This window comes from Pseudomonas sp. TH21 (genome assembly GCF_016651025.1).
Classification (GTDB): Bacteria; Pseudomonadota; Gammaproteobacteria; order Pseudomonadales; family Pseudomonadaceae; genus Aquipseudomonas; species Aquipseudomonas aylmerensis.
The window spans coordinates 118633-176303 of the sequence record NZ_JAEKEQ010000001.1; the positions used below are offsets into that span (position 1 = coordinate 118633).

Sequence of the window (57671 nt, forward strand, 5' to 3'; positions counted from 1 at the left end):
GTGCAGGCGACTGTGCCGATCTTCAGCCTGGCCCGCGATGGCGAGCGCGATGCGGTGTTCAACGTGTATGAATCGCTGCTGGTCGAGCCGCCGCCCGATGCACCGATCACCGTGAGCCTGCTCGACAATCCGAGCATCAAGGCGGTGGGCAAGGTCCGCGAAGTCACCCCGGCCGTGGCGGCCAACACCGGCACCGTGCAAGTGAAGATCGCCCTGCAGGCGTTGCCCAAAGGCATGCAGTTGGGCTCGGTGGTGAGCGCCACCGCCAATGGCCCGGCCAAGGCCAGCATCGAACTGCCGTGGGCGGCGCTGACCAAAGACCTCAGCGAACCCGCCGTGTGGCTGATCGACGACGACGGCAAGGCGCAACTGCACAAGGTCACCGTGGCACGTTATCTCACCGGCAAAGTCATCATCAGCGAAGGCCTCAAGGGCGGCGAAAAAGTCGTGGTGGCCGGCGGGCAGTTGCTGCATCCGGGCATGGTAGTGGAAATCGCCCAGCCGCCGGATCAGGCCCAGGCGCAAGGAGTGCAACCATGAAGCAGTTGACGGTGGTACTCGCTGCCAGCTTGTTGCTGATGGCTTGCTCCAAGGAAGAACCGCCGCCCGAGCCACTGCGCCCGGTGCTGTCGATGGAAGTGAAGTCCGAAGACCAGGAAAACCTCGGTCGCTTCGCCGGCACCATCCAGGCCCGCTACGAGAGCAACCTGGGTTTCCGTGTGCCCGGTCGCATCGCCCGCCGCGCCGTGGACGTCGGCGCCGAAGTGGAGAAGGGCGCCTTGCTCGCCGTGCTTGACCCCACCGACCAGCAAAACCAGTTGCGCGCCGCCCAGGGCGACCTTGCCCGCGTGCAGGCGCAGTTCATCAACGCCCAGGCCAATGCGCGGCGCCAGCAGGAGCTGTTCAACCGTGGCGTCGGTGCCCAGGCCCAGCTGGACGTGGCCCAGACCGACCTGAAGACTACCCAGGCGTCCCTCGACCAGGCCCAGGCCTCGGTCAACCAGGCCAAGGACCAACTCAACTACGCCGAACTGCGCACCGACCACGCCGGCATCGTCACCGCCTGGAACGCCGAGGCCGGCCAGGTGGTCAGCGCCGGCCAGCAAGTGGTCACCCTGGCCCGCCCAGACATCAAGGAGGCGGTGATCGACCTGCCCGCCGGCCTGGCCGAGCGCCTGCCGCCGGATGTGGTGTTCCTGGTGGCCGGGCAACTCGACCCCAGCGTGCACACCACCGCCGTCGTGCGTGAGATCGAACCCCAGGCCCAGAGCGCCACGCGCACCCGTCGCGCGCGCCTGACCCTGGCCGAGACACCGCCCGCGTTTCGTCTTGGCACCGCGATCAGCGTGACCTTGAGTTCAACCATCGCACCGCGTATCGAATTGCCCATCAGCGCCTTGCAGGAAGTCGACGGCAAGACCCGCATCTGGCTGCTCGACACCCAGAGCCAGACCGTGCAACCGCGTGACGTCACGGTCATCAGCCGTGACGCCAGCAGCGCCTTGCTCAGCGGCGGCGTCAAACCCGGTGAACGTGTGGTCACTGCCGGCGTGAACAGCCTGAAATCCGGGCAGAAAGTCAAAATCGACGAGGACAGCCCGCGATGAAAGGGAGCTTCAACTTATCCGACTGGGCCCTCAAGCATCAGTCCTTCGTCTGGTACCTGATGTTCGTCGCGCTGCTGATGGGCGTGTTCTCCTACATGAACCTGGGCCGCGAGGAAGACCCGTCGTTCACCATCAAGACCATGGTGATCCAGACCCGCTGGCCGGGCGCGACCCAGGAAGAAACCCTCAAGCAGGTCACCGACCGCATCGAGAAGAAACTCGAGGAACTCGACTCCCTCGACTACGTAAAGAGTTACACCCGGCCGGGCGAGTCCACGGTATTCGTGTTCCTCAAGGACACCACCAGCGCCAAGGCCATCCCGGAGATCTGGTACCAGGTCCGCAAGAAAATCGACGACATTCGCGGCACCTTCCCCCAGGGCCTGCAGGGACCTTCGTTCAACGATGAGTTCGGTGACGTGTTCGGCTCGGTGTACGCCTTTACCGGCGATGGCCTGTCGATGCGCCAACTGCGCGACTATGTGGAACAGGTGCGTGCCGAGATCCGTTCGGTGCCGGGCTTGGGCAAGGTCGAGATGATCGGCCAGCAGGACGAGGTGATTTACCTGAACTTCTCCACGCGCAAACTTGCGGCGCTGGGCATTGATCAGCGCCAGGTGGTGCAGAGCCTGCAGTCGCAGAACGCGGTGACGCCGGCCGGGGTGATCGAGGCCGGGCCGGAGCGGATCTCGGTGCGCACTTCGGGGCAATTCGCCTCGGAAAAGGACTTGGCCAACGTCAACCTGCGGCTCAATGACCGTTTCTATCGTCTGGCGGACATTGCCGACATCAGCCGTGGCTACGTCGACCCAGCACGGCCGATGTTCCGCTTCAACGGCAAGCCGGCGATTGGCCTGGCCATCGCCATGCAGAAGGGCGGCAATATCCAGTCGTTCGGCAAGGCCTTGCACACACGCATGGATGAGCTGACCGCCGACCTGCCGGTGGGCGTCGGCGTGCACAAGGTGTCGGACCAGGCGGAAGTGGTGGAAGAGGCCGTGGGCGGCTTCACCAGCGCGCTGTTCGAAGCGGTGATCATCGTGCTGGTGGTGAGCTTTATCAGCCTCGGCATGCGCGCCGGGCTGGTGGTGGCGTGCTCGATTCCGCTGGTGCTGGCGCTGGTGTTCGTGTTCATGGAATACAGCGGCATCACCATGCAGCGCGTGTCGCTGGGCGCATTGATCATCGCCCTCGGCCTGCTGGTGGACGACGCGATGATCACCGTCGAGATGATGATCACGCGCCTGGAAAAAGGCGAGACCAAGGAGCAGGCGGCGACTTACGCCTACACCTCCACGGCGTTCCCGATGTTGACCGGTACGCTGGTCACCGTCGCCGGTTTTGTACCGATCGGCCTCAACGCCAGTTCGGCGGGCGAGTACACCTTCACGCTGTTCGCGGTGATTGCCGTGGCGATGCTGGTGTCCTGGGTGGTGGCGGTGCTGTTTGCGCCGGTGATCGGCGTGCATATCCTCAGCGCCAACGTGAAACCCCACAGCAACGAGCCAGGACGAATCGGGCGTGGCTTCAATTACGGCATGCTGTGGGCCATGCGCAACCGCTGGTGGGCCATTGGCATTACCGTGGGCCTGTTTGTGGCGTCGGTGTTCTCCATGCAGTTTGTGCAGAACCAGTTCTTCCCGTCGTCGGACCGCCCGGAAATCCTCGTCGACCTCAACCTGCCGCAAAACGCCTCGATCAACGAGACCCGCAAGGCCGTCGACCGCCTCGAAGCGATCATCAAGGACGACCCGGACATCGCGCGTTGGAGCACCTATATCGGCCAGGGCGCGATCCGTTTCTACTTGCCGCTGGACCAGCAATTGGAAAACCCCTACTACGCGCAGTTGGTCATCGTCAGCAAGGGCCTGGAAGAGCGCGGGGCGTTGATTGCGCGCCTGCAAAAACGCCTGCGTGATGACTTTGTCGGCGTCGGCAGCTTTGTGCAGCCGCTGGAAATGGGCCCGCCGGTGGGACGCCCGATCCAGTATCGGGTGTCGGGCAAAGACACCGACCAGGTACGCAAGCACGCCATCGAGCTGGCGACCCTGCTGGATAAAAACACCCACCTGGGCGAGATCATCTACGACTGGAACGAGCCGGGCAAAGTCCTGCGGGTGGACATCGCCCAGGACAAGGCGCGGCAATTGGGGCTGTCGTCGGAAGACGTCGCGCAGTTGATGAACAGCGTGGTCAGTGGTGCCTCGGTGACCCAGGTGCATGATGATATCTACCTGATCAACGTGGTCGGCCGCGCCGAAGATGCCGAGCGCGGCACCCCGGAAACCCTGCAGAACCTGCAGATCGTCACGCCCAACGGCACCTCGATTCCGCTGCTGGCGTTTGCCACCGTGCGTTACGAACTTGAACAGCCGCTGGTGTGGCGCCGCGACCGCAAGCCGACCATCACGATCAAAGCGTCGGTGCGCGATGAGATGCAGCCGACCGACCTGGTCAAGCAACTCAAGCCCGAGATCGACAAGTTCAGCGCCGGCCTGCCGGTGGGCTACAAGGTCGCCACCGGCGGTACCGTGGAAGAAAGCGGCAAGGCCCAGGGCCCGATTGCCAGCGTGGTGCCGCTGATGCTGTTCTTGATGGCCACCTTCCTGATGATCCAGCTGCACAGCGTGCAGAAGATGTTCCTGGTGGCGAGTGTCGCGCCACTGGGGCTGATCGGCGTGGTGCTGGCGCTGATTCCCACGGGCACGCCGATGGGCTTTGTGGCGATCCTCGGGATTCTGGCGCTGATTGGCATCATCATCCGCAACTCGGTGATCCTGGTGACCCAGATCGATGCCTACGAGCGCGATGGCTACACGCCGTGGGACGCCGTGGTGGAAGCCACCGAACACCGGCGCCGGCCGATCCTGCTGACGGCGGCGGCGGCCAGCCTGGGCATGATCCCCATCGCCCGCGAAGTGTTCTGGGGCCCGATGGCCTACGCGATGATCGGCGGGATCATCATCGCCACGTTGCTGACACTGTTGTTCCTGCCGGCGTTGTATGTGGCTTGGTACAAGATTCGCGAGCCGAAGCCAGAGCAACAGGAAAAACGCGGTTGAAAATGTGCAGGCTTGCTGTGGTGGGCAAGCTTGCTTGCGTTGGGGTGTGGAGCGCCGCCTGAAAAGCCGGGGGCGCGCTGCGCAGTCAGCGGGAGCAAGCTCCCGTGCCACGCGTGGATCTCACCGGCCTTGAGGCATGTATGAAACTTCCCGAATTAGCGTGTACAACTCTTGCACGCCATCGAGTGGTTTACCCTGCCGACTTTCACTTCGTCCGGGCCGAATCCCATGCGCTACTTGCGTTCAATAACGTTGCTCTGCGGTCTCCTGCTCTCGCCGCTGACATTCGCGACCGTTCTGGAAAACGCCCTGTGGCGGGTCGAAATCGAGCCGGCCACTCTAGCCATCCGCGTTACACCGAACGGTCAACCGGGCGTAGAAGCCTCCAGCGGCGTAGCGGCCCGTGCTGTCAGCCAGCTTGAACAGCGCGATCAGCAAGCGAGCTGGCATTGGGACGACGGCGCCTTTCGGGTGAGCGCCAGCCTTGAGCAGCGTGATCTGAAGTTGACCCTTCGCGCGCGGGAGCCGGGCAAGTTGACCATTCTTCAGCAAACCCCCAGTGCCCTGGGCAAAGGGCTGATGTGGCCGTTGGCCGAAGGGCATTACGTGCCGGCCGATGATGCTGTGTGGAAAGCGTTTTTGCTGGAGCAAGGTGATTTCAACACGACCCAGGACCTCAGCCTGCCTCTGTGGGGGTTGGACCACGGGCGGTTCACCTTGAACTGGTTGCTGACCAATCCCTACAACAATCGCCTGCGCTGGCAGGCAGGAATGGCGCTGTCAGTGGCCCATGAATTTACCGCGCTCGACCCGGACGCACCGATGACCCTGCTGCTGCACCTGGGGGAAGCCGATCCCTTGGCCGGCGCCAAGCGCTACCGTCAATGGTTGGTGGAGCAGGGCCGTTTTGAACCCTTGGCGGACAAACTGCGAAACACGCCCGAAGCCGAAAAGCTGCTGGGCGCCAGTCATGTCTACCTGTGGGGCAATGACCTGCTGGGGTCGGAGGATGTGCGTGACTGGCCGCTGCTGGTGAAGGTGCTGCGTGGTCATGAGCTCAAGGGCAGATTGGACAAAGAGGCCGCGCAGGTGCTGGCTCAAACCGGCACGTTGGATCGCTATCAAAAGTCCGTGCTGCTGCGCGGCTTCAACGCGGCGATCAACCAAAAGGCCCGGCAAACCTGGTTGGCCACCGACGAGCCGGACATGCTCAAACTGGCCGAAGGTTATGGCGTCTTGCGCCGTGAATTGGCGATGGCGTTTGCGGGCGCCTTGAGTGACAGCCCCGAGACCTGGGGCAGCACGCTGTCGGCCAAGACCGTCCAGGCGCTGCAAGATGCTGGGCTAAAGCGCCTGCTGCTGACCCTAGGCGAAGGCTGGGAGGGCGGCCTCTGGCACCCGGAAGCGATTCAGGCGGGCGTCAACGCCGGTTACCTGATGGCCCCGTACGACTCCTATGAAACCGCGTTATCCACCACCGAAAATCCGGACTGGACCACCGCCCACCTGGGCAGCAAGGCCTATCGCGACTGTGCCATTGTGCTGAAAGACGGCACGTTCAAGACCGGCTTCCAGCAATCCGGCCATTACACCGACCCGCGCTGCGTACGGCCGCTGCTGGAAGCGCGGGTGAAGGCGGTGCAAGCCAAGGCGGGTTTCAACGCCTGGTTCCTCGATGCCTACGCCACCAGCATGCTGTTTGACAGCTATCGTGATGGCGCGCCAATGACCCAGGCGCAAAATGCCGAAGGCAATGTTGACGCGTCCCGCTGGCTGAATACTGCGCTGAAGCTGCCTGCCGGTTCCGAAGATGGCAACGCTGTCACCGCCCAGGGCATTCTGTTCGCCCACGGTATGCAGACGCCGGTGATCGGTTGGGGCGATCGCCAGATGACCCAGGACAAGCAGTCGCCCTATTACGTCGGCAACTGGTACCCGCCTGAGCAGCCGACGGTGTTCTTCAAGGCGGTCCCGCTGAATGAGCCGTTTCGTACCGTGTATTTCGCGCCGACCATGCGCCTGCCGCTGTACCAGGCGGTGTTCCACGGCTCGGTCATCACCACTCACCATTGGCTGTTCGACAGCCTGAAGCTGACCAATGTGCAGGCTGAGAATGAGTTGACCCAACTGCTGTACAACGTGCCGCCGTTGTATCACCTGAGTGCTTCGACGATTGAGCAGCGGCTGCCGCTGATACAGCGCCAGGATCGGTTTTTCCGGCCGTTGCACCAGCGGCTGGCAACCCAGGCGATGACGGGGTTTCGTTGGCTGACGGCGGACAGGCAAGTGCAGGAAACCACTTTTGCCGATGGCACGCGGTTGGTCGCGGATTTTGCCGCGCGGAGTGTGACAGCGTTAGTCGAGGGGCAGCCGCCCCAGGTCTATCAGGTGGGCTCCTACTGAGGTTTGCGCCACACACTCGCCAGCCACGGTTGCTGCTCCCGAGGCAACCCGGCCGGCCGATAGTAATGCTCCAACTCCACGAACCCTGCCGCCGTCAGCAAGGCCTGCCACGCCTGCAGGTCGTGATAAGACCCATAGCGCGGCCCATTCCAGCCCTCGCGATTTTCACCGCGGGGATTGGAGCTGAACAACACTCCGCCAGGCTTCAGCGCGCCATGCAGCTGTTTGAGCACGCGCGGCAATTCCTGCTTGGGAATATGAAACAGCACCGCATTGGCGAATATCCCGTCGAAGCGCTCGACCGGCAGGTCCAGCTTGAGGAAGTCTTGCTGCAACACCTCACAACCACTGTCCTCGCGCGCCATCTGCGCAAAGCGCTCGGAGCCGTCGAGGCCGACAGCGATGTGACCCAGGCGGGTAAACGTCTGCAAATCCCGGCCCGGCCCGCAGCCGAAATCCAGCACGGTGAACGGCGCCGTACCCTGGATATGCCGCAGCAGCGCGTCGATGTTCTGGCTCACATCGTGGTCGCGGGTGCCTTCGCGGAAAGACTCGGCCACGCTGTTGTAGTGGCCGAGGGTGGTGGACGTGATCTGGTCGAGGTCGTCGGGCTTGAGAGGCATGGTGAGCAATACCGGGCACTGAGAGGGCCCGACTATACCCGAATCGACCGCCCCACCCTGTGGCGAGCGGGCTTGCCCCGCGTGGGGCTGCACACCAGCCCCCAACCCTCAGCGCTTGTTCAGCACCCGCGCCAACCGGTCGCCACCCAACTGAATCACCGCCACCAGAATCACCAGCAGCACGATGACCGTGAGCATGATCTGCGTGTCAAAGCGCTGGTAACCATAGCGGTACGCAATGTCACCCAGGCCACCCGCACCAATCGCGCCCGCCATGGCCGACGAGTTGATCATGGTCACCAGGGTAATGGTGAAACCGCCGACAATCCCCGGCAGCGCCTCCGGCAACAGCACATGCCAGATGATGTGCCAGCGCCGGCAGCCCATGGCCTGCGCCGCTTCGATCAGGCCGTGGTCGACCTCACGCAGGCTCACCTCGGCGATGCGCGCAAAGAACGGCGTAGCGGCGATGGTCAGCGGCACGACCGCTGCCCACACGCCATAGGTGGTGCCGACGATCAGCCGGGTGAACGGGATCAGCGCCACCATCAGGATCAGGAACGGTATCGAGCGGAACAGATTGACGAACGCTCCCAGCACGCGGTTCAGCGCCGGGGCCTGATAGATCCCGCCCTTGTCGCTGGTGACCAGGAACACCGCCAGCGGAATCCCCACCAGCAACGCGATCAACGAAGACACGCCGACCATCAACAGGGTGTCGATGGCGCCTTGTACTAAACGGTCAAACCACATAACCCAGCACCTCCACCTGTTGTGCCCAGTTACCGGCGCGGCTGCGCAGCACGTCGGCGTCGTGCGGTGAACCATTCACCGCCAGCAGCAATTGCCCCAGCGCGTGGCCCTGGATGCGTTCCACCCCGCCCTGCAGCAAGCGCACGCGCCCGCCGAGGGCCGCGAACAAGGCGGCCAGGTCCGGTTCGTCGGTGTCGTTGCCGGTGAACTGCAAGCGCAGCACGACTGCTGCGTCCGCCTGGCCGGGCGTGGGCTGCAGACGGTTTTGCAGCTCTTGCGGCAGCCCGTGTTGCAGCGGCGCCAGCAGGGTCTTGCTGACCTCATGTTGCGGGTTGCCAAACACTTCCCACACCGGGCCTTGCTCGACGATGTGTCCGTACTCGAGCACCACCACGCGGTCGCAGATTTCGCGGATCACCGCCATCTCATGGGTGATCAATACGATGGTCAGGCCCAGGCGCTGGTTGATCTCGCGCAGCAGGCCGAGGATCGACTGAGTGGTCTCCGGATCAAGGGCCGAAGTGGCCTCGTCGCACAGCAGGATCTCGGGGTCGTGCACCAGCGAACGGGCGATGCCCACGCGCTGTTTCTGCCCGCCGGAAAGCTGCGCCGGGTAGGCCTTGTGTTTGTCCTGCAGGCCGACCAGCTCGAGCAGCTCGCGCACCTTCTGCTCACGCTGGGGCTTGGGCACGCCGGCGACCTTGAGGGGCAGTTCGACGTTCTGCCACACGGTCTTGGCCGACATCAGGTTGAAGTGCTGGAAGATCATGCCGATGCGCCGCCGCAGCGCCACCAGGCGGTCTTCATCGAAGTCGCCGATGTCCACCTGATCGATCAGCACCCGCCCGCTGCTCGGTTGCTCCAGGCGATTGATGGTGCGGATCAGTGAGGATTTACCGGCGCCGCTGCGGCCGATGATGCCGAACACTTCACCGCGCTGGATCGCCAGGTCGATGCCTTGCAGGGCATGCACGTTGCCGTCATAGGTCTTGCCCAGGTTGATAAAGCGCACGTGCGCGCGGTTCAGGTCAGGATGCAGTTCTGTCTGCTCGGCGTCCCTGGGCGGCAAGCCCAGGTCGCGCAGTTGAGAGTGGGCGGCGGTCATTTTTTATCTTCCCAGCCCACTTGGTAGAGCTTGCCGAGGGATTTATCCAACGCGGCGCGCACCACCGGCGAGTGCTGGTAGATGTCGACGAACTTGATCACACGCGGGTCGGTTTTGCTCTTCGGCTGGATCACGAACTGGATCACGTATTCCGGGTGGTCGAGGCCGTCGAACAGCAGCGCCGACTCGGCATCGAAGGTCTTGGACAGGCGGATATATGCCGGGTAGCCCTGCACCAGGTCGGCGTCATCATAGGCGCGCACCAGTTGCACGGCCTCGACTTGCAGGATCTTGATCTTCTTCGGGTTGGCGACGATGTCTTCTTCAGTGGCCTTGTAGCCCACGCCCGGCTTGAGCGTGATCAAGCCGGCCTTGGCCAGCAGTTGCAGGCCGCGACCGCTGTTGATCGGGTCGTTGGCAATCGCCACGCTGGCGCCCTGGGGCAGGTCGTTGATGCTTTTGTACTTCTTCGAATACAACCCGACGTTGTTGATGATGCCCGGCGCGTACGGCACCAGGTCAAAGCCGGCGGCGGCCTTGGCGTTTTCCAGGAACGGGATGTGCTGGAAGTAGTTCACGTCGATGTCGCCGGCGGCCAGGCTGACGTTGGGCGCGATCCAGTCGGTGAACTCCACCAGTTCGACTTTGAGGCCTTGCTTGCCGGCTTCGGCCACGGCGGCTTCGAGCGGAATCGCGAAGGCGGCGGTAGTGCCGATTTTCAACGGCGCATCGGCCGCGAACACCGCCGAGCTGAACAAGCCGAAGGCCAGGACCAGTGCTTTGACTGGGTGAGTGAGGAGCGTCTTTTTCATAGTGGTTTTCCAGTCATAAGGTGTCGATGTTAATAACGCGATCAACTGTAGGAGCCGGCTCCTCCAGGGTTCAGTGGCGGTAGGTGGAGCCGGTGTGCTGTTCGGGCAGGCGGGCAGTGCCGTGGAAGACTTTTTCCCGCAGCGTCCCTTGTGCATATTCGGTTTTGTACGACCCGCGCTTCTGCAACTCCGGCACCACCAGGTCGATGAAGTCGACGTAGCTTTCCGGGGTGACGATGCGCGTGAGGTTGAACCCATCCAGGCCGGTTTCGCTGATCCACGACTCCAGCTCGTCGGCCACTTGTTCGGGCGAGCCGACCAGGGTGATATAGCGACCGCCCAAGGCGTGTTGCTCAAGCAATTTGCGTCGGGTCCAGTCGTTGTTTTGCAGATTCTTGGTGGCGGATTGGATCGCGTTGCTCTTCACGTACTGGATCGGTTCGTCGAGTTCGTACTGGGCAAAATCAATCGCGGTGGACGCCGAGAAATGCGCCACGCCCGCCTCCGGGCTGGCGTAGCTCAGGTACTCGGCGTGCTTCTTCCAGGCGAGTTCCTCGGTCGCGCCCACGATCACATTGAGGCCCATGAACACCTTGATGGCGTCCGGGTCGCGCCCGGCCTCGACCGCGCTGGCGCGCACCTTGTCCACCTGGACCTTGGTCGCGGCCTTGTTCTGCCCGCTGATGAACACGCACTCGGCGTGGCGCCCGGCGAACAGCAAGCCACGCTCCGAACTGCCGGCCTGGAACAGCACCGGCGTGCGTTGTGGCGAAGGCTCGCAGAGGTGATAACCCTCCACCTGGTAGAACTCGCCATGGTGCTCGACCTTGTGCACCTTGCCCGGCTGCGCATACACCCGCGCCTGTGGTTCGTTGAGCACCGCGTCGTCTTCCCAACTGCCTTCCCAGAGTTTGTAGAGCACCTCCAGGTACTCATCGGCCTGGTCGTAGCGCCGGTCATGCTCGACCTGCTCGGTAAGGCCCATGGCCTTGGCGGCGCTGTCGAGGTAGCCGGTGACGATGTTCCAGCCGACCCGGCCACGGCTCAGGTGGTCGAGGGTGGACATGCGCCGGGCGAACAGATACGGCGGCTCGTAGGTGAGGTTGGCAGTCAGGCCGAAACCGAGGTTCCGGGTGACCGCCGCCATCGCCGAGACCAGCAGCAGCGGGTCATTCACCGGCAGTTGGATCGACTCCTTGAGCGGCACATCGATGGAGTTCTGGTACACGTCGTACACGCCGACGATGTCGGCGATGAACAAACCGTCGAACAGCCCGCGCTCCAGGGTTTGCGCGAGGTCGGTCCAGTACTCGAGGGTTTTGTATTGGGTCGAGGTGTCCCGTGGATGGGTCCACAGGCCGTGGTTGATATGCCCGATGCAGTTCATGTTGAAGGCATTGAGCAGGATCTTTTTCTTCGCCATCAGATGGTCCCCCGCAGTGGCGGGTTTTCATCGTTGAGGTAGTAGTTGCCGACCGCGTGGTACTTCCAGCGCACCGGATCGTGCAGGGTGTGCACGCGGGCGTTGCGCCAGTGCCGGTCGAGACCATGCTCGGCGAGGGTGGCCTGGCTGCCGGCGAGTTCAAACAGCGTGCTGCCAGCGGCCAGGGAAATCTCGGTGCTCAGGGCGCGCACTTCAGCGACGGCGATGGACGCTGCCGCCACGGTCTCGGCGTTGCTGTCGGCCTGGGCGCGGTCGAGGAATTCGCCGGAGCGCTCCAGCAATGCCTCGGTGGCGTGCAGGCGAATGCTCAGGTGGCCGAAGCTCTTGAGGGTCAGCGGGTCTTCGGTGGCCTTGTCGTTACCGGAGTCGATCCACGGGCGGGTCTTGGTGCGCACAAAGTGCAGCGCGTCCTCGAAGGCAGCGCGGGCGATGCCGGTGTCGATGGCGGCGTGGAGGATCTGCGCCAGCGGGCCGACGGTGGTCGGGCGCTCGAAGGCGCTCTGGAACGGGATCACGTCTTGCGCGGCGACCCAGACGTTATCGAACACCACCGAACCGCTGCCGGTGGTGCGCTGGCCGAAGCCGCTCCAGTCGTCGATCACGCTCAGGCCTTCGCTGTCACGGGGGACAAACGCCAGTTGCTGCACGCCGTGTTCATCCACCACTGAGGTAGGGATGCGCTGGGCGTAGATCGCGCCGGTGGAGTAGAACTTGCGGCCGGTGATGCGAAAGCCGTCGCCGTCGCGGGTGATTTTGGTGACGCGGTCATGGGCGGTCTTGGTGCCCAGTTCCGCCAGGGCATTGCCGAAACGCTGGCCCGCGAGCACTTCGGCGTACAGGCGGCGTTGCTGCGCCGGCGTGCCGTTTACGCGCAGCACTTCCAGGGCATAGAAATGGTTTTGCGGAATCTGGCCCAGCGAGGCGTCGGCCTGGGCGATCAGTGCGATGACCTTGGCCAGCGTGACGTTGGACACACCGGCGCCGCCGTATTCCTTGGGCACGCTGATGCCCCACAGGCCGGAGCGCGAAAACACGTCCAGTTCAGGCAGCGGCAGGCGGCGCTCGCGGTCGCGCTGGGCGCTGTCGCGGCGGAAGTCTTCGGCCAGGTCGCTGGCGACAATAAGGGCTTGTTCGTCGCTGGTGATAACCGCGACGTGATGAGAAAGGGTCATGCGTATTCTCCAGAGGTCTGGTCGGTTAAATCCAGGAGTGACGAGCCGGCAAGGTGCCGTTCAGGCGATAAGCGCCCACCGCGTGATACTTCCAGCGCACCGGGTCGTGCAGCGTATGCACGCGGGCATTGCGCCAGTGACGGTCGAGGTTGAATTCGGCGAGGGTGGCGCGGCTGCCGGCCAGTTCGAAGAGCTTTTCGCTGACCAGCAGCGACACTTCAGTGGTCAGCACCTTGGCTTCGGCGACGGCAATCGACGCACGGGCAGCGGACTGCGCGGTGATCGGCGCGGCACTGACCTGGTCCAGCACCTGGCCGGCCTTGCGCAGCAGCGCTTCGGCGGCGTGCAGTTCGATTTTCAGCTTGCCGATATCGGCGATCACGTACAGGTCATCGCTGGCCCGTTCGACCTTGGCGTCGATCCACGGGCGCGAGCGCTCACGCACGAAGGCAATGGTGTCATCCAGCGCGCCACGGGCGATGCCAGCATCGATGGCGGCCTGGATCAGTTGCGACACGGCGCCCTGGATGGTCGGGGTTTCGCCGAGGCGCCAGTTCTCGACCACCAGCTCGGCGTCCACCGGCACCCGGTCCAGCAGCACGGTGCCGCTGGCGGTGGTGCGTTGGCCAAAGCCGGACCAGTCGTCGACGATGCGCAGCCCCTCGGTTCCACGGCGCACGAACGCCATGACCTGCTTGCCGTCATCGTTGAGCGCCTTCACTGCAACCCAATGCGCAAACAGTGCGCCGGTGGAGTAGAACTTCTGGCCGCTGATCACGTAGCCGTCACCCTCGGCGGTGATGCGGGCCTTGAGTTCCAGGGTGTTCCTGGTGCCGCGCTCCGGGCCGGCGTTGCCGATGCGCCAGCCGTCGAGCACGCTCTGGAACAGCTGTTTTTTCTGGCGTTCGGTGGCGGCGCCCTGCAACACGTGGAGGATGCCGAAATGGTTCTGCGGGATCTGTCCGAGGGCCGGGTCGGCCGCGCTGATGATCGCGAACACGTCGGCCAGGGTGGTGAATGACACCTGTGGGCCGCCGTATTCGCGGGGAATGGAAATACTGCCCAGCCCACTGCGGGTGAACTGCTCGATCTGTGCCCACGGCAACTTGCGTTGCTGGTCGCGCTTGGCGGCTTGCAGGCGCGCAGCCTGGGCCAGCTCATGGGCGGCGTTCAGCGCCTCTGCATCGTTGCGCAGCACGACGGCCGGCAACAACAGAGGGGCTACGTCCAGATCACTCTGGGGGGGTGTTAGAGCCAAGTTAGACATCAGCGCCGCTCCTTGGCTGCACGTAATGCCCTGGCGTTATGCACCGGGGTAATTCTGACCATACCGACCTCGCATTCAATGAAATGACAACAGGAAAATCAGGAATGTCCGGTGGTCCGGTGCATATACCCTAAGCGTGTTAAATATTTAAATAAACTAACTTTTGGGAATATGCATAGAAGGTCTGTCACCCAGGTTCGCAGGGTGAACCGAGGGGGCGTGGCTGATAGCTCTGCGCGGCCCCGCCGGGGCGGGCGGGTACCCAGGCGGCGATCCTCAACGTGCGGGCGGGCGCCCAGCGGGAATTGTTGCCGACGCGGTCCAGAATGCAGTACGTCACCTCCAGCCGGCAGTCGTCGCCGGCTTCGACAATCACCGTCGACGGTACCCAGACCTGCACGGCCAGGCCGACGGCCTTGGCCTGGATGCTTGGCAGGTCCATGCGCACATCGCCCCAGCGCAGGGTGATGGCATCGCCGGTGGTCATGTGCTGGTAGGGTTCGATGGTCAGGGGAATGCCGCGCCGCACCTGGCTGCTGTTGACGCCGTAGCGGCGGATCGTCTCGGGCAGGCCGACGGGGGCGAGGTTGTGGTTTTCGTCGCTGTACAGCTGTGCAGGCTGCCCGCCCGGGCATTGGGTCTTGACGCGCACCTGCGTGGTCGCCGAGCGTGCAGGGCCATGGCCGATCTGCATGACCTGATAGTGCACCTGCGCCGGGCCGTCCTGCACAAAACTTTCCGGTACGCGCAGGCGCGTCGACGTGCCGACCTTGCCGGCCGTGACTCGCCGTGAAGCCGCAAAGCAGTTGTTCCAGAACAGCTCGATCAGGTCGCCTTCATCCATGCCGGGGTACGGCGCGATATCGACCTGCAACTGAGTGGCGGCGAGGGCATTGATGCCATTGCGAAGTGCCTGGGGCAACGTCGGGGCGTTGAGCATGGCCGGGGTGGCGGTGCGCGTCATAAGTAATCTCCTTGATGCAGCCAGCAGCAATCGTTCCGGCCCCTTGGCGCGGGTGCGCACGGGGTCGAAATGAACGATTCAGAAAATAGCCGGGATAGGATCCAATCCTCTGAGTGCTAGATAAGAGGGTTGGCCAAGGGGCGTCAATGGCGGCAAAGGGCTAAACGGCGGGTTGCTGCAGATTCAGAAGGGTCTGACTGTGAGGGGGATTTCAGCGGGTGTGTGGCGGGGCGTTTTACTCGTTGAAACGAGGACTTCGCGTAGGAACGCGCTCAGGTGGGAGCAGGGCTTGCCCGCGATGCAGGCACCTCGGTGTATCCGCCGCACCGCAGTGATGCTATCGCCGGCAAGCCAGCTCGCACACAAGCCCGGGAGGGTGTCAGTGGGCGAGGAATTTGCTCAGGAACTGCTTCGTGCGTTCTTCCCTGGGGTTGGCGAACAACGCCTTGGCTTCGCCTTGTTCCACGATCACCCCTTTGTCGAAGAAGATCACCCGGTTGGCCACGTCACGGGCAAAACTCATCTCGTGGGTGACGATCACCATGGTGCGGTTTTCCTCGGCGAGGCTGCGGATGGTTGCCAGTACTTCGCCAACCAACTCCGGGTCGAGCGCCGAGGTCGGTTCGTCGAACAGGATCACTTCCGGCTCCATGGCCAACGCGCGGGCAATCGCCACGCGCTGTTGCTGGCCACCGGACAGACGCCGAGGGTAGGCGTCTTCCTTGCCCGCCAGGCCAACCCTGGCCAGCAGCTTGCGCCCCAGGGCCTCAGCGGCTTCGCGCGGCATCTTCTTGACCACGGTCGGCCCTTCGATGACGTTTTCCAGCGCGGTGCGATGGGGGAACAGGTTGAAGTTCTGGAACACAAAGCCGACGTGCTGGCGCAGGCGTCGCACCAGGGTTTGCTGCTGGTTGATCGGCTTGCTGCTGTCGATCTCGATGTCCCCGACCTTGATGCGGCCGCTGGTGGGTTGCTCGAGGAAATTCAGGCAGCGCAGGAAGGTGGTCTTGCCGGAACCGCTGGGGCCGATGATGGCGATGACTTCGCCTTCCTTGACCTCAAGGTCGATGCCGTTGAGTACCACCTGACCCTTGAATTGTTTGGTCAGTTTTTCAACCACGATCATGCTTCAGGACTCCAGGTCATGCCGGTTGACCCGGTCTTCCAGACGATTTTGAAAATGCGCCAGGATGCTCGCCAGGATCCAGTAGATCAGGGCTGCAGAGAGATACATGGTGAAGATTTCGAAGGTGCGCGCCGACACCAGTTGCGCCTGGCGAAACAGCTCGGGCACCTGGATGGTGGCCGCCAGCGCGGTGTCCTTGACCAGCGAAATAAAGCTGTTGCCCAAGGGCGGCAAAGCCGTGCGCATCGCCTGCGGCAGGATGGCCCGGCGCAGGGTCTGCGCACGGGTCATGCCGATACTGGCCGCGGCTTCCCACTGGCCACGCTCGATGGAGCTGATGGCCGCGCGCAGGATTTCACAGGCGTAGGCGGCCATGTTCAGCGAGAAGCCGATCAGGGCCGCCGGGATCGGATCCAGCTCGATGCCCACTTGCGGCAAGCCGTAGTAGATCAGGAACAGCTGCACCAGCAAGGGCGTGCCGCGAAAGAACGACACGTAGACGCGGGCAAGCAAGCTCACTGACTTGAAGCGCGACAGGCGCATCAAGGCCAGGCCGAAGCCCAGCAGCAAGCCGAAAAACATCCCGCCAAGGCTAAGAATCACCGTGTAGTACGCGCCCTTGAGTAGAAAAGGCGCGGAGTCCAGCGCGAGTTGGAAACCTGCTTCCATTATTGAGTGACGTCAGCGTTGAAGTACTTCTCGGACAGCTTCTTCAAGGTGCCGTCGGCGCGCAGCTTGTCGAGGGCCTTGTTCACCGCGTCGAGCAGTTCAGGCTCGCCTTTGCGCAGGGCAATACCGGCTTCCTGGCGGGAGAAGGCATCGCCGGCGGTGGCGGTGTCCGGGGCTTTCTTGGCGTATTCCAGAGCGGCCAGGCGGTCGATCAGAATGGCGTCGATGCGGCCGATGCGCAGGTCCTGGAACTTGGTAGGGTCATCGTTGTAAGTCTTGATGATGGCTTTAGGCTGGTTGTCCTTGAGCCATTGCTCGTAGTTGGTGCCCAGGCCCACACCGACTTTCTTGCCGGCCAGGTCGTCGGCGGTCTTGATGCTGTCGACATTCTTCTTCAGCACCAGCGCTTGAATACCGGAGACGGTGTAAGGCTTGGAAAAATCGTATTTCTTCTTGCGCTCTTCAGAGATGGTCACCTGGTTGACCACGGCGTCCAGGCGCTTGGATTCCAGGGCGGCGAGGATACCGTCCCATGGCGTGGCTTGCAGTTTGACCTTCACGCCCAGCTCTTTGGCCAGTGCCTCGGACAGCTCGACTTCGAAACCGCTGAGCTTGCCGCTTTCATCGACAAAGCTGAACGGTGGGTAGGTGCCTTCGAGACCGATCTTGATCTCGCCGGCTTTCTTGATGCTGTTCAACTGCTCGCCGGCCACTGCCTGGCCGAGCAGGCCAGCCCCGAGTGCCAGGCCCAAAGTGCCAACCAACAACGTGCGACGCAATACAGAAATAGTCATGAAGAGCCCCTGTGTTTTTTATGTTGAGCGAAGCAGGTGACGCAGTAGTCGTATCCTGCCTTAAAGCGCGTAGCGCGTCTTCGCCTACGGCGCGATGATAGAGCGGGTTTTTAAGACTTGAAAATAATATAAATCTAAATTGATATTCTATTATCGAATATGCGAGCTATTTAATGTGGGAGCTGGCTTGCCTGCGATGGCGGTGCAAAGGTCAGCACATCGGTAGCTGACAGAGCGCCATCGCAGGCAAGCCAGATCCCACATTTTTTAGTCCGCGTTAATTCAATTGAATACCGAGTTGTAGGCAAACAACGCCGGCGCCCCGCCGGTATGCAGGAAAATGATCGGACCCTCTTCAAAACGCTGACGCCCGATCCCATCCAACAAGCCGGCCATGGCCTTGCCAGTGTAGACCGGGTCCAGCAGCAGGCCTTCCTGGCTGGCGAGCAGCTTGATGGCTGCCAGCGTACCGGCGTTCGGCTCGCCATAACGGGGGCCGAAGTATTCGTCCCAGAGAATCACCTTGAACGCCTCGGGCACCGTTACGCCCAGCAACTCGGCGGTGCGTTCGGCCAGGCCCTGCACTTTCGGAAACTGTGCTTCTTCGGTGCGCGACACGGTGACGCCAACCACCGGCAGGTTCGGCAGCACGTCGCTCAAGGCCAGGGCGAGGCCACTGTGGGTGCCCGCACTGCCGGACGCCAGCACCACGGCGGAAAACTCGATGCCGCTGTCTTCAATTTGTGCGGCCAACTCAAGGCCGGCGCGCACGTAACCCAAGGCGCCGAGGGCGTTCGAGCCGCCGATCGGCACCAGGTACGGCTTCTTGCCGTTGCTGCGCAGACGGTCGGCGAGGGCATTCAGTTGGTCGTCGACATTGTCGAGGTTTTCCACCAATTCGACCTTGGCGTCGAAGAGGTCCAGCAGCAGGCGGTTGCCGTTGCCCAGGTAGTTGGGGTCTTCGGTGCCGGTGGGGTTTTCCAGCAGCGCTACGCAACCCAGGCCGAGCTTGGCGGCGAGGGCGGCGGTCTGGCGCACGTGGTTGGACTGGATCGCGCCGGCGGTCACCAGGGTGTCGGCACCCTGGGCGAGGGCATCGGCCGCCAGGTATTCGAGTTTGCGCAGCTTGTTGCCGCCCATGGCCAGCGGCGTGGTGTCGTCGCGCTTGACGTAGATGTCCCTGCCCAACCAGGCCGACAGCCGCTCGAGTTTTTCCAGGGCAGTGGCACCGCCCAGCAGTTCCAGGCGGTTAAAACGGTCGAGCTGTTGTTTGATCATGGCTACGCACGGTGACTGAATGATTGGCCGACTATAGGCAGGCACTTTTCATCGGGCAACCGCCAATCGCTTATTCCGTGAAGTTCTTAGCATCGCACCATTGGTTCTTAAGGGCGGCCAGGGTGCATACCGTAAAGTGATGGCCATTTCGTCAGGAGTGAAGACCGTGAGTGAGCGTTCCAGTCATTGGCAATTACAGACCATCGTCAGCCAACTGCGCGGCGCCCGGGACCAGTGGCGAACGCGCAATGGCCGCTTGAGCGGCGAGCATGGCGGCCGCGAGTTGCCGTCCCGCGAGGCTGTCGCGCAGATCCTTGAGGCACTGTGCGGTGCGCTGTTCCCCATGCGCCTGGGGCCGGTGGACCTGCGCGAAGAAAGTGAAGATTTCTACGTCGGCCATACCCTCGACGTCGCCCTGAATGCCTTGCTGGCACAGGCGCGCCTGGAGCTGCGCTACGCCGCGCGCCAGGGCGGCCAGGATGACAGCGCGGTCGACGCCCTGGCCATCCGCCTGATCCAGGATTTTGCCCTGGCCTTGCCGTCCCTGCGCAGCCTGCTGGACACCGACGTGCTGGCCGCCTACCACGGCGACCCGGCCGCGCGCAGTGTGGATGAGGTGCTGCTGTGCTATCCGGGAATCCTCGCGGTGATTCACCATCGCCTGGCGCACCATCTGTATCGCGCCGGTTTGCCGCTGCTGGCGCGGATCAGCGCGGAAATCGCCCACTCGGCCACCGGTATCGACATCCACCCGGGTGCGCAGATCGGCCCGAGTTTCTTTATCGACCACGGGACCGGCGTGGTGATTGGCGAAACCGCGATCATCGGCGAGCGGGTGCGTATCTACCAGGCCGTGACGCTGGGCGCCAAGCGCTTCCCGGCGGATGAGGATGGGCAGCTGCAGAAGGGCCATCCGCGCCACCCGATTGTCGAGGATGACGTGGTGATCTACGCCGGGGCAACGATCCTGGGGCGGATCACCATTGGCCAGGGCTCAACGATTGGCGGCAATGTGTGGCTGACCCGCAGCGTGCCGGCGGGAGCGAATATCACCCAGGCGAATCTGCAGCATGATGATGGGGCGCAGAAATAGTCTTGAGCCAAACACCGGGCAACTGTGGGAGCTGGCTTGCCTGCGATGGCGGCGGGTCAGCAGCCGATCTGTTTGCTGACACACCGCCATCGCAGGCAAGCCCGCTCCCACAGTTGGAATGCATTCCGGATCTAAGCGGATTTCTCCCGAAAATCGCTGAACGTTTTACCTCCCGCACCCGTCATACCAGTCCTTGAGCTAGTGTAGGAATTATCTACCACTCAGCCCTGCGATTAGTCCCAGACCGCCTATCCATGTTTAACTTGAATGTTCGTTCAAGTTAAACCGGTGGTTCGCTGCCCGCTCACAACAGGAGGCTTACCTTTGCTGAGTCCGTTTTTTACAGCCACATCTCCCGCCCGAGGGGTGCATCGTTCATGAGTGCATCGTCGACCCCAGCCAGCGGCCTGGTGCGCATGAATGCGCCCGTCTTCTACTTTGCTGCAACCTTCATCTTGCTGTTCGGCATCACTGTCATCGCTATCCCGCAACAGGCCGGCGCCTGGCTGCTGGCCGCGCAAAACTGGGCGGCCAATACGGTCGGCTGGTACTACATGCTGGCGATGACCCTGTATCTGGTCTTCGTGGTGGTCACCGCGCTATCGGGCTACGGCAAGATAAAACTCGGTGCCGACCACGACGAGCCCGAATTCAGTTACCTGTCCTGGGCCGGCATGTTGTTCGCCGCCGGGATCAGCATCACGCTGTTCTTCTTCTGCGTCTCCGAGCCGCTGACGCACCTGGTGCAACCGCCCCAGGGCGCACCGATGAATGCCGACGCCGCGCGCCAGGCCATGCAGATCCTGTTCCTGCACTGGGGCCTGCATGGCTGGGGCGTGTTCGCCTTTGTCGGCATGGCCCTGGCGTACTTCGCCTACCGGCATAACCTGCCGCTGGCGCTGCGTTCGGCGTTGTACCCGCTGATCGGCAAGCGCATCAACGGCCCCATCGGCTATGCGGTGGATGGCTTCGGCATTATCGCCACGGTGTTCGGCCTGGGGGCCGACATGGGTTTTGGTGTGCTGCACCTCAACTCCGGCCTCGACTACCTGTTTGGCATTGCCCATACCCAGTGGATCCAGGTTGGATTGATCACCCTGATGATGGGCGCGGCGATTCTTGTCGCGGTCGCCGGCGTCGACAAGGGCGTGCGAGTGATGTCCGACATCAACATGCTGCTGGCCTGTGCGCTGCTGCTGTTCGTGTTGTTCGCAGGTCCCACCCAGCACCTGCTCAACACGCTGATCCAGAACATCGGCGACTACCTTGGCGCGTTGCCGACCAAGAGTTTTGACGTGTACGCCTATGACAAACCGAGCGACTGGCTCGGCGGCTGGACGGTGTTCTACTGGGCCTGGTGGATCGCGTGGTCGCCGTTTGTCGGCCTGTTTATCGCGCGGATTTCCCGTGGCCGGACCATCCGCGAGTTCGTCTTCGGCGTGCTGCTGATCCCGCTGGGCTTCACCCTGGCGTGGATGTCGATCTTCGGCAACAGCGCCATCGACCAGGTGCTCAATCACGGGCTGACGGCACTCGGTCAGTCGGCCATCGATGACCCGTCGATGAGCCTGTACCTGCTGTTGGAAACCTACCCGTGGAGCAAGACGGTCATCGCGGTCACCGTGTTTATCAGCTTCGTGTTCTTCGTGACCTCGGCCGACTCCGGCACCGTAGTGCTTTCGACCCTGTCGTCCAAGGGCGGCAACGCCGATGAAGACGGGCCGAAATGGCTGCGGGTGTTCTGGGGCGCGATGACGGCGCTGGTCACCAGTGCGCTGCTGTTTGCCGGCAGCATCGACTCGTTGAAATCAGCCGTGGTGCTGACCTCGCTGCCGTTCTCGATGATCTTGCTGCTGATGATGTGGGGGCTGCACAAAGCCTTCTACCTCGAGTCGCAAAAGCAGATCGCGCAGTTGCACTCGTTGGCGCCGATCTCGGCCTCCCGCAAGGGCCGTGGCGGCTGGCGCCAGCGCTTGAGTCAGGCCGTGCATTTCCCGTCACGCGATGAGGTGTACCGCTTCCTCGAATCGACGGTGCGCCCGGCGATCGAAGAAGTGACGGCGGTGTTCGTCGAGAAGGGCCTGAGCGTGGTCACTCAGCCGGACCCGGCCAACGACAGCGTCAGCCTCGAAATCGGGCATGGCGAGGAGCATCCGTTCATCTACCAGGTGCAGATGCGCGGCTACTTCACGCCGTCGTTCGCCCGGGGTGGCATGGGTTCCAAGGAGATCAATAACCGTCGCTATTACCGCGCGGAAGTGCACCTGAGTGAGGGCAGCCAGGACTACGATCTGGTGGGCTACACCAAGGAGCAGATCATCAACGACATCCTCGACCAGTACGAGCGCCACCTGCAGTTCCTGCACCTGGTGCGCTGACCTGTAACTCCTCGCAAAGCCCCGTTCTACGGGGCTTTCTTAAATTTAATTTCATTCGTCAAACCCTCGGTTTGACGCGCAACTGTCATCTGGCCACTGCGTAATTGTGTGAAGCGTTTGACGCTTTCATTTCAAAACAGTGACGGAGACCGGTAACAATGAAGACGTTATTAAGCCCTATGGTGGGTGCCGCCATGGCGAGCTTTATGCTGTCCGCCCATGCCGATTTTATCGATGACAGCCACGCCGACGTGACCCTGCTCAATCGCTATCTCAACCAGCAGGGGCGTGATGTGGTGAACAGCAACGCCAAGGCCCACAGCATTCGCGATTGGGGCCAGGGTTTCGAGTTCAACTTCAAGTCGGGATACACCGAGGGGCCGGTGGGTTTCGGCTTGGATCTGCAGGCGTTCTACGGGCTGAAACTGGATTCCGGTGGCGACCTCAACGACAAGGATCACCAGGGCCGCTACCCCGGCAGCATGTTCCCGCTGGACAACGGCAAGTCCGCCGACCAGTTCGGCGTACTCAGCCCGACGTTCAAGATGCGCTTCGCCCAGGACGAGCTGCGCGTCGGCACGCTGTACGGCAACAACCCGGTCCTGGCCAATACCGACGGGCGCCTGTACCAGCAGACCAATACCGGCGTGCAACTGGTGTCCAAGGACCTTACCGACTTCACTTTCACCGGCGGCGATATCCTCAAGACCAAGATCCGTAACGAGACCGGCGACCAAGGCATGATCACCGCCGGCGGCACCAAGGAAAGCGATCGCTTCCTGTTCGGCGGTGCGGACTACACCGGCATCCAGAACACCACCGTCAGCCTGTGGTACTCCAATCTTGAGGACTACTACCAGCAGTTCTTCCTCGGTGCCAAGCGCCATGACGCTTTGTCGGTCGGCGCGATCGACACCGATGTGCGGGTGTTCCGCAGCCTGGGCGTGGGCGGCAACGCCGACGGTGACAAGGACTTCGCGGCGGCGGGTCTCTACGGTGACGGCGTGAACAAGGGGCGCATCAACCAGACCACCGCCAGCTTGCTTGAGAGCTACAGCCTGGACGGCCATACCGTCGGCCTGGGTATCCAGAAAAACAGCGGCGACAGCGACTTTCCCTACCTGGATTCCGGCTTGAACAGCGGCGACAACCGCCAGGGCCCAGGTTCAGGTGCCGACACTCCGGCCCTGACCAACATGCAGTTGAACAAATTCCAGCATGCCGGCGAACGCACCTGGCTGGCGCAGTACAAATATGACTTCGGCAAACTCGGCCTCACCGGCCTGACGTTCTCCGCGGCGTATGCCCACGGCGATGACATCCGCACTGCACAAGGCACCACCAGCGAATGGGAACGTAACGTTGCCGTGGCGTATCAAGTCCCCACCGGCACCCTCAAAGGGCTCGGCGTGACCTGGAAAAATGCCCACGCCAGCCCGGACATCAGCAGTGCCACCGTGCAAGATGAAAACCGCTTTTATGTCAGCTATGTCGTTCCACTCTGGTAGGCAATTGCTGTAAAACGGAAAGGCAGACTTAAGCGATTCAGCTGGTTAAAAGGCCTGGGAATAACCTTATTCCCAGGCCTTATTTGCCTACGTCCAAGAGAGGATTCGATGACTTACATTGCTGCCGAAAACCGCTATGAATCTATTCCGTATCGCCGCGTAGGCCGCAGTGGACTGGTGCTGCCGGCACTGTCCCTGGGGCTGTGGCACAACTTTGGCGACAGCACCCCGATCGACACCCAGCGCGCCCTGTTGCGCACCGCGTTCGACCTGGGGATCAACCACTTCGACCTGGCCAACAACTACGGCCCGCCTTACGGCAGCGCCGAGATCAACTTCGGCCGTTTGCTGCGCGAAGACTTCAAGCACTACCGCGACGAATTGATCATCTCCAGCAAGGCCGGCTGGGACATGTGGCCCGGCCCCTACGGCCAGGGCGGCGGTTCGCGCAAATACGTGCTGGCCAGCCTCGACCAGAGCCTGCAACGCCTGGGCGTCGACTATGTGGATATTTTCTACTCGCACCGGTTTGATGCCGACACCCCCCTGGAAGAAACCGCCAGCGCCCTCGCCACCGCCGTGCAGCAAGGCAAGGCGTTGTACATCGGCATCTCTTCCTACTCCGGGGTAAAAACCCGCGAAATCGCCGCGCTGCTCAAAGAGTGGAAAGTGCCGCTGCTGATCCACCAACCGGCCTACAACCTGCTCAACCGTTGGGTGGAAAAAGACCTGCTGGACACCACCGAAGAACTCGGCGCCGGGGTGATTGCGTTCACACCGCTGGCTCAAGGGCTGCTGACCGACAAGTACCTCAACGGCGTGCCGGCCGACGCACGAGTGAATCGTCCGGGTGGCGGTTCGTTGCAGGCCAAGCACCTGTCCGAAGCCAACATCGCCCATGTGCGCGCGCTGAATGAAATCGCCCAGCGCCGTGGCCAGAGTCTGGCGCAACTGGCCCTGGCCTGGACCTTGCGCGACCCACGCATAACCAGTGCGCTGATCGGTGCGAGCCGGCCGGAGCAGATCATTGAAAACGTCGGGGCGTTGAAGAACCTGAGCTTCAGTGCCGAAGAACTGGCGGAGATCGATCGGTTCGCGCAGGAAGGCGGGATCAACTTGTGGGAGAAGCCGTCTACCGCTGAGTAATCTGCAGTAGTCGGTCACTGTGGGAGCTGGGCTTGCCGGTGAGGGCGGTGTGTCAGTCGATGATGGTGTTGGCTGATCCACCGCTTTCGCAGGCAAGCCAGCTCCCACAGTTGATCTTCAGTGGGGCGAATTTCCTTGGCCCGACTCGGTCAATGTGGGAGCCGGGCTTGCCTGTGAGGGTGGTGGGTCAGTCGATGAAGGTGTTGGCTGGGCTACCGCTTTCGCAGGCAAGCCAGCTCCCACAGTTGATTTTCAGTGGGGCGAATTTCCTTGGTCCGGCTCGGGCAATGTGGGAGCCGGGCTTGCCCGCGATGGCGGTGTGTCAGTCGATGGAGGTGTTGGCTGATCCACCGCTTTCGCAGGCAAGCCAGCTCCCACAGTTGATCTTCAGTGGGGCGAATTTTTTCGGCACGATCCAAATCACTGTGGGAGCCGGGCTTGCCCGCGATGGCGGTGGGTCAGTCGATGATGGTGTTGGCTGGGCTATCGCTTTCGCAGGCAAGCCAGCACCCTCCCTCGATCTTCTGTGTGATCTAGAACGGCACGTCCCCAAGAATCGTCGCCCGGTGCATCACGCGCCGTTGCGGCCGGTAGTCATCTACCGCGTAATGCTGGGTCACGCGGTTGTCCCAGAACGCCACGTCATTTTCCTGCCAACGCCAGCGGATGGTGAACTCCGGGCGGGTCGCGTGAGCAAACAGCAGCTTCAGGATCGCTTCGCTTTCGGCAGGTTCTAGCTCATTGATCCTGGTGGTAAACCCATCGCTCACGAACAACGATTTACGCCCACTCACCGGATGCGTGCGCACCACCGGATGCGACAGCGGCGGGTTTTTCTTGCGGGTTTCTTCCCATCGCGCCAGGTCTTCGGCGGTGTTGCCGAAGCGTTCCAGCGGGAAGGATTTGGTGAAGTCGTGGGTTGCGGTAAGCCCGTCGAGCAAGCGCTTCAACGGCTCGGACAGCGCCTCATACGCCGCGATGCCACTCGCCCACAACGTGTCGCCACCAAACGCCGGCAGCAGTTTGGCGCTGAGCACCGCGCCAAGCGCCGGCGTGGGCAGGAAGGTCACGTCGGTGTGCCACACGGCGTTGTCACGCACGTCGGTGACGGCGGTGTCGAGGATCAGCACTTCGGGCTGTTCCGGCACGTTGGGGTAGATCGGGTGGATGTGCAGGTCGCCGAAATTCGCCGCGAACCGCGCCTGTTGCTGCGGGGTGATCGGCTGGCCACGGAAGAACAGCACCGAGTGCGTGAGCAACGCCTGTTCGATGGCGTCGCGCTGTTCGACGTTCAGCGGCTGGGTGATATCGACGCCACTGATCTGGGCGCCCAGGGCGGTGCTTAATGGCGTAACGGTCAGGCTGCTCATGCGGTTCTCGTCAATAAGTGCTTAGTGTGCCTGGCCATGCCAAGGCACCAATTTGCGCTGCAGGGCGCGCAGGCCCATTTCCATGGCGAAGGCGATCAGTGCGATCACCAGGATCCCCAGTACCACCACATCGGTGACCAGGAACTGCGCCGCCGACTGCACCATGAACCCCAGGCCGCTGGTGGCTGCGATCAGCTCGGCAGCAACCAATGTCGACCAGCCCACCCCCAGGCCGATGCGCACGCCGGTGAGGATGTCGGGCAGGGCGCTCGGCAGGATCACATGGCGAATCAACTGGGCGCGGGTCGCACCCAGCGACTGTGCCGCGCGCAGTTTGGCCGGGTCGACGGTGCGCACGCCGGTCGCGGTGGCGATGGCAATCGGGGCAAAGATCGCCAGGTAGATCAGCAGCACCTTGGACAGCTCGCCGATGCCGCACCAGATCACGATCAGCGGCAGATACGCCAACGGCGGAATCGGCCGGTAGAACTCGATCAGCGGGTCGAGAATGCCACGCGCAATACGGTTGGCGCCGATGGCAATGCCCACCGGCACGGCGGTCAGCACTGCAAAGCCCAGGCCCAGGCCGATACGGCTGAGGCTCGCGCCCAAGTGCTGCCATAGGGTGGAATCCATGTAGCCCGTGGTCGCCAGCAGCCAGCCTTTTTGCAGCACGGCAGACGGCGGCGGCAGGAACAGCGGCTCGATCAGGCCGGTGGCGGTCACGGCCCACCAGATGGCCAGCAAGGCTACCAGGGTCAGCAGGCTGATCCAGCGCGTGCTCAGGCTGCGGCGCACGGGGATAACGGTGTGCGTCACCGGCTTGGCCGCCGTGGCGGGAAGTTCGTAGCTGCTCATGCGGACACCTGCCGTTGCGAGAACACTTTGCCCAGCACGTGTTCGCGGGTTTCGATAAAAAGCGGGTCGGATTTGATCGCCCGCGCCGACTCACCGGCGGCGTAGCGTTGGCCAAAGTCCAGGTGCAGGCGTTCGACGATCTGGCCAGGGTTGGGCGCCAGCAGGATCAAGTCAGTGGCGAGAAATACCGCCTCTTCGATGTCATGGGTGATCAGGAATACCGGCTTGGCCGTGCGTCGCCAGACTTGCAGCAACAGCTCCTGCATCTGCTCGCGGGTGAAGGCATCGAGGGCGCCGAAGGGTTCGTCCATCAGCAGCACGCGCGGGTCTGCTGCCAAGGCGCGGGCGAGGCCGACGCGCTGTTTCTGGCCGCCGGAGAGCTGCCAGATGCGGCGGTTGTCGAAACCGGCGAGGTCCACCAGTGCGAGCATTTCCCGGGCGCGCACTTCGCGTTGTGCCTTGGCCACGCCCGCCAGTTCGAGGCCGAAGCCGACGTTGGCGAGCACGTCCTGCCAGGGCAGCAGGGCGTCGTCCTGGAACACCACGCCACGTTCGGCGCTCGGGCCTTTGACCGGCACGCCATCAAGGGTGATGCGCCCGGCGGACGGTTCGACAAAGCCGGCAATCAGATTCAACAGCGAAGTCTTGCCACTGCCGGACGGGCCGAGGGCTACCAGCAATTGCTGGGGCCCAAGCTCCAATGAAATATCAGACAGTACCGGTTCTGTGGCGCCTGGGTACTGTGCGCTGATGCGCTCCAGTTGTAGCAAGGCCATCGCGATGAACTCCTGAATCAGTTAGTGATGAACTTGGCGCTGACGTAAGGGGCGTAGTCCGGCAGCACGGCGTCGACCTTGCCTTGCTCCTTCAAGAACGCTGCAGTGTCGGTCACCGCCTTGGTGGTCGGGGCGTCCAGCAGGGTTACCTGGTCAGCCGCCAATGGATAGACGTTGCCTTGCAGCAGCAGCGGGATATCACTGGCCTTGGCGCCGGAGAGCTTCACCAGTTTGTCGACGTTGCCTTTGTCAGCGATCCAGGCTTGTGGGTCTTTGCGGTACGCGGCGTAGGCGTCCAGGGTGACCTTGGCGAAGGCCGTGACGATTTCCGGGTGCTTCTCGGCAAAATCCTTACGCACGATCCACGCATCGAAGGTCGGCGCGCCGAACTTGGCCAGTTCGCCGGAGGTGATCAGCACCTTGCCGTTTTCCTTGGCCACGCCCAGGGCGGGGTCCCATACGTAAGTGGCATCGATGTCACCGCGCTTCCAGGCGGCGATGATTGCCGGCGGGGCGAGGTTGAGGATGGTCACTTTCGAGGGGTCGATGTTCCAGTGCTTCAGCGCGGCGAGCAGGCTGTAGTGACCGGTGGACACGAACGGTACCGCGACTTTCTTGCCGACCAGGTCCTGCGGGCTGTTGATCCCCGAACCGTTGCGCGCCACCAGGGCTTCGGCACCGCCGATCTGGGTAGCAACGAGGAAGGTTTCCACCGGCACTTTGCGCGTGATCGCTGCGGTCAGCGGGCTGGAACCTAGGTAGCCGATCTGCACGTCGCCGGAGGCGATGGCGGCGATGATGTCGGCGCCATTGTCGAATTTGCGCCAGTCGATCTTGGCGTTGGTGGCTTTTTCATAAGCACCGTCGGCCTGGGCGACTTTCGCCGGGTCCACGGTGGTCTGGTAGGCGATGGTTACATCCGCCGCGTGGGCAAACAGACTGGCACCGGCCAAGGACAACGCCGCCAGGAGGCGCAGTGGGGTCAAAAGTTTCAAAGGGAAGCTCCTCAATCAGGCGGCCGAGGGTCGGCGTGTGAGGAGACTAAATGATCTAAGAATCCGAAAATAAATAACATTTTCGAATTAGCTTATGAGGAGAAGAGTGAATGCTGGTGTTGAGGGCGCATTGGCCAAATGTGCGAGCTGGCTTGCCTGCGATGCTCACGACTCGGTAGTTCAGATCTACCGGGTTGATGCTATCGCAGGCAAGCCAGCGCCCACACGGGGTGGCGTGATGCCTTAGTTACTGATCGCCAGGATACTGGCCTGGTACGACCCGACAAACACGTCAAAATCGCCCACTTCGTTCTGTTCCAGCTCCGCCTGCTGTGCCAGCGACGTGCGCGCCAGCTCTTCAAAGCGCGCCTGCTCTTCGGCTGGCAACGGCTCGCGGCGAAAATGCTCGGCGTGGACCTCGCTCTGATGCAGGGAGAACTGCGCAAAACTCTCTTTGCGCTCGGCCATCGCCGCCAGCACTTGGGCCGATGGCGTCAGGGACGGGTCCTTGACCTTGGCCAGTTGGGCGTCCAGCGCCTCGCTGTGTTCCCTGATGCCGTGGCTCGCATCCAGCAGGGCCGCCAGCGGCGCAATCTGCTCGAGCAATTCGGTGGCCCATTCCTTCATGTCCACTGCCTGGCCCTGGCGCTGCAATTGCAGGCCCGGACGCCGGCCTTCCTTGACCACGCTGAGGAAGTTGGACGTGGCGTTGCCGCATTCGTTATTGGCGAACAATGGGCTGTCGTTCAGCGCGCAGTGCAGCAGGAACGCGTCGAGGAAGCGCGACTCCGGCAGGTCGATACCCATCGGCAGGAACGGATTGATGTCCAGGCAGCGTACTTCGATGTACTGGATGCCACGCGCCATCAGCGCCTGGATCGGCCGTTCGCCGGTGTAGGTCACGCGCTTGGGGCGGATGTTGGAGTAGTACTCGTTTTCGATCTGCAGGATGTTGGTGTTGAGTTGTACCCATTCACCGTCCTTGTGCGTGCCGACTTCGACGTAGGGCGCGTAGGGCGTTGCCACCGCTTCGCGCAGGCTGTCGGTGTAGCTGGCCAGATCGTTGTAGCACGGCGTCAGGCCGGCCTGGGCGTTGCTCTGGTAACCCAGGTCGCTCATGCGCAGGCTGGTGGCGTACGGCAGGTACAGGGTGTCGGCGTCGAGCACTTCCAATTGATGCGAGCGACCGCGCAGGAAGCCCGCGTCCAGTGCCGGCGAGGCCCCGAACAGGTACATCAACAGCCAGCTGTAGCGGCGGAAGTTGCGGATCAGCGCGATATAGGCAGTGGACTGGTAATCGCGGTCGGTGCCGACAAAGCCTTCCGTCTCCTTGAGCAGCGGCCACAACTGTTCCGGCAGCGAGAAGTTGTAGTGGATACCGGCGATGCACTGCATGGTCTTGCCGTAACGCAGGGCCAGGCCCTTGCGATACACGTACTTGAGCTGTCCGATATTGGAGGTGCCGTAGTAGGCAATCGGAATGTCTTCCTCGGCCGGCAACGGGCACGGCATCGAAGGGCTCCACAGGTATTCGCTGCCGAGCTTGGTGTAGGCAAAGCGATGGATCTTGTCCAGGCTGCTCAGGGTATCGGCCGGGTTGGGCAGGGCTGGGGTGATGAACTCCAGCAGCGATTCCGAGTAGTCGGTGGTGATCTGTTCATGGGTCAACGCGGCGCCCAGGGCTTCGGGGTGCGGCGTTTGCGCCAGGCGACCCTCACCGGTGACACGTAGGCATTCACGCTCGATGCCGTGCAAGCATTGCTCTAGCAGGGAGAGGTGTTCGCGCTTGCCGAGCAGGGCCAGGCGGCGGTTGAGAAGTTCGCTCAAGTTAGATTCCTTCACGCGTCAGTCGCCCCAATATGGGGGTGGGCAAGACGGTCTACAAGGGTGAAGTTAAAACTGGCGTTATCGCCTGGTTTTGAGTCGATTTGACTCGCTTTGGAAAAGCCTACTTCACTCCTTGAATTGGGCTATAGCGCAGCAAGAAAATTCCGACGCTGTTGTCGCAGCGCCGAAATTAACTCAAATCGAGGGCGGGGAGCTATAGGACAGCGAAGGTGCCTTGTGCTTTTGCGACCAGTTTTTCGTCCTGGTACACCTCGGCCTCGACCACCAGGGTGCGTCGACCGGCGTGAATCACGCGGCTGGTGCATAACACGTCACCGTCGGAGACCGCGCGAATGTAATTGATCTTGCATTCGATGGTCGCGCTCTGCTGGTCGAACCCATGGGAACTGGAACAGGCCAGTCCCATGGTGATGTCCACGAGGCTGAAAATCGCCCCGCCATGGAGCTTGCCTGCGCGGTTGCGCAGTTGCGGCTCCAGGGTCAGGGCCACCTCGGCAACGCCTTCGTCCAGGCGTTGCAGGCGGCAGCCGATCAGTTCGCTGAAGGCGCTCTGGGTCAAGCCGGCTGGGATGTCCATCAGCGTTTCTTCAACTGTTTGGCGTTGGCGAACAGCGAGGCCATGGCGTTGTTGGACGGCGCGGCGGTCGCGGTTTCCTTGCGCGGCGCGTTGTTCTGCGACTGGCGCGGCGCCGAGCCTGGGCGGGCACCGCGAGCCCCGTCGATTTTCTCGCCGGGGGTGTCGCTCATGCGCATCGACAGGCCGACGCGTTTGCGCGGGATGTCGACTTCCATGACCTTGACCTTGACCACGTCACCGGCTTTCACCGCTTCACGTGGGTCCTTGATGAACTTCTCCGAAAGCGCAGAGATGTGCACCAAACCGTCCTGATGCACGCCGATGTCCACAAAGGCACCGAAGTTGGTCACGTTGGTCACCACACCTTCGAGGATCATGCCCAGTTGCAGGTCCTTGAGGTCTTCGACGCCGTCCTGGAACTCGGCGGTCTTGAACTCGGGACGCGGGTCACGGCCGGGTTTTTCCAGCTCTTGCAGGATGTCGGTGATGGTCGGCACGCCGAAGGTTTCATCGGTGTACTTTTTCGGATCCAGGCGCTTGAGGAACGCGGCGTCGCCAATCAGCGAGCGGATGTCGCGGTCGGTCTCGGCCGCAATGCGCTGCACCAGCGGGTAGGCTTCCGGGTGAACCGCCGAGGCGTCCAGCGGGTTGTCGCCATTCATCACGCGCAGGAAGCCGGCGGCCTGTTCGAAGGTTTTTTCACCCAGGCGTGCGACTTTTTTCAGCGCGGCGCGGGTTTTGAACGCGCCGTTCTCGTCACGGTGGGTGACGATGTTCTGCGCCAGGGTCGAATTCAGGCCGGAGATTCGCGCCAGCAGCGCCACGGAGGCGGTGTTCACGTCAACGCCCACGGCGTTTACGCAGTCTTCCACGACCGCGTCCAGGCCGCGCGCCAGTTTCAGCTGCGACACGTCGTGCTGGTACTGGCCGACACCAATGGATTTAGGGTCGATTTTCACCAGTTCGGCCAGCGGATCCTGCAGGCGACGGGCGATGGACACCGCACCACGGATCGACACGTCGAGGTCCGGGAATTCCTTGGACGCCAGCTCCGACGCCGAGTACACCGAAGCACCGGCCTCGGAGACCATGACCTTGGTCATCTTCATGGCTGGGTATTTTTTGATCAGCTCGGCGGCCAGCTTGTCGGTTTCACGGCTGGCGGTGCCGTTGCCGATGGCGATCAGGTCCACGGCGTGCTTGGCGCACAGGGCCGCCAGGATCGCCAGGGTCTGGTCCCACTTGTTGTGTGGCACGTGCGGGTACACGGTCGCGTGGTCCAGCAGCTTGCCGGTGGCATCGACCACGGCGACCTTGCAGCCGGTACGCAGGCCCGGGTCGAGGCCCAGGGTCGCACGCGGGCCGGCCGGGGCGGCCAGCAGCAGGTCGTGCAGGTTGTGGGCGAAGACGTTGATCGCTTCGGTTTCGGCGCCGTCGCGCAACTCGCCCAGCAGGTCGGTTTCCAGGTGGGTGTAGAGCTTGACCTTCCACGTCCAGCGCACCACTTCGCCCAGCCATTTATCTGCAGGACGGTTCTGATTTTGAATGCCGAATTGTTGACCGATCATGCCTTCGCACGGGTGCATGGTGCCCGGCAGCTCGTCGCCGACTTTCAGCGCGGAACTGAGAATGCCTTCGTTGCGGCCACGGAAAATCGCGAGCGCGCGGTGGGACGGCATGCTTTTCAGCGGTTCATCGTGTTCGAAATAATCGCGGAACTTGGCGCCTTCTTCCTCTTTGCCGGCGATGACGCGGGCGCTGAGGGTGGCTTCCTGCTTGAGGTAGGTGCGCAGTTTTTCCAGCAGGCTGGCGTTTTCGGCAAAACGCTCCATGAGGATGTACTTGGCGCCTTCGAGGGCGGCCTTGACGTCGGCGACACCTTTTTCGGCGTCGATAAAGCGCGCGGCTACGGTTTCCGGGGTCAGCGACGGGTCGTTGAACAGGCCGTCAGCCAGCTCGCCGAGGCCGGCTTCCAGGGCAATCTGGCCCTTGGTGCGGCGCTTCTGTTTGTACGGCAGGTAGAGGTCTTCGAGACGGGTCTTGGTGTCGGCGAGCTTGATGTCGCGTTCCAGTTGCGGGGTCAGCTTGCCCTGCTCCTCGATGCTGGCGAGGATGCTGATACGCCGTTCGTCGAGTTCTCGCAGGTAGCGCAGGCGCTCTTCCAGGTGTCGCAGTTGGGTGTCGTCGAGGCTGCCGGTCACTTCTTTACGGTAACGGGCGATGAAGGGCACCGTGGAGCCTTCATCCAGTAGAGCGACGGCCGCTTCGACCTGTTGTGGGCGTACACCGAGTTCCTCGGCGATGCGGCTGTTGATGCTGTCCATAAAACCACCTGAAATTCTTAGAAGCAGCCCGCAGGCCCGGAAAACAAGGCCTTGCGCGGCTGGTTGAGCGGCCCGACTGGCGCCGCTGCCTGGGTCAAGAGGCTGCCTATTGACCCTCGAAATCGAAAAAATCACGACAAGCGGGTGAAAAAAAGCCCGGCAGTAAACGGTAACGATCTGATGCTGCCCTGCACGACGGCGCCGCATTATAACCAGCGTTCTGTCCTTGGGGGGGACTGCGCCCGTGGTTGTGGGACGCGGGTTCGCTGGCGGTAGAGGAAAAATCTGCTAACAATGCACACGGTGCGTATAACGGCAGCTACGCCATAATGCGCGCCGAGATAAGAGGAGCATCCAATGAGCAGCACTGCACAAACTGCTGAAGGCGAAAAAATTCTCATCGTTGATGACGATCCGGGGCTGAGCAGCCTGCTGGAGCGTTTCTTCAACTCCAAGGGCTATCGTGCCCGCGCGGTGCCGAACACCGAGCAAATGGACCGCCTGTTGGGGCGTGAAGTGTTCAACCTGGTCGTGCTCGACCTGATGTTGCCCGGCGAAGACGGCCTCACCGCCTGCAAGCGCCTGCGCAGCGCGAACAACCAGATTCCGATCATCATGCTCACCGCCAAGGGTGATGAGTTGAGCCGCATCAAGGGCCTCGAACTGGGCGCTGATGACTACCTGGCCAAGCCGTTCAACCCTGACGAGCTGATGGCCAGGGTCAAGGCCGTGCTGCGTCGCCAGGCCGCTCCGGTTCCCGGTGCCCCGGGCAGCGAAGACGAGAGCGTCACATTTGGCGACTACGAACTGTCGCTGGCCACTCGTGAGCTCAAGCGCGGCGATGAAGTGCACATGCTCACCACCGGCGAATTCGCCGTGCTCAAGGCGCTGGTGATGAACGCGCGCCAGCCGCTGACCCGCGACAAGCTGATGAACCTGGCCCGTGGCCGGGAGTGGGACGCCCTGGAGCGCTCCATCGACGTGCAGATCTCCCGTCTGCGCCGGATGATCGAGCCGGATCCGTCCAAACCACGGTACATCCAGACGGTATGGGGCGTGGGCTATGTGTTTGTGCCGGATGGCACCGCAACAAAGTGACCAATGATTTGCAGGGCGGGCATTCCAACGTTTGATTCCATGAGGGTCGACGGGATGCCCGGCGTCTGCAATTCTGCGAGCGCCGCTCGTTCCTGCCAGGTGTCCAGCTGTCTTCTATGAAAACCCCTCTTTGGTTCCCGCAAAGTTTTTTCTCCCGCACCCTTTGGCTGGTGCTGATCGTCGTTCTGTTTTCCAAGGCGCTCACGCTGGTTTATCTGTTGATGAACGAAGACGTGCTGGTGGATCGGCAGTACAGCCACGGTGTCGCCCTGACATTACGTGGCTATTGGGCAGCCGATCCCGAGAGTCGTGAAAAAATCGCCAAGGCGTCGACATTGATTCGGGTGGACGGGGCCGGCGTGCCGGAAGGCGAGCAGCATTGGCCTTACAGCGAGATCTACCAGCGCCAGATGCAGGCCGAGCTGGGCGAGGACACCGAAGTTCGGTTGCGCATGCATGTATCGCCCGCGCTGTGGGTGAGGGCGCCGAGCCTGGGGGATGCCTGGATCAAGGTGCCGCTGTACCCGCATCCGCTGCGGGGGCAGAAGATCTGGAACGTGCTGGGCTGGTTCCTGGCGATCGGGCTGCTCTCAACCGCCTCGGCGTGGATTTTCGTGCGCCAGCTCAACCAGCCACTCAAGCGCCTGGTCTTTGCTGCGCGCCAGCTGGGGCAGGGTCGCAGCGTGCGCTTGCCGGTCAGCGATACGCCCAGTGAGATGACCGAGGTGTATGGCGCGTTCAACCAGATGGCGGAGGACGTCGAACAGGCCGGGCGCGAACGCGAGCTGATGCTGGCGGGCGTGTCCCATGACCTGCGCACACCGTTGACGCGCTTGCGGCTTTCTCTGGAACTGATGGGCAATCATTCCGACCTGACCGATGACATGGTTCGCGATATCGAGGACATGGACGCGATTCTCGACCAGTTCCTGGCGTTTATCCGCGATGGTCGTGACGAGGTGGTGGAGGAGGTCGACCTGACGGACCTGGTGCGTGAGGTGGTAGCGCCTTACAACCAGAACGGCGAACAGGTACGCATGCGCCTGGAACCGATCCAGCCGTTTGCGCTGCGCCGGGTGTCCATGAAGCGTTTGTTGAACAACCTCATCGGCAACGCCTTGCACCATGCCGGCTCGGATGTGGAAGTGGCGGCGTATGTGTCCGGCGACAGCGCGGCACCTTATGTTGTGCTGAGTGTGATGGACCGTGGCACCGGCATTGACCCGGCCGAGCTGGAAGGCATCTTCAACCCTTTCACCCGTGGCGATCGTGCGCGGGGTGGCAAGGGCACCGGTCTGGGGTTGGCAATCGTCCGCCGGATCGCCTCGATGCACGGCGGCAATGTCGAACTGCGCAACCGCGAAGGGGGCGGCCTGGAAGCGCGCGTACGGCTGCCGCTCGGCCTGATGTTGCCCCGCGACGCGGTGTAGCGGCAGGTCCAGCTTCAAGCTTCAAGCTATAAGCTGCAAGAGCAAGGCAAGCCGATTTGCTCTTTCTTGCAGCTTGAGGCTTGCAGCTTAGAGCTTGAGACTAGCCTTTGCCCTTGGTTCTGGTCATGTTCGGCCCGCCATTTTTCTCCAGGTGCTGGATGATGATCCCCGCCACGTCCTTGCCGGTGGTGGTCTCGATGCCTTCCAGGCCCGGTGATGAGTTCACTTCCATCACCAGCGGGCCATGGTTGGATCGCAGGATATCCACACCCGCCACGCTCAACCCCATTACCTTGGCTGCACGCAGCGCGGTCATGCGTTCTTCAGGGGTGATCTTGATCAGGCTGGCGCTGCCGCCACGGTGCAGGTTGGAGCGAAACTCACCGGGCTTGGCCTGGCGCTTCATGGCGGCAATCACCTTGTCACCCACCACGAAGCAGCGGATATCCGCGCCACCGGCTTCCTTGATGTATTCCTGCACCATGATGTTCTGCTTGAGCCCCATGAACGCCTCGATCACCGACTCGGCGGCGGTCGCGGTTTCACACAGCACCACACCGATGCCCTGGGTGCCTTCCAGTACCTTGATCACCAACGGCGCGCCGTTGACCATCTCGATCAGGTCAGGGATGTCATCGGGCGAGTGGGCAAAGCCGGTGACCGGCAGGCCAATGCCGCGACGCGAGAGCAATTGCAGCGAGCGCAGCTTGTCTCGCGAGCGGGCGATGGCCACCGATTCATTGAGGGGGAACACTCCCATCATTTCAAACTGGCGCAACACTGCGCAGCCATAGAACGTCACCGAGGCGCCGATCCGCGGGATCACCGCATCAAACCCTTCCAGCGGCTTGCCCCGGTAGTGGATCTGCGGCTTGTGGCTGGCAATGTTCATGTAGGCACGCAACGTGTCGATCACCACCATTTCGTGGCCACGTTCGGTGCCGGCCTCGACCAGGCGGCGGGTGGAATACAGACGCGGGTTTCGCGACAGCACAGCAATCTTCATGCAGCACCTGGGGCAGAAATAGTAGAGACCGGGAACACCGGCTTGTCTTGAAAGTACTTGACGCCGGGATTGACCACCAGGTGGCCGTCAATCAGCGCCTTGGAACCCAGCAACAGGCGGTAACGCATGGCCTTGCGGCAGGCCAGGGTGAACTCCACCCGCCATACCCGATCCCCCATCGCCAGGGTGGTGCTGATCACATAGCGCACCTGCGCATGGCCGTTGGAGCTCTTGATGGTTTTCATCGTCACCAGGGGCGCTTCGCAGCGGCGGTGACGCAGTTGCACCACGCTGCCCAGGTGGGCGGTGAAGCGCACCCACTTCTCACCGTCGCGCTCAAACGGCTCGATATCGGTGGCGTGCAGGCTGGAGGTGCTGGCACCGGTGTCGATCTTCGCGCGCAGGCCTGCCACTCCCAGGTCGGGAAGTGCCACCCACTCACGCAGACCCACAACGGTCAAATGGTCAAATGTCTTCAATATGGGTAACCGGTCAATTCGCCCAGGCGCGCGGGGAAACCTCGGCCAGGGCTTTGAATGCGGGCTTGGCGAACCAATAACCCTGCATCAGAAATATTCCGCAGTCGGACAGGAAATCGCGCTCGCCGGCACTTTCGATGCCTTCGGCGATGACAGTAACCCCCAACTGCTCACAGATTGTGACAATCCCCTGGACGATCACCTGACGGACACGGTCCTGGTCGACATCGCGGATCAGCGCCATGTCGAGTTTGATCAAGTCAGGTTGGAAATCGGCCAGCAGATTCAGCCCCGAATAGCCCGCGCCGAAATCGTCGATGGCGGTCTTGAAGCCGAATTCACGATATTCACGCAGAATATTGGTCAAATGGCGATAGTTATCTACATGCTCGCTTTCCAGTGTCTCGAAAATCAGTTGGTCCAGCGGAAAATTGTGCGCGCGAGCCGCCTCCAGGGTGCTACGGATGCACAACTCCGGACGGTACACGGCGTTGGGCATGAAGTTGATGGAAAGGTGGGTTTGCATGCCCAGTGCGCTGGCCTGGGCAATTGCCTGGGTCCGGCAGCGCTGGTCGAAACGGTAGCGGTTGCTGTCGTTGACCTGCTCCAGTACCGACATCGCGCCTTCGCCATTGATACCGCGCACCAAGGCTTCGTTGGCAAAAATCGTATGGTCTCGCAGGTCTACGATAGGTTGGTAGGCAAAGGCAAAGTCGAAACCCAAGGGCTCGCTTTGCTGGCACCCCACGCACCGTTGGTTAGGCGAGGTGAGTGAAATGGGAAAGTCGGTCACGGTGAATCCTCGCGAAATCAGGGTGCTACCTGGCGTATCTTAGGTGAGCCTTGGGGTTTATGCGTCGAAGGGTTTCAACGGTAAAGTTGCGACATTTTTCAGAGCGGGGAATTCAAGTGGCTCAAAAGCAGGAAGAGGAAGAAAAGGTCCGTCTGGACAAGTGGTTGTGGGCCGCGCGTTTCTACAAAACACGTGCCCTGGCCAAGGCTGCCATCGAGAGCGGCAAGGTGCATCATCGCGGCGAGCGCTGCAAGCCGGGCAAAGAGCCACGTGTCGGTGATGAGTTGCAGATTCGTATAGGCTTTGACGAGAAAACCGTAGTGGTCCAGGCGCTTTCGATTGTGCGCCGTGGTGCGCCCGAAGCGCAGGCGTTGTACACCGAGACTGAAGCGAGTATCGCCAAGCGCGAAAACGCGGCGGCCATGCGCAAGGCGGGCGCCACCGGCATGACCACCGATGGCAAGCCGAGCAAGAAGCAACGCCGCGATCTATTCAAGTTTCGCGGCAGTGGCAATGACGACTAGCTCCGCCGGCGACCCATATCTGTCCCGGTGCTGCAGCGGACTCGTTGTGGCGAGCGGGCTTGCCCCGCGTTGGGCTGCGCAGCAGCCCCATCCCACCCCCAGTGAGGCGTCTGTTTCCAGGGCTGCTTCGCAGCCCAACGCGGGACAAGCCCGCTCGCCACAGTCGGTTATTGCGGCGAGTTCATGATGCTCAGTCGGCCGATCAGCGGCACCCGCTGAAACAGCCCGAACACCGGCGCTGTCAGCCGCAGCAACCCATTCGACACCTTCGCCGCAAACGGCGTGTAATAGCCCCAGCCCAGTGCCAACAGCGCCAGCAGTACACCGCCGATGTAATCATCCTGCCCCCAATGCGCGCCTGCTACCAGGCGCGGCATCATGAACAACAGCGCCAGGCCCCAGATCACCAGGATCTGGCCGATGCGTTTGGCGAACACCGTCATGAACATCGCCCAGATCAACAACACCGAGGCATGATCCCCCGGGAAGCTCTGGCTGGAGCGGTCCTTCAATTCCCAGGTCTTCTCCAGCCCCGGGAAATAGTCACTCATATGAATCGCGCCGCTGATCACCATCGACGGGCTGCTGTGTTGCCAGCCCATCTGTGCCGCGAGTTTGGAAAACAGCATGCGAATAAACAGCAACAGCAGCAGAATGCCGACAAAACCTAACACTGCCTGGCGCACTTGCACGGCCTTGAATACCCACTCACCGCGAATCAGCAGCGTCAGCAGAATCACCCCGACCACTGCATCAAATGGCCGCAAACTGGCCACGGCCCACACATGCAGCCACGTTGAGTTGCTCGCCAGCGGATCATTGAGCAGATGAAACAGCCACTCGTCGAAAATCACACACAGCATCTGGCCCGTGGGCCACAGCCAAAAACACAGCAGTCCGATAGCGAGTAGATTGCAAAGAGCCCATCGCCGGAGGTTCCACTTGGCTTGGAACAAACCCGGATTGTTCATAAACTGTCCCTCTCGCTCAATTAAGCTCTCTGTTTCCAGGAGAAAGCCGCACCAAGATGGTGCTAAAGCGTTTAATTTTATAAACCTTGTAATCAATTTGTCATCAATTCAGATACCCAGACCTATGACTGATCTACCGGATACCGACTTCACCCAACGCTTTATCTTCGACGAGAACGACGCCCGCGGCGAACTGGTCTCGCTGGAGCGCAGCTATGCCGAAGTCCTTGCCAAGCACCCCTATCCGGAGCCGGTCGCGCAACTGCTCGGTGAGTTGATGGCGGCGGCTGCGCTGCTGGTCGGCACGATGAAATTCGATGGTTTGCTGATCCTGCAAGCCCGTTCCGAAGGCCCGGTCCCGATGCTGATGATCGAGTGCTCCAGCGAGCGCGAAATCCGTGGCCTGGCCCGTTACGACGCCGACTTGATTACTCCAAACGCCACGCTTTCCGACCTCATGGCCAACGGCGTACTGGCGATCACCGTCGATCCGACTGAAGGCCAGCGCTATCAGGGCATCGTCGACCTCGACGGCGAAACCCTGTCGGACTGCTTCACCAACTATTTCGTGATGTCCCAGCAAGTCGGCACCAAGTTCTGGCTCAACGCCGACGGCAAGCGCGCCCGTGGCCTGCTGCTGCAGCAATTGCCGGCTGACCGCATCAAGGACGACGACGAGCGTACCGATAGCTGGCGCAAACTCACCGCCCTGGCCGGCACCCTGACAGCTGAAGAATTGCTCGCCCTGGACAACGAAACCATCCTGCATCGCCTGTACCACGAAGAGGCCGTGCGCCTGTTCGACGCACAGACCCTGCGCTTCCATTGCAGCTGCTCGCGCGAGCGTTCGGCCAATGCCCTGGTGAGCCTGGGCCTGGAAGATGCGCAGAATCTGGTGGTGGAGCACGGTGGCCATATCGAGATCGACTGCCAGTTCTGCAACCAGCGCTACTTGTTCGATGCCGCCGATGTTGCTCAGTTGTTCGCCGGTGCAGGTATCGACACCCCTTCCGACACCCGCCACTAAAACGTTTAAGCACAGGTAAATCACCTGACGAATGCCGGATTAGCGCTGTTCTGACGGGAGGGCCCTACTCTTTTTGGGCTTTTCTGGCATAATCCGGCCCACTTTTTTCGCGGTAGTAGTGCGCAACTTTCTACTACAAAACGTTTGGAGCACTCGGCCATAGGCCGACGGGGAACCTCATGACGCAAGCCAATAACGCCGTATACACCGATCTGAGTGTTGACGATCTGGTCAAAGAAGCCCTGCAGCGCGGTGAAGGCGTGCTTGCCGATACTGGCGCGCTGGTCGTAGAAACCGGTCACCGTACCGGTCGTTCGCCAGTCGATCGTTTCATCGTTGAAGAGCCTTCCACCCAGGATTCCATCGCCTGGGGCCCGATCAACCGCAAGTTCCCGGCCGACAAGTTCGATGCCCTGTGGGCTCGCGTCGAGGCATTCAACAACGCGCAAGAGCATTTCGTTTCCCACGTTCACGTAGGGGCTGCAGAAGACCACTACCTGGCCGTCAAAATGACCACCCAGACTGCCTGGCAGAACCTGTTTGGTCGTTGCCTGTTCATCAACCCGGCCCAGTACAACCCAGCCGGTCGTGAAGAGTGGCAAGTGCTCAACGTGGCCAACTTCGAGTGCGTGCCTGAGCGTGACGGCACCAACTCCGACGGTTGCGTGATCCTCAACTTCGCCCAGAAAAAAGTCCTGATCGCCGGCATGCGCTACGCCGGTGAAATGAAAAAAGCCATGTTCTCGGTGCAGAACTACCTGCTGCCAGCTTCCGACGTACTGCCGATGCACTGCGCCGCCAACATTGGCGAAGCCGGCGACGTGACCTTGTTCTTCGGCCTGTCCGGCACCGGCAAGACCACCCTGTCCGCAGACGAAAGCCGTTACCTGATCGGTGACGACGAACACGGCTGGGGCGAGGGCGTGGTGTTCAACATCGAAGGCGGTTGCTATGCCAAGTGCATCGACCTGTCCGAGAAGAACGAGCCGGTCATCTGGAAAGCCATCAAGCACGGCGCCGTGCTGGAAAACGTAGTGATCGACGATGCCAAGCACGCCGACTACGCCGATGTCAGCCTGACCCAGAACAGCCGCGCTGCCTACCCGCTGGAGCACGTTGCCAAGCGTTCCGAGCAGAACCTGGGCGGCGAGCCAAATGCTGTGATCTTCCTGACCTGCGACCTGACTGGCGTACTGCCTCCAGTGTCGATCCTCAGCGAAGAGCAAGCGGCCTACCACTTCCTGTCCGGCTACACCGCACTGGTGGGTTCGACCGAAATGGGCTCGGGCGCCGGCATCAAGTCGACCTTTTCCACCTGCTTCGGCGCGCCGTTCTTCCCACGTCCGGCCGGTGAATACGCTGAGCTGTTGATCAAGCGTATCCGTGGCTTCGGCTCCAAGGTCTACCTGGTCAACACCGGCTGGACTGGCGGCGGCTACGGCGTCGGCAAGCGCTTCAACATCCCGACTACTCGCGGCGTGATCGCAGCGATCCAGAGCGGCGCGTTGATCGGTTCGCAAACTGAACACCTCGACACCATCAACCTCGACGTGCCACTGGCCGTACCGGGCGTTGAAACCGGCCTGCTGAACCCACGTAACACCTGGGCTGACAAGGCTGCCTACGACGAAGCAGCGAAAGCGCTGGCTGGTCTGTTCATCGAGAACTTCAAGAAGTTTGAAGTGAGCGATGCGATCAAGGCTGCGGGTCCGAAGTTGTAAGATTCGGTCGCTGTAAAAAAGCCGCCCCTCGTGGGCGGCTTTTTTGTGGGCGTTGGGTCAGTGCGCGATATGCAAAACCACCGCGCCGACCAGCACCAGCACAACCCCGAGCACCTGCACTGCTGACAGCCGCTCCTTGAAAAACACGAACCCCAGAATCGCCGCAATCCCACCTGACAATGTACTGATCACCGTCACTACAGACACCGACCCTGCCATCGCCCCCCACGAAAATGCCGAGAACCCGCCTAGGTTCATCAAGCTCGCGCCGGTCAATGTTGCGCAGTTTTTCAGCGGCGGAATCTTCAGGCCATCCTTGATCTTCAGCACCATCACCACCAGAACGCAGAGGCCGACCAGATAGCCCAGCCAGAGCATGGTGATCGGCCCCAAGGCAGGCAATGTATAGCGGCCTTGCAGCCAGAAGCTGGTGCCGTACAACGTTGCGGCGAGCATGGCGTAGGCGATGGAGTGGTTAGAGCTGTTGTGAGGAACGCCGTTGTCCTTGTGGATGCTGGAGAGGACTACGCCGATCACGCACAGGCCGATGCAACCGAGTTGGACCAGGCTGATGTGTTCACCGGTCGCCCAGGACAGCAGGGTGGTGACAACGCCGTAGGACGTCACCAGCGGCGCCACAATGGCGGCTTTGCCCAGCGCAAAGGCCTTGGACAACGCAAGCGCGCCGGAGACCGTGAACAGCGCGGCAGCAATGCCCAGTAGCCAGACGCTCAATGAGGCATCCAGGGATTTGACCAGCAAGGCGGGGAAGATGACCAGCAGCAGGGTCATGATCAAAAAGCCCAGTGCCTGGCCGAAATACACCGCGCGTTTAACGCCCACGGCGCGGGCATTGAGGCCCACCAGAAAATCCGTGCCGCCCCAGAGCAGGGCGGCCAGCAGGCCCATCATTACGTCCATGTAAGGTCCTTGGTATGTAGGCAGTTCAACAGGTTAGCGCATAACCAAATGTGGGAATGGGCTTGCTCGCGAATGGGGTGTATCAGTGAGAAATACTCTACCTGACCCAGCGCATTCGCGAGCAAGCCCGCTCCCACATTTGATGTTCGGTGCTCTTGGGACTAGCTCAGGTTTTCCAGGGTCTGCGTGTCCCAGCTGTTGGTTTTGATGGCCAGGTAGAGCATGCCGATGGTCAGCGGCACTTTCTCACCACGGCCCTTGGCCCGACGCTTGAGAAACACATCAAACACCGGCGGGTTGAAGTAACGATAAGTGTCGTAGTCGCCCAGGTCGAGGGCAAATTCCTGCTCCAGTGCTTCCATGAGTTGCTTGGCCTCACTGCCGTCGCAGCCCAGGTCGAAGTTGAGTGAGGTCTGCAGGCGAAGGGTCTTGTGTTTCGGCAGTCCGATCTCCTCGTGCAGCAGTTGCAGGAGTTGCCGCATGACGGGATCTTCGGGGAAGTTGGGCGCGAGGTTCATGGTGGGAGCACGCAGGAATGGGTGACGGGAATGGTTGCGTTGGGAGCGGTGTGTGTTTCGGGTGATAAAGAGTGCCAAGCCTATCAAGAATAGGAAGACAGGTAGAAAGGGCAATCTGAGGATCACTTGCACATAGGGTAGAAGGAGCGTCAAAAGAAGGCCTGCTGTGAGGAATGTGAGTGCGAAGCGCTTTCTGAGGGTGCGGTCGTTAATTTGATAGTGAAGTACCAGGTAGAAACCGAGGAAGCACATTGCTTGCAGGTAGACATTCACGGTTTCTGATACCCCTTCGTCTCGAGTGCCTGGGTATCCCAGGACTTGGCTTTAACAGCGTGGTAGAGCATGCCAATGGTTAAAGGGCGCTTTCCCTCGCTGCCTTTTTCCACATATCGCAAATACGCGTCAAAGCCTCGACGCTTGAAGTAGCGTTTGTCGTTGTAGTCCCCTAGCCTCATGCCGAACTCAAGCTTCAGTAGTGCCATCAATTGCTTGGCTTCGGCACTGTTACACCCGAGGTCATGGTTGACTGATGTGTCGAGGGTGACGGTTTTGTGTTTGGGCAGGCCAATGCCTTCATGCAAAATTTGCAGGAGATGGAGCATGAGCGGGTCATCAGGGAAGTCGGGCGCAAGGTTCAAGGTTGGGGCGATGAATAAGGGGTGATGGGTTTTAGCCCTGCAATATATATTTTGGGTGCTCAATAACCCGATGCCTGTCACGAAGGCGATTATCGGTAGGCTTTCAAGCTGTGCCTCTCTGATCCAAGAGGTGGCATACAGTAAGAGCGCTGGGCCGGCTACCAGGAAGTAGAATCCAAGCCATCTTCTGAGTAAGGGGCGCTTTATTGTTCTGTCGACAATTCCAGCCAGTACGAGAAGGAGAAGCAGGTTGATCCACTGAATGTATTCATTCATTGCATTAGCCACCCTGGAATTGCCGGACCATGGCCGACAGTGATCGCTGAGGACCAATTCCGCCGTTTACCTGTGCGTCGAGGCCGATAACCACATCACCAGCGTGATAGCTACGAATGATCCCTTTAATCGTCAGGCCTGCAGCGGCTCCAGCGGCGAGCCCCGCCGCAGGCGATGCCAGGCTCATTGGTGCTGACACGGCGCCGCTGATTAATCCTGCAACGATCTCCCCACGAATGTTGAGTAATTCAGCCTGTTGCCGGGTCAGCGGTTTGGAGATGGCCACAGTCATCCTGCAAGGCAAATCGCGAGCGAGCATTTTTCTGTAGAGATCTACGAGTTTTCGGCGCACCTCGTTTGCAGAAATACCTGCTTCCAGCAAGCAGAGGTTTGCCATTGCAAGGTGATTGGAAGGCGAGACGATAAGACGCAGCACCGTGAAGGTGACGCCGTAGTGGCCATTGTATTGAGTCCTTTCGATATTCACGGATATATGCCGGGAGCTGTTGAAAGGGCGTTAGTTTCAGTCAGAGAAAGGTGAGTTTTGTAGGGGGGCGGGCAGGAGTTTTAAGCAGTTTCGGAAGGGGATGGCACGACATTTGGAGGTTTCTTACAGGGCTTTCCGAGATTTTTAGCTCGGCAGAGATTTTCCATTGTTAGAACGTTCAGTTGTTGTAGTGAACTTGCTAGCGAAGAGCTCGGGTACGCCGCGTAATTCCAGATACACCGCGTGACTTTTGACGATCTTCGCCAGCAAGCTCGCTCCTACAAAAGGTTACAGCTGAGGTGTATGGCTGTTGAGGTTGCAGTTGAACATGCTACGTGCTTCCAGCAAATCACAGCCGTCCTGGACTAGCAGCTACAGGACATTGGTGATGTGGGAAATGCCGTTGAGGTCGGCGTGTTCGAATGTCCGGCGGGAGAAGGTTTCCAGCAAGTCGGTGGCAGCGCGAATGCGTTGATGGGCGGCGGACTGCGCGCGGGTTGGCCAGCCGGAAACAGCACTCCGGCACGTCCGAAAGCGTCCCCCCACAACCGCCATAGCACTGCTATACGAGACGAAAGACGTTCGAATAGTAAGTAAACTTATGTGTGCTGTTTTTCGGGTGACCAAACCCAGTCGCTGATTTGGCGGCGACACCGCGAACCTTAGAACTGAGTTGGTTTTCGACAATAAACAGATAGTTTAAGTGTGCGCGGTTCGCTCAAGCACTGCCAGGCCGATTGATACACCGCTCAAAAATCGCCTCCAGCCCCCGATAATCACACGCCACTGCGTCAATATTCGCCGGTACCCACGCCGCGTGTTTCACCAGCCACCAATTCACCGAAAATCCCGCATTCACGATGATCTGTTCAAACAGAATCCGCTGCGCCCGGCCGTTGCCCTCACGGAAGGGGTGGATAACGTTGAGGTCGCCATAGGCCTCGGCGATCTTGCTCACCAGCTCAGCCTGGCTCACGCCGACGAACCAGTTCGCGTCCTTCATATGCCGGATGATTTTCGCGGCTTCTGGTGGAATGCGTTCCGGGGTGCAGAACAGGGTGTCGCCTTTCTGGAGATTGACGCTGCGCAGCTCGCCAGCCCACTCGTAGAGGTCACTGAACAGCGTGCGGTGGATGTGTTGCAAGCGTTCGAGGTCGTAGGGCGGGGGAAAGAGGGGGAGGTTGCCTACGGCGATTTCGGACAGTTCGCGCTCGGCCTGGTGCAGGTCAGCTTCGTCGAGCAAATCGAGGCGGTTGCGCAGGACACTGCTACCGGGATAGCAGTAAGGATCCTGGCCCACCCCGTATTTGTCGAGCATCAGCGCGAATTAGTGCGGTACTTGGCGAGCACGGCCTCGCGGGTCGGCAGGGGCTTGTCGACGTCGGTCGGTTGGGTGTCAAACCCTTCCAGACGCAGGCTGGCCAAGTAATTGGAACGGCGGATCTTGTGGTAATGATCCTGTTTTTGCTCAAACGTCAGTTCGCTCATCGCAGCGTACTCCTGGGTAGCAAGGTTTGATTGTAGCGCAATGCTTGCGTCGCCAGGCGGGATATAAACCACGTCACATTCTGTACAAAAAATCCTCCGGCGGGCTGAATTCAGCGTATGTTTCACCGCAAAATCTTGTAGGGCAATTCCGCCCACTACTTAAAGGGAGTTAAGCATGGGTTTGCTTCGTGTCGCCTCGGCGATGTCTTTGTGTGCAGTGGCCTTTTCCATCCAGGCTGCGCAGTTGCCGATCGAGGTGCTCAGCGCGGTCGTCAAGGACCAGAAAATCGCCGATGCCGAAGTGCTGTTGCAGCGCAACGGCGCACAGAACGTCGTGGGCCGCACCAATGCCCAGGGCCAGGTGACGCTGACCAGCGAAGCCGCTGACGATGCCAGCAACCTGCTGATCATCAAGAGGCCCGGCTACTCCAACCTGGTGGTCAAGTGCCCATGCGCAGGCATGACCTACGCCATTAGCCCCGTGATGGAAAACCTCGACGGCCTGCGCGTCGTGCTGACCTGGGGCAAAAACCCGGAAGACCTCGACTCCCACATGATCTTCCCGGGCAACAATATTTACTTCGAGAACAAGACGGGCACCGACGCCGAGCTGGACGTGGATGACGTCGACAGTTATGGCCCGGAAACCATCACTCTGCAGAAAAAGCACTACGGCGAAAGTTACGTCTACGCTGTGCATGACTTCACCAATCGCGGCAATCCAGGTTCGCGCCAGTTGTCCAACAGCGAAGCCAAGGTGTTTGTGTACATGGGCCAATCGCTGGTGCGCACTTACTACGTGCCGCAAAACCGCAGTGGCAACCTGTGGACAGTCTTCCGCATGACCGGCAGCGGCGACTTCCAGGACATCAACACCTTCAGCGGTGTCACGGTGAATGCCGCGAACGTGCTCAATGAAGTCAAACCCCTGCTGGATGACAGCGTGGCGGTCACGGCGGTGGCTGTCAGCTCTTCCGCACAGACCGATGCGAAACGTCTGAACGTGCAAGGTGAAGCGGCCTACCAGGCTGGCAAGCTGGACCAGGCGATTGACCTGTTCCGCCAGGCTATCGAATTGGACAACGGCTTCGGCAAGGCCTACGGCAACCTGGGCCTGGCGTATCAGAAGGCTGGCAATACCGCCGAGTCGATCTGGGCCAACCGCAAGGCCATCGCCCTGGCGACCGGCGCGAATGCCGCCACCGTGCGTGCCGGTGCTTACTACAACATCGCGCGGATCTACGAAGCGGCGGGGCAGTTCCCGGATGCGTTGCGTCACTACCAGTTGGCCAAGGAGCAGAAGGCCAACCCGGTGTACGACACGGCGATCGAGCGCGTGCAGAACCGCTGATTCAGGCGTAATACAGCGCTAAAAATGTGGGAGCGGGCTTGCTCGCGAAGGCGGTTTATCAGTCAGTGCTCTATCGACTGACACACCGTCTTCGCGGGCAAGCTAACTCCCACTTTTGGTTTGTGATGTTCTTACAAAACCCCGGGAAAAATCCCACTTCGGCCCTGGGCCATCCCTCAGTCTGTGTATCATCCTGTCTCTTTTTTCCATGCGACCTTTCTCGATTCGCTGAAATTTTCGGGCTATGTTTTTGAGCCAACTCAGCGGTCAATGGAGTGACAGCGAATGCACGACACCCTCCAGCAGGTCTTTGGTTATCCACAGTTTCGTTTAGGCCAGGAACAAACGGTCAGCGCCGTACTGGCCGGCCGTTCGGCCGCAGCCATTTTCCCTACCGGGTCGGGCAAGTCCCTGTGTTACCAGCTGCCTGCGGTATTGCTGCCGCACCTGACGCTGGTAGTGTCGCCGTTGTTGGCGTTGATGCAGGACCAACTGGGTTTCCTGCAGCGCCACGGTATTTGCGCGGGCAGCATCGACTCGGCGCAAAGCCGCGATGACGCCAATGATGTGATGGCACGCGCGCGTTCGGGCGAGTTGAAAATCCTGATGATTTCCGTGGAGCGCCTGAAGAACGAGCGCTTTCGCAACTTCCTGCAGAGCGTGCAGATCTCGCTGCTGGTGGTGGATGAAGCGCACTGTATTTCCGAGTGGGGCCATAACTTCCGTCCGGACTACCTCAAGCTGCCGGACTACCAGCGTCAGTTCAATATCCCACAGGCGCTGCTGCTGACCGCGACGGCCACGCCCAAGGTGATTGCCGACATGCAGGCCAAGTTCGCCATCGCGCCCCAGGATGTGGTCACCACGGGCTTCTACCGACCCAACCTCAACCTGCTGGTTGAGCCGGTAGCCGGCGCCGACAAGCGTCGGCGGTTGGTGCAGTGGATGGCCGAGCGCGCCGATCAGCCGAGCATCGTCTACGTGACCTTGCAGAAAACCGCCGAGCAGATCGCCGAGCATCTGAATCGTAATGGCATCCAGGCCGAGGCGTACCACGCCGGTTTACCCAACGATAAACGCGAAGGTATCCAGCAGCGATTCATGAGTGGGCGCTCCAATTGCATTGTCGCCACCATCGCGTTTGGCATGGGCATCGACAAGAGTGATATCCGCAATGTGGTGCACTTCGACCTGCCCAAATCCATCGAGAACTACAGCCAGGAAATCGGTCGTGCCGGGCGTGATGGGCAGTCCTCCGACTGCCTGGTGCTGGCTAACCGCGACAGCCTCAACGTGCTGGAGAACTTCGTGTACGGCGATACCCCCGAGCAGGACGGTATTCGCCGTGTACTGGAGGAGTTGCAGGCCGCGCGCAGTGAGGGGCAATGGGAGTTTCTGCTGCGCTCACTGTCGGACCACAGCAATATCCGCGAGCTGCCCCTGAAGACCCTGCTGGTGCAATTGGAGCTCAGGGGCGTGATCGCGCCGCGCTATGCGTTTTATGCCGAGTACCGCTTCAAGTACCTGATTGAACCGGAGGCGTTGCTCGCACGATTTTCCGGCGAGCGGCAGCAGTTTGTCGCGGCGATTGTCCAGGTGTGCAAGCGCGCGAGAACCTGGGCTACCGTGGATTTTGACGCGCTTTATCAACAGCACAATGCCGAGCGCAATCGGGTGGTGAAGGCGCTGGATTACTTCCAGGAACAAGGTCTGATCGAGCTGGAAAGCAAACAGATGACCGAGGTCTACAGCCTGCTCAATATCGATTTTGACCCACAGGCGCTGAGCGCCGAGTTATACACAGGCTTCAAGCAGCACGAGGTGGGAGAGGTGGCGCGGATTCACGCCATGCTTGATCTGTTCGCCACCGAACAGTGCCTCGGCCAGCGCCTGGCGCAGTATTTCGGGGATGAACAAGCGCCCCAGCGTTGCGGACATTGTTCGGTCTGCCACGGTGACGTGGCGCATCTGCCAGCACCGCCCAGTTTGCCGCCGCTTGTGGATAAAAACTTCATGGGCCTGTGCGGTGACTTTATCCACAGGCATCATGAACATACCGGCCAACTGCCCGGCGCCGAGCGGCTGACGCGGTTCCTGGGCGGCATCAGCGTGCCGCTGTTTACCAAGCTGAAGGCGCGGGGCATTCCCGGTTTTGCTGCGCTGGAGGACTACCCCTACGCCGATGTGCGTGAGTGGGCCCAAGCCCATCTGAATGACTTGTAAATCCACTTTCAGTGAGACCTGCCCATGCCTGAGTCAATGCCGCAACGCGCTGATTACCGTCACTTCCAGCCGATCATCACGCGCTGGCACGACAACGATGTGTATGGCCATGTGAACAACGTGACCTACTACAGCTTCTTCGACACCGCGGTGAATACCTACCTGATCGAGCAGGGCGGGTTGGATATTCATGAGGGTGAGGTCGTGGGGTTTGTGGTGAGTTCGGCGTGCGATTACTTTGCCTCGATTGCCTTTCCGGACCGTATCGACATTGGCCTGCGCGTGGGCAAGTTGGGCAACAGCTCAGTGCAGTACGAGTTGGCGGTGTTCAAGGCTGGCGAAGAAGACGCCTGTGCAGCGGGGCGCTTTGTGCATGTGTTTGTCGATCGCGGGACGAACCAGCCGGTGGCCATTCCGGGGACGCTGCGCGAGGCGCTGCAGCGGTTGGTGGTGTGACGCCATTTATGTCGGCGCCGGCTTGCCCGTGATGGTTGGGTGCCAGGCGGTCAGCCTGATCCAACGCTATCGCAGGCAAGCCAGCTCCCGCAGTGGACTGGTGAGTCCTTCAGGTCGCTGAATTACCGATGATGGTAGTGATGCTTGTTCTTGCGATGCCCGTACGCATGGCCACGGCCGCGATGGTCATCACGGTCATAACGACGGTTATCACGCCCACGGGAGCGACGATCGTCATCATCGCTCTTGTTGCCCATGTAGTTACCCAGTGCGCCACCTCCGCCACCGCCGGCGGCTGCGCCGATCAGGCTGCCGGTGTTGCCGCCCATGCTGCGGCCCACGACGTTACCGCCGGCTGCGCCCAGGGCGCCGCCAATGGCGGCTTCGCCACGGCTGCGTTTGTCGGCACCGACCGCACTGCCGCCCGCGCCGCCGAGGGCTGCGCCGATGGCCGAACCGGTGTTACCGCCGATCTGCTGGCCTACAACTGAACCGAGTACCCCGCCCAATGCGCCGCCCACACCGGCTTCGGTGGTGCCACCGGCCATGGCTGCGCCACTGACCAGGCCAAGGGACAACAAGAGAATCGAGGAGAACTTCATAGAGAGACCTCAAGAGGATGACGGCGCGATCCTGAGGTTGTATCGAGGCACTGACAATCGAAAACCGACCAGTGGTATGGGTTGTATACAATTTGCTAAGTTGCTGTTTTGTATGGGGAACTTAAGTAATTTTTGCGAGTCTCTAGTTACTTCGGAACGGCCGCTTTTATGCAAAAGCGGCCTTTTTTATGCCCGCGATTTGGGCTCTAGAGTGCTTTGTAATGGGGTGGGCGGGCTTGTCCCGCGTTGGGTTGTGAAGCGGTCCCGAGACCAGGTGAATGTGGGCTGACTGGACTGTGCGTTGCTGTTATTGGGGCTGCTGCGCAGCCCAACGCGGGGCAAGCCCGCTCGCCACAAAAATAAGTCGGCTTGCCGCAGTGACGAGGCCGCTAGAGACAGCAACAGGTCAGCTGGACACAGCAACAAGCCGGCAGGACACAGCATGGTGTCCTGTCACAGCACGCGGGCTTGCGCCGTGTGTCAGGCTGAGCGGGCCATGATCAAGCCACTGTCGCTCGCCGCTTCCAGGCAAATCGCTACGAATTTCGAGGTTGGCGTGTGGCTGCCATCGCCGGTGCTTTCCAGCGGCACCAGTGGGTTCACTTCTGGATAGTAGGCCGCTGCCTGCCCGGCGGGGATATCGAACGCCAGCAGGGTGAAGCCTTTCACGCGGCGCTCGCGGCCGTCTTCCCACAGCGACACGATGTCGGCCTTCTGCCCCGGCTTGAAGCCCAGGCGGATAATGTCGGCTTCGTTGACGAACAACACGTCACGCTGGCCCTTCACCCCGCGATAGCGGTCGTCCAGGCCATAAATGGTGGTGTTGTACTGATCGTGGGAGCGCATCGACTGCATGATCAGGTCCGGCACGCGGCCTGTGGCGTGGGTGCGTTCGTGGATCAGGTCTTTCGGCAGGATATTCGGGCGGAAGTTGGCGCGGCCCGACGGCGTGTTCCAGCGGCGTGCACCGGCGGAGTTGCCCAGGTAGAAACCACCCGGGTGTTTCAGGCGTTCGTTGAAATCCTTGAAGCCCGGGATGGTGTCGGCGATCAGGTCGCGAATACGGCTGTAGTCCGCCACCAGCCAATTCCAGTCTACCGGTTTGCTGCCCAGCGTCGCGGCGGCGATACCGGCGAGGATGGCCGGTTCCGACTTCATCAGCTTCGACAGCGGCTGCAACTGGCCGTTGGAGTCGTGGACCATGCTGAACGAGTCTTCCACCGTCACCGCCTGCGGGCCTTCGGCCTGGATGTCGATGTCGGTGCGGCCCAGGCACGGCAGGATCAGTGCGTCTTTACCGTGGGTCAGGTGGCTGCGGTTGAGCTTGGTGCTGATCTGCACGGTCAGGTCGCAATTGCGCAGGGCCTCGAAGGTGCGCGGGCTGTCCGGCGTGGCTTGGGCGAAGTTACCGCCCAGGCCGATAAACACCTTGGAGCGACCCTCGAGCATCGCGTGAATCGCTTCCACCACGTTGTGGCCGTTGGTGCGTGGCACCTGGAACTGGAAGCGGCGCTCCAGGGAATCGAGGAATGCCACCGGTGGGCGTTCGTTGATGCCCATGGTGCGGTCGCCCTGCACGTTGCTGTGCCCACGTACCGGGCACAGGCCGGCGCCAGGACGGCCAATGTTGCCGCGCAGCAGCATCAGGTTGGCGATTTCCTGGATGGTCGGGACTGAGTGGCGATGTTGGGTGATGCCCATCGCCCAGCACATGATCACGTTCTTGCCCTTGGCGTACATGCGCGCTGCTTGCTCGATCTCGACCAGCGTCAGGCCGGACTGCGCGACGATTTCATCCCAGGAGGTGTCGTCGATCTGGCCGAGGTAGTCGAGCACGTTGGCCGTGTGTTCGTTGAGGAAGTCGTGATCGAACACCGCTTCCTTGCCTTCGGCCTGGGCCTGGCGTTCCCACAGCAGCAGGAACTTGGCCATGCCGCGCAGGATGGCCATGTCGCCCCCCAGCGCCGGGCGGAAGTAGGCGGTGTTGGTCGGCTTGTCACCGTTGGTGAGCATTTCCAGCGGGTGTTGCGGGTGCTGGAAGCGTTCCAGGCCGCGCTCTTTGAGTGGGTTGATACACACCACCTGTGCGCCGCGCTTAACCGCTTCGCGCAGCGGTTCAAGCATGCGCGGGTGGTTGGTGCCGGGGTTCTGGCCCCAGACGAAAATCGCATCGGCATGTTCGAAGTCGTCAAAGGTCACGGTGCCTTTGCCGACGCCCACACTTTGCGCCAGGGCCACGCCACTGGCCTCGTGGCACATGTTTGAGCAATCCGGGAAGTTGTTGGTGCCGTAGGCGCGCACGAACAGCTGGTACAAATACGCCGCTTCGTTGCTGGCGCGGCCCGAGGTGTAGAACTCGGCCATGTCCGGGCTGGGCAGCGCATTGAGATGTTTGCCGATCAGGTCGAATGCCGCCTCCCAACTGATGGGCTTGTAGCGGTCGGTCTCGGCGTCATAGCTGACCGGCTCGGTCAGGCGGCCTTGATATTCCAGCCAGTAGTCGCTCTGCTCCAGCAGCGCAGTCACGCTGTGCTTGGCGAAGAATGCAGCGTCGACGCGGCGCTTGGTGGCTTCCCAGTTCACCGCCTTGGCGCCGTTTTCGCAGAACTTGACCATGCCGCTTTCCGGCGAGTCGCCCCAGGCGCAGCCCGGGCAGTCGAAGCCACCGTTCTGGTTGGTCTTGAGCATCATGCGGATGTTTTTCAGCGCGTTGTCGCTGGTCAGCCACGCCTGCGCCACGCTGATCAATGCACCCCAGCCGCCAGCCGGGCCTTTGTAAGGCTTGTAGCGCGGGGTCGGGGTTTGGTCGGCTTGGTGATGATTGCTCATGGCTGGTACTCCATCGCAGGGCTATAGACCCGCGGCGCGCTTTTCTGCGGCAGGTGGATGAGATTGAGGTTGTGCCGGCGCGCCCATTGCAGGGCGAGGCCGGTGGGCGATGACAAGCTGACGAGGGTCTGGATGCCCGCGCGCAGGACTTTCTGGATCAGTTCGAGACTGCAACGGCTGGTGACAATCGCCAGTCCACCGTCAGTCGGAATCTTTTGGCGGATCAGTGCGCCGATCAACTTGTCGAGGGCGTTATGCCGGCCGATGTCCTCACGACCCATCAGCAGTTCGCCCTGGTTGTTCATGAACACTGCCGCGTGCACGGCGCCGCTGTATTGGCCCAGCGGCTGGAACGCACTGATGCGCTGGCGCAGGCCGTCGAGCCATTCGGCAGGCGGCAAGGGCGCGCCTGGCAGCACTTGCAGGTCTGGCAGTGCCTGTTCTACCGCTTCTACGCCGCACAGGCCGCAGCCGCTGGTGCCGGCCAATTGGCGGCGCTGCTGCTTGAGGTTCCAGAAGGCGCGGCTGGAGATTTGCACCTGGGCGTATTGGGCTGAACCCGAACCGCTGAGTTTCAGATCATAAATGTCGCTAACGTCCGCGATAATGCCGCTGCCGACACTGAATCCAACAATAAAGTCTTCCAAATCCGTCGGCGTGACCAGCATGACCGCCTGGCTGATGTCGTTATAGGCAATCGCCAACGCCACTTCTTCCGCCAACGCTGTGCGGGCGACTTCAGTGTGTTCGAGGTTGCAAAACTGATAGCTCTGGCTGGCGGCGGGCGCGGGTGTTTCAAGAGCGGGCGCCGCGCAGACTGGGCGCTTGGCGTTCATGGGGCTGTACCACCGACGGATTGATCAGTGTTTAGACTAGGCGCGACAAAGCGTCGCGTCTAATTGCCAGTACTGATCTACCGATAGATGACGTCGATCAAGGCGTTGTTTGCGATTTCTGGTACAGCGCGAAACACGCTTCCGCCAGCGCTGAGCGTGGCGCGCTGCGGCGCATGATCAGCCCCAGGCGTGCCAGGGTGTGAGCGTCTTCGATCGGTTGCAGGCGTAGATGCTCGGTGAGTGCGTCCAGGCCGCCATCCAGTGGCATTACGGCGCAACACAGGCCGCCGTGCACAGCTTGTAACAATTGGTGGACGGCGTCGGTCTGCAGCAGCGGCTGCGGGTTCAGGTTTCGGCTGTGGAAGTTATGGTCGATGGACTGACGAAAGTGCATGCCACTGGTGAGCATGCCCAGAGGCAGCTCGGTCAGGGCCTCCCAGCTCAACGGCGTGTCGCCGAAGCTGAAATAGCGCTGGTCGTAGAGCAGGCCCATGCGGGTTTCACCGAGGGCAAAGGAGTCGAAGCGCTCGGTGTCGAGGCGCTCCAAGTACGACACGCCAAGGTCCAGGCGATTGCTCGCCAGCTGTTCGAGGATCTGTTCGGAACTGAGCGCCGAGAGTTCGAAGCGCAGGCTCGGGTGCTCCTTGTGCAATTGTTGCATCAAGGCCAGGGGATCGAAGCTCGAGAGCGGCACCACACCCAGGCGCAACGTACCGACGAGGTTGCCGCGACAGGCCGCGGCTTCGGCCTGCAAGCCGTCGTAGGCCGCCAGCACCGTACGTGCCCACGCCAACACGCGTTCGCCAGGCGCGGTAAAGCCTTCGAAGCGCTGGCCGCGATTGACCAGTGGCAAATCCAGCTCTTCTTCCAGGCTGCGCAGGCGCATCGACAAGGTCGGCTGCGTGATGTGGCAGCGCGCGGCCGCCTGGCCGAAGTGACGGGTCTCGTCGAGGGCGATGAGGAATTTGAGTTGCTTGATGTCCATCTTCGCTCCAGGGCTTATTCCAATGGCGGGGGGATTCTAGCGCGTTTGGGTCTGTGGCCGGGCCGGAACCCAAATCCGTCGGACTGGTCTAGTCTTGAGCATCTGGACATCAACTACCAAGGAGAGCGCACCATGAGTCTTTTTAGCTTTGTTAAGGAGGCCGGCGAGAAGCTGGTCAAGCTGCTGACACCAGGCAATGCCAACGCTGGTGAAGATTTGAAAAAGCATATCGAGGATGTCGGGTTGGGTAACCCTAACGTTCACGCTACCGTCGAGGGTGACAAGGTCACGATTTCCGGCGAGGTAGCGACGCAGGAGGAGAAAGAAAAAATTATCCTGGCAGCGGGCAATATCGCCGGTGTTGCCAGCGTCGAGGACCAGATTACAGTTCCCGGTCCTGCCGTGGCGGCAGCCCGTTTCGTCGTGGTGAAAAAGGGCGACACCCTCAGCGCGATTTCCTTGGCGGTGTATGGCAACGCCAACCAGTACAACAAGATTTTCGAGGCCAACAAGCCGCTGTTGTCGCATCCGGACAAAATCTACCCAGGGCAGACGCTGCGTATTCCTGAGTAATACACAACGTAAAAATGTGGGAGGGGGCTTGCCCCCGATAGCGGAGTGTCAGTCGATATCAAGGTGACTGATCCACCGCTATCGGGGGCTTGCCCCCTCCCACATGGTTCAGAGTCCGACAATGAGGTCGCGGTAATCCCCGACTGCTGCAAATTCAGCCGTGTCCTTCGGCCCCTTCTGGCTATCCGGCTCCTTCACTGCCAGCAAATGCCCCACGCCAAACGCACGGGCGCTGCGCAGGATCGGCAAGGTGTCGTCGATAAACAGGCTGCGCGCCGGGTCGAAGGCAATGTCGGCTTGCAGGGCGTCCCAGAACTGCGGGTTTTCCTTGGCGAAGCCGTAGTCGTGGGAGCTGATCAATCGCTCGAAATACGGCGCCAGTTCAATGCGTTCCAGCTTCAACGACAGCGAGTCACGATGAGCATTGGTGATCAGGATCACCCGCTTGCCGGCCTGTTTGATCGCCGCCAGGAACGTGTCGGCATCC

51 protein-coding genes (2 of these 51 only partly in view) are annotated in these 57671 nt (G+C 61.3%); 17 read left to right on the forward strand and 34 right to left on the reverse strand.

Going from position 1 to position 57671, the window contains the following annotated elements; genetic code table 11:
• The 4 genes from JFU04_RS00500 to JFU04_RS00515 form a co-directional block, all read left to right on the forward strand.
• Positions 1 to 540, forward strand: the 3' portion of a protein-coding gene (locus tag JFU04_RS00500) for an efflux RND transporter periplasmic adaptor subunit (protein ID WP_201143314.1). It extends 564 nt beyond the left edge of the window; 540 of the gene's 1104 nt are visible here — the last part of the coding sequence; its start codon lies off the left edge, out of view; it ends in the stop codon at positions 538 to 540.
• Positions 537 to 1607, forward strand: coding sequence for an efflux RND transporter periplasmic adaptor subunit (locus tag JFU04_RS00505; RefSeq protein ID WP_201143315.1), 1071 nt, complete (start codon positions 537 to 539; stop codon positions 1605 to 1607). Before JFU04_RS00500 ends, JFU04_RS00505 begins: the two co-directional genes overlap by 4 nt.
• On the forward strand, positions 1604 to 4669 hold the full coding sequence (locus tag JFU04_RS00510) for an efflux RND transporter permease subunit (RefSeq protein ID WP_065899572.1): 3066 nt from the start codon (positions 1604 to 1606) through the stop codon (positions 4667 to 4669). Before JFU04_RS00505 ends, JFU04_RS00510 begins: the two co-directional genes overlap by 4 nt.
• A 228-nt stretch (positions 4670 to 4897) precedes the next feature.
• Positions 4898 to 7072, forward strand: coding sequence for a glycoside hydrolase (locus JFU04_RS00515; protein WP_201143316.1), 2175 nt, complete (start codon positions 4898 to 4900; stop codon positions 7070 to 7072).
• Here the strand turns inward: JFU04_RS00515 and JFU04_RS00520 are convergent.
• The 12 genes from JFU04_RS00520 to JFU04_RS00575 all read right to left on the reverse strand — a co-directional run bounded on the left by JFU04_RS00520 (position 7066) and on the right by JFU04_RS00575 (position 19079).
• A complete protein-coding gene (locus tag JFU04_RS00520; protein ID WP_106805454.1) occupies positions 7066 to 7695 on the reverse strand; it encodes a class I SAM-dependent methyltransferase in 630 nt (209 codons plus the stop codon). The genes JFU04_RS00515 and JFU04_RS00520 overlap by 7 nt on opposite strands.
• 108 nt (positions 7696 to 7803) lie before the next feature.
• Complete coding sequence (locus JFU04_RS00525) at positions 7804 to 8448, reverse strand: methionine ABC transporter permease (protein ID WP_016974994.1); 645 nt, start codon at positions 8446 to 8448, stop codon at positions 7804 to 7806.
• Positions 8438 to 9553: a methionine ABC transporter ATP-binding protein gene (locus JFU04_RS00530; protein ID WP_106805453.1), complete on the reverse strand. Its 1116-nt coding sequence runs from the start codon at positions 9551 to 9553 to the stop codon at positions 8438 to 8440. Before JFU04_RS00530 ends, JFU04_RS00525 begins: the two co-directional genes overlap by 11 nt.
• Positions 9550 to 10365, reverse strand: a complete 816-nt coding sequence (locus JFU04_RS00535; protein WP_065899576.1) for a MetQ/NlpA family ABC transporter substrate-binding protein — start codon at positions 10363 to 10365, stop codon at positions 9550 to 9552. The genes JFU04_RS00530 and JFU04_RS00535 overlap by 4 nt, the downstream gene beginning before the upstream one ends.
• A gap of 70 nt (positions 10366 to 10435) precedes the next feature.
• Positions 10436 to 11788 (reverse strand): LLM class flavin-dependent oxidoreductase, encoded by a 1353-nt coding sequence (locus JFU04_RS00540; protein ID WP_201143317.1) that lies wholly within the window; start codon positions 11786 to 11788, stop codon positions 10436 to 10438.
• Positions 11788 to 12981: an SfnB family sulfur acquisition oxidoreductase gene (locus JFU04_RS00545; protein ID WP_201143318.1), complete on the reverse strand. Its 1194-nt coding sequence runs from the start codon at positions 12979 to 12981 to the stop codon at positions 11788 to 11790. Before JFU04_RS00545 ends, JFU04_RS00540 begins: the two co-directional genes overlap by 1 nt.
• 25 nt (positions 12982 to 13006) lie before the next feature.
• Positions 13007 to 14248, reverse strand: coding sequence for an SfnB family sulfur acquisition oxidoreductase (locus tag JFU04_RS00550; protein WP_065899579.1), 1242 nt, complete (start codon positions 14246 to 14248; stop codon positions 13007 to 13009).
• A 187-nt stretch (positions 14249 to 14435) separates the two neighbouring features.
• Positions 14436 to 15212 (reverse strand): hypothetical protein, encoded by a 777-nt coding sequence (locus JFU04_RS00555; RefSeq protein ID WP_065899580.1) that lies wholly within the window; start codon positions 15210 to 15212, stop codon positions 14436 to 14438.
• Between the two features lie 379 nt (positions 15213 to 15591).
• Positions 15592 to 16338: an L-cystine ABC transporter ATP-binding protein TcyN gene (tcyN, locus tag JFU04_RS00560; protein ID WP_201143319.1), complete on the reverse strand. Its 747-nt coding sequence runs from the start codon at positions 16336 to 16338 to the stop codon at positions 15592 to 15594.
• A gap of 3 nt (positions 16339 to 16341) precedes the next feature.
• Positions 16342 to 17007, reverse strand: coding sequence for a cystine ABC transporter permease (gene tcyL, locus JFU04_RS00565; RefSeq protein ID WP_065899582.1), 666 nt, complete (start codon positions 17005 to 17007; stop codon positions 16342 to 16344).
• A complete protein-coding gene (gene tcyJ / locus JFU04_RS00570) occupies positions 17007 to 17801 on the reverse strand; it encodes a cystine ABC transporter substrate-binding protein (protein ID WP_120447382.1) in 795 nt (264 codons plus the stop codon). The genes tcyL and tcyJ overlap by 1 nt, the downstream gene beginning before the upstream one ends.
• Positions 17802 to 18083: 282 nt before the next feature.
• On the reverse strand, positions 18084 to 19079 hold the full coding sequence (locus JFU04_RS00575; RefSeq protein ID WP_065899584.1) for a D-cysteine desulfhydrase: 996 nt from the start codon (positions 19077 to 19079) through the stop codon (positions 18084 to 18086).
• A 166-nt stretch (positions 19080 to 19245) separates the two neighbouring features.
• Between JFU04_RS00575 and epsC the strand changes: the two genes are divergently transcribed.
• From epsC to mgrA, 4 genes are all read left to right on the forward strand, one after another.
• Positions 19246 to 20172, forward strand: a complete 927-nt coding sequence (gene epsC / locus JFU04_RS00580) for a serine O-acetyltransferase EpsC (protein ID WP_201143320.1) — start codon at positions 19246 to 19248, stop codon at positions 20170 to 20172.
• 416 nt (positions 20173 to 20588) lie between these two features.
• Positions 20589 to 22550, forward strand: a complete 1962-nt coding sequence (gene betT, locus JFU04_RS00585) for a choline transporter BetT (RefSeq protein ID WP_162946137.1) — start codon at positions 20589 to 20591, stop codon at positions 22548 to 22550.
• Positions 22551 to 22729: 179 nt separating this feature from the next.
• Positions 22730 to 24058: an OprD family outer membrane porin gene (locus tag JFU04_RS00590; RefSeq protein ID WP_201146280.1), complete on the forward strand. Its 1329-nt coding sequence runs from the start codon at positions 22730 to 22732 to the stop codon at positions 24056 to 24058.
• Positions 24059 to 24166: 108 nt separating this feature from the next.
• Positions 24167 to 25204 carry an L-glyceraldehyde 3-phosphate reductase gene (gene mgrA, locus JFU04_RS00595; RefSeq protein WP_120447384.1) on the forward strand — a complete coding sequence of 346 codons (1038 nt, stop codon included), beginning with the start codon at positions 24167 to 24169 and terminating at the stop codon, positions 25202 to 25204.
• Between the two features lie 533 nt (positions 25205 to 25737).
• Here the strand turns inward: mgrA and tauD are convergent.
• The 7 genes from tauD to JFU04_RS00630 all read right to left on the reverse strand — a co-directional run bounded on the left by tauD (position 25738) and on the right by JFU04_RS00630 (position 33952).
• The gene (gene tauD, locus JFU04_RS00600) at positions 25738 to 26574 is read right to left on the reverse strand and encodes a taurine dioxygenase (protein WP_106805446.1); all 837 of its coding nucleotides are present in this window, start codon (positions 26572 to 26574) and stop codon (positions 25738 to 25740) included.
• A 21-nt stretch (positions 26575 to 26595) separates the two neighbouring features.
• The gene (tauC, locus tag JFU04_RS00605) at positions 26596 to 27432 is read right to left on the reverse strand and encodes a taurine ABC transporter permease TauC (RefSeq protein ID WP_201143321.1); all 837 of its coding nucleotides are present in this window, start codon (positions 27430 to 27432) and stop codon (positions 26596 to 26598) included.
• Positions 27429 to 28208, reverse strand: a complete 780-nt coding sequence (tauB, locus tag JFU04_RS00610; RefSeq protein ID WP_201143322.1) for a taurine ABC transporter ATP-binding subunit — start codon at positions 28206 to 28208, stop codon at positions 27429 to 27431. Before tauB ends, tauC begins: the two co-directional genes overlap by 4 nt.
• 17 nt (positions 28209 to 28225) lie before the next feature.
• Positions 28226 to 29203, reverse strand: a complete 978-nt coding sequence (gene tauA / locus JFU04_RS00615) for a taurine ABC transporter substrate-binding protein (protein ID WP_201143323.1) — start codon at positions 29201 to 29203, stop codon at positions 28226 to 28228.
• Positions 29204 to 29446: 243 nt separating this feature from the next.
• Positions 29447 to 31030 (reverse strand): glutamate--cysteine ligase, encoded by a 1584-nt coding sequence (gene gshA, locus JFU04_RS00620; protein ID WP_201143324.1) that lies wholly within the window; start codon positions 31028 to 31030, stop codon positions 29447 to 29449.
• 214 nt (positions 31031 to 31244) lie between these two features.
• Entirely contained in the window at positions 31245 to 31628 is a 384-nt protein-coding gene (locus JFU04_RS00625; protein WP_201143325.1) for a PaaI family thioesterase, read from the reverse strand.
• Positions 31628 to 33952 (reverse strand): Tex family protein, encoded by a 2325-nt coding sequence (locus JFU04_RS00630; protein ID WP_201143326.1) that lies wholly within the window; start codon positions 33950 to 33952, stop codon positions 31628 to 31630. Before JFU04_RS00630 ends, JFU04_RS00625 begins: the two co-directional genes overlap by 1 nt.
• A gap of 357 nt (positions 33953 to 34309) precedes the next feature.
• Between JFU04_RS00630 and ompR the strand changes: the two genes are divergently transcribed.
• Both ompR and JFU04_RS00640 read left to right on the forward strand, forming a co-directional pair.
• Positions 34310 to 35050 carry an osmolarity response regulator transcription factor OmpR gene (gene ompR / locus JFU04_RS00635; protein ID WP_065899598.1) on the forward strand — a complete coding sequence of 247 codons (741 nt, stop codon included), beginning with the start codon at positions 34310 to 34312 and terminating at the stop codon, positions 35048 to 35050.
• A 116-nt stretch (positions 35051 to 35166) separates the two neighbouring features.
• Positions 35167 to 36480 carry an ATP-binding protein gene (locus tag JFU04_RS00640; protein WP_065899599.1) on the forward strand — a complete coding sequence of 438 codons (1314 nt, stop codon included), beginning with the start codon at positions 35167 to 35169 and terminating at the stop codon, positions 36478 to 36480.
• 100 nt (positions 36481 to 36580) lie between these two features.
• Here the strand turns inward: JFU04_RS00640 and rimK are convergent, their stop codons facing one another.
• The 3 genes from rimK to rimA are packed head-to-tail and all read right to left on the reverse strand — an operon-like array spanning position 36581 to position 38758.
• On the reverse strand, positions 36581 to 37486 hold the full coding sequence (rimK, locus tag JFU04_RS00645) for a 30S ribosomal protein S6--L-glutamate ligase (RefSeq protein WP_003187674.1): 906 nt from the start codon (positions 37484 to 37486) through the stop codon (positions 36581 to 36583).
• On the reverse strand, positions 37483 to 37965 hold the full coding sequence (gene rimB, locus JFU04_RS00650) for a retropepsin-like aspartic endopeptidase RimB (RefSeq protein ID WP_201143327.1): 483 nt from the start codon (positions 37963 to 37965) through the stop codon (positions 37483 to 37485). The genes rimK and rimB overlap by 4 nt, the downstream gene beginning before the upstream one ends.
• 13 nt (positions 37966 to 37978) lie before the next feature.
• Complete coding sequence (rimA, locus tag JFU04_RS00655; protein ID WP_106805442.1) at positions 37979 to 38758, reverse strand: S6 modification regulatory phosphodiesterase RimA; 780 nt, start codon at positions 38756 to 38758, stop codon at positions 37979 to 37981.
• Positions 38759 to 38874: 116 nt separating this feature from the next.
• On the opposite strand from rimA, the gene JFU04_RS00660 reads away from it, so the two are divergent.
• A complete protein-coding gene (locus JFU04_RS00660) occupies positions 38875 to 39282 on the forward strand; it encodes an RNA-binding S4 domain-containing protein (RefSeq protein WP_065899602.1) in 408 nt (135 codons plus the stop codon).
• 167 nt (positions 39283 to 39449) lie between these two features.
• On the opposite strand, the gene JFU04_RS00665 is transcribed toward JFU04_RS00660, so the two are convergent.
• Positions 39450 to 40253 (reverse strand): phosphatase PAP2 family protein, encoded by an 804-nt coding sequence (locus JFU04_RS00665; RefSeq protein ID WP_065899603.1) that lies wholly within the window; start codon positions 40251 to 40253, stop codon positions 39450 to 39452.
• Positions 40254 to 40377: 124 nt separating this feature from the next.
• On the opposite strand from JFU04_RS00665, the gene hslO reads away from it, so the two are divergent.
• Both hslO and JFU04_RS00675 read left to right on the forward strand, forming a co-directional pair.
• On the forward strand, positions 40378 to 41280 hold the full coding sequence (hslO, locus tag JFU04_RS00670) for an Hsp33 family molecular chaperone HslO (protein WP_065899604.1): 903 nt from the start codon (positions 40378 to 40380) through the stop codon (positions 41278 to 41280).
• Between the two features lie 179 nt (positions 41281 to 41459).
• Positions 41460 to 43001 (forward strand): phosphoenolpyruvate carboxykinase, encoded by a 1542-nt coding sequence (locus JFU04_RS00675; protein ID WP_201143328.1) that lies wholly within the window; start codon positions 41460 to 41462, stop codon positions 42999 to 43001.
• A 57-nt stretch (positions 43002 to 43058) separates the two neighbouring features.
• On the opposite strand, the gene JFU04_RS00680 is transcribed toward JFU04_RS00675, so the two are convergent.
• The 6 genes from JFU04_RS00680 to JFU04_RS00705 form a co-directional block, all read right to left on the reverse strand.
• Positions 43059 to 43910 carry an EamA family transporter gene (locus JFU04_RS00680; RefSeq protein ID WP_201146283.1) on the reverse strand — a complete coding sequence of 284 codons (852 nt, stop codon included), beginning with the start codon at positions 43908 to 43910 and terminating at the stop codon, positions 43059 to 43061.
• A 173-nt stretch (positions 43911 to 44083) separates the two neighbouring features.
• Positions 44084 to 44440: a DUF1493 family protein gene (locus JFU04_RS00685; protein WP_065899606.1), complete on the reverse strand. Its 357-nt coding sequence runs from the start codon at positions 44438 to 44440 to the stop codon at positions 44084 to 44086.
• A gap of 269 nt (positions 44441 to 44709) precedes the next feature.
• Positions 44710 to 45354, reverse strand: a complete 645-nt coding sequence (locus JFU04_RS00690) for a DUF1493 family protein (RefSeq protein WP_201143329.1) — start codon at positions 45352 to 45354, stop codon at positions 44710 to 44712.
• 4 nt (positions 45355 to 45358) lie between these two features.
• Complete coding sequence (locus JFU04_RS00695; protein WP_201143330.1) at positions 45359 to 45841, reverse strand: hypothetical protein; 483 nt, start codon at positions 45839 to 45841, stop codon at positions 45359 to 45361.
• A gap of 718 nt (positions 45842 to 46559) precedes the next feature.
• Positions 46560 to 47159 (reverse strand): putative adenosine monophosphate-protein transferase Fic, encoded by a 600-nt coding sequence (locus JFU04_RS00700; protein WP_201143331.1) that lies wholly within the window; start codon positions 47157 to 47159, stop codon positions 46560 to 46562.
• A complete protein-coding gene (locus JFU04_RS00705; protein WP_201143332.1) occupies positions 47159 to 47329 on the reverse strand; it encodes a YhfG family protein in 171 nt (56 codons plus the stop codon). The genes JFU04_RS00700 and JFU04_RS00705 overlap by 1 nt, the downstream gene beginning before the upstream one ends.
• Positions 47330 to 47504: 175 nt before the next feature.
• Here JFU04_RS00705 and JFU04_RS00710 point away from each other — a divergent pair, with 175 nt between their 5' ends.
• The 3 genes from JFU04_RS00710 to JFU04_RS00720 all read left to right on the forward strand — a co-directional run bounded on the left by JFU04_RS00710 (position 47505) and on the right by JFU04_RS00720 (position 51359).
• A complete protein-coding gene (locus JFU04_RS00710; protein ID WP_201143333.1) occupies positions 47505 to 48680 on the forward strand; it encodes a tetratricopeptide repeat protein in 1176 nt (391 codons plus the stop codon).
• A gap of 285 nt (positions 48681 to 48965) precedes the next feature.
• Positions 48966 to 50903, forward strand: coding sequence for a RecQ family ATP-dependent DNA helicase (locus tag JFU04_RS00715; RefSeq protein WP_201143334.1), 1938 nt, complete (start codon positions 48966 to 48968; stop codon positions 50901 to 50903).
• A 24-nt stretch (positions 50904 to 50927) separates the two neighbouring features.
• Entirely contained in the window at positions 50928 to 51359 is a 432-nt protein-coding gene (locus tag JFU04_RS00720) for an acyl-CoA thioesterase (protein ID WP_065899611.1), read from the forward strand.
• Positions 51360 to 51481: 122 nt separating this feature from the next.
• Here the strand turns inward: JFU04_RS00720 and JFU04_RS00725 are convergent, their stop codons facing one another.
• From JFU04_RS00725 to JFU04_RS00740, 4 genes are all read right to left on the reverse strand, one after another.
• The gene (locus tag JFU04_RS00725; RefSeq protein WP_201143335.1) at positions 51482 to 51961 is read right to left on the reverse strand and encodes a glycine zipper domain-containing protein; all 480 of its coding nucleotides are present in this window, start codon (positions 51959 to 51961) and stop codon (positions 51482 to 51484) included.
• 480 nt (positions 51962 to 52441) lie between these two features.
• Positions 52442 to 54790, reverse strand: a complete 2349-nt coding sequence (locus JFU04_RS00730) for an FdhF/YdeP family oxidoreductase (RefSeq protein WP_065899613.1) — start codon at positions 54788 to 54790, stop codon at positions 52442 to 52444.
• Positions 54787 to 55626 (reverse strand): formate dehydrogenase accessory sulfurtransferase FdhD, encoded by an 840-nt coding sequence (gene fdhD, locus JFU04_RS00735; protein ID WP_120447392.1) that lies wholly within the window; start codon positions 55624 to 55626, stop codon positions 54787 to 54789. Before fdhD ends, JFU04_RS00730 begins: the two co-directional genes overlap by 4 nt.
• A 97-nt stretch (positions 55627 to 55723) precedes the next feature.
• A complete protein-coding gene (locus JFU04_RS00740) occupies positions 55724 to 56611 on the reverse strand; it encodes a LysR family transcriptional regulator (RefSeq protein ID WP_065899615.1) in 888 nt (295 codons plus the stop codon).
• Positions 56612 to 56743: 132 nt separating this feature from the next.
• Between JFU04_RS00740 and lysM the strand changes: the two genes are divergently transcribed.
• Positions 56744 to 57184 carry a peptidoglycan-binding protein LysM gene (gene lysM / locus JFU04_RS00745; protein WP_106805436.1) on the forward strand — a complete coding sequence of 147 codons (441 nt, stop codon included), beginning with the start codon at positions 56744 to 56746 and terminating at the stop codon, positions 57182 to 57184.
• A gap of 108 nt (positions 57185 to 57292) precedes the next feature.
• On the opposite strand, the gene yrfG is transcribed toward lysM, so the two are convergent.
• Positions 57293 to 57671: the 3' portion of a GMP/IMP nucleotidase gene (gene yrfG, locus JFU04_RS00750; RefSeq protein WP_120447393.1), read on the reverse strand. Its footprint extends 284 nt past the window's final position; 379 of the gene's 663 nt are visible here — the last part of the coding sequence; its start codon lies beyond the right edge, outside the window; its stop codon occupies positions 57293 to 57295.

Coding starts and splice junctions, on each gene's coding strand:
- JFU04_RS00505 (WP_201143315.1), top strand. CDS start 537: ATGAAGCAGTTGACGGTGGTACTCGCTGCCAGCTTGTTGCTGATGGCT.
- JFU04_RS00510 (WP_065899572.1), top strand. CDS start 1,604: ATGAAAGGGAGCTTCAACTTATCCGACTGGGCCCTCAAGCATCAGTCC.
- JFU04_RS00515 (WP_201143316.1), top strand. CDS start 4,898: ATGCGCTACTTGCGTTCAATAACGTTGCTCTGCGGTCTCCTGCTCTCG.
- JFU04_RS00520 (WP_106805454.1), bottom strand. CDS start 7,695: ATGCCTCTCAAGCCCGACGACCTCGACCAGATCACGTCCACCACCCTC.
- JFU04_RS00525 (WP_016974994.1), bottom strand. CDS start 8,448: ATGTGGTTTGACCGTTTAGTACAAGGCGCCATCGACACCCTGTTGATG.
- JFU04_RS00530 (WP_106805453.1), bottom strand. CDS start 9,553: ATGACCGCCGCCCACTCTCAACTGCGCGACCTGGGCTTGCCGCCCAGG.
- JFU04_RS00535 (WP_065899576.1), bottom strand. CDS start 10,365: ATGAAAAAGACGCTCCTCACTCACCCAGTCAAAGCACTGGTCCTGGCC.
- JFU04_RS00540 (WP_201143317.1), bottom strand. CDS start 11,788: ATGGCGAAGAAAAAGATCCTGCTCAATGCCTTCAACATGAACTGCATC.
- JFU04_RS00545 (WP_201143318.1), bottom strand. CDS start 12,981: ATGACCCTTTCTCATCACGTCGCGGTTATCACCAGCGACGAACAAGCC.
- JFU04_RS00550 (WP_065899579.1), bottom strand. CDS start 14,248: ATGTCTAACTTGGCTCTAACACCCCCCCAGAGTGATCTGGACGTAGCC.
- JFU04_RS00555 (WP_065899580.1), bottom strand. CDS start 15,212: ATGACGCGCACCGCCACCCCGGCCATGCTCAACGCCCCGACGTTGCCC.
- tcyN (WP_201143319.1), bottom strand. CDS start 16,338: ATGATCGTGGTTGAAAAACTGACCAAACAATTCAAGGGTCAGGTGGTA.
- tcyL (WP_065899582.1), bottom strand. CDS start 17,007: ATGGAAGCAGGTTTCCAACTCGCGCTGGACTCCGCGCCTTTTCTACTC.
- tcyJ (WP_120447382.1), bottom strand. CDS start 17,801: ATGACTATTTCTGTATTGCGTCGCACGTTGTTGGTTGGCACTTTGGGC.
- JFU04_RS00575 (WP_065899584.1), bottom strand. CDS start 19,079: ATGATCAAACAACAGCTCGACCGTTTTAACCGCCTGGAACTGCTGGGC.
- betT (WP_162946137.1), top strand. CDS start 20,589: ATGAATGCGCCCGTCTTCTACTTTGCTGCAACCTTCATCTTGCTGTTC.
- JFU04_RS00590 (WP_201146280.1), top strand. CDS start 22,730: ATGGTGGGTGCCGCCATGGCGAGCTTTATGCTGTCCGCCCATGCCGAT.
- mgrA (WP_120447384.1), top strand. CDS start 24,167: ATGACTTACATTGCTGCCGAAAACCGCTATGAATCTATTCCGTATCGC.
- tauD (WP_106805446.1), bottom strand. CDS start 26,574: ATGAGCAGCCTGACCGTTACGCCATTAAGCACCGCCCTGGGCGCCCAG.
- tauC (WP_201143321.1), bottom strand. CDS start 27,432: ATGAGCAGCTACGAACTTCCCGCCACGGCGGCCAAGCCGGTGACGCAC.
- tauB (WP_201143322.1), bottom strand. CDS start 28,208: ATGGCCTTGCTACAACTGGAGCGCATCAGCGCACAGTACCCAGGCGCC.
- JFU04_RS00625 (WP_201143325.1), bottom strand. CDS start 31,628: ATGGACATCCCAGCCGGCTTGACCCAGAGCGCCTTCAGCGAACTGATC.
- JFU04_RS00630 (WP_201143326.1), bottom strand. CDS start 33,952: ATGGACAGCATCAACAGCCGCATCGCCGAGGAACTCGGTGTACGCCCA.
- ompR (WP_065899598.1), top strand. CDS start 34,310: ATGAGCAGCACTGCACAAACTGCTGAAGGCGAAAAAATTCTCATCGTT.
- JFU04_RS00640 (WP_065899599.1), top strand. CDS start 35,167: ATGAAAACCCCTCTTTGGTTCCCGCAAAGTTTTTTCTCCCGCACCCTT.
- rimK (WP_003187674.1), bottom strand. CDS start 37,486: ATGAAGATTGCTGTGCTGTCGCGAAACCCGCGTCTGTATTCCACCCGC.
- JFU04_RS00665 (WP_065899603.1), bottom strand. CDS start 40,253: ATGAACAATCCGGGTTTGTTCCAAGCCAAGTGGAACCTCCGGCGATGG.
- hslO (WP_065899604.1), top strand. CDS start 40,378: ATGACTGATCTACCGGATACCGACTTCACCCAACGCTTTATCTTCGAC.
- JFU04_RS00675 (WP_201143328.1), top strand. CDS start 41,460: ATGACGCAAGCCAATAACGCCGTATACACCGATCTGAGTGTTGACGAT.
- JFU04_RS00680 (WP_201146283.1), bottom strand. CDS start 43,910: ATGGGCCTGCTGGCCGCCCTGCTCTGGGGCGGCACGGATTTTCTGGTG.
- JFU04_RS00685 (WP_065899606.1), bottom strand. CDS start 44,440: ATGAACCTCGCGCCCAACTTCCCCGAAGATCCCGTCATGCGGCAACTC.
- JFU04_RS00690 (WP_201143329.1), bottom strand. CDS start 45,354: ATGAATGAATACATTCAGTGGATCAACCTGCTTCTCCTTCTCGTACTG.
- JFU04_RS00700 (WP_201143331.1), bottom strand. CDS start 47,159: ATGCTCGACAAATACGGGGTGGGCCAGGATCCTTACTGCTATCCCGGT.
- JFU04_RS00705 (WP_201143332.1), bottom strand. CDS start 47,329: ATGAGCGAACTGACGTTTGAGCAAAAACAGGATCATTACCACAAGATC.
- JFU04_RS00710 (WP_201143333.1), top strand. CDS start 47,505: ATGGGTTTGCTTCGTGTCGCCTCGGCGATGTCTTTGTGTGCAGTGGCC.
- JFU04_RS00715 (WP_201143334.1), top strand. CDS start 48,966: ATGCACGACACCCTCCAGCAGGTCTTTGGTTATCCACAGTTTCGTTTA.
- JFU04_RS00720 (WP_065899611.1), top strand. CDS start 50,928: ATGCCTGAGTCAATGCCGCAACGCGCTGATTACCGTCACTTCCAGCCG.
- JFU04_RS00725 (WP_201143335.1), bottom strand. CDS start 51,961: ATGAAGTTCTCCTCGATTCTCTTGTTGTCCCTTGGCCTGGTCAGTGGC.
- JFU04_RS00730 (WP_065899613.1), bottom strand. CDS start 54,790: ATGAGCAATCATCACCAAGCCGACCAAACCCCGACCCCGCGCTACAAG.
- fdhD (WP_120447392.1), bottom strand. CDS start 55,626: ATGAACGCCAAGCGCCCAGTCTGCGCGGCGCCCGCTCTTGAAACACCC.
- JFU04_RS00740 (WP_065899615.1), bottom strand. CDS start 56,611: ATGGACATCAAGCAACTCAAATTCCTCATCGCCCTCGACGAGACCCGT.
- lysM (WP_106805436.1), top strand. CDS start 56,744: ATGAGTCTTTTTAGCTTTGTTAAGGAGGCCGGCGAGAAGCTGGTCAAG.